The sequence below is a fragment of the Pseudoalteromonas sp. SR41-4 genome, assembly GCF_014163985.1.
Taxonomy (GTDB): Bacteria; Pseudomonadota; Gammaproteobacteria; order Enterobacterales; family Alteromonadaceae; genus Pseudoalteromonas; species Pseudoalteromonas rhizosphaerae.
In genome coordinates, this window is record NZ_JACJEI010000037.1 from 1 (window position 1) to 44432 (window position 44432).

At 40.6% G+C, this 44432-nt stretch carries 43 protein-coding genes; 14 read left to right on the forward strand and 29 right to left on the reverse strand.

The genetic code is table 11. The features are described from left to right. Positions 1-296: 296 nt before the first annotated feature. The 5 genes from rplS to ffh form a co-directional block, all read right to left on the reverse strand. A complete protein-coding gene (gene rplS, locus H5180_RS20550; protein WP_002962189.1) occupies positions 297-656 on the reverse strand; it encodes a 50S ribosomal protein L19 in 360 nt (119 codons plus the stop codon). A gap of 33 nt (positions 657-689) precedes the next feature. Further along, positions 690-1457 (reverse strand): tRNA (guanosine(37)-N1)-methyltransferase TrmD, encoded by a 768-nt coding sequence (gene trmD / locus H5180_RS20555; protein ID WP_145237185.1) that lies wholly within the window; start codon positions 1455-1457, stop codon positions 690-692. After that, the gene (gene rimM, locus H5180_RS20560; protein WP_145237188.1) at positions 1457-1993 is read right to left on the reverse strand and encodes a ribosome maturation factor RimM; all 537 of its coding nucleotides are present in this window, start codon (positions 1991-1993) and stop codon (positions 1457-1459) included. Before rimM ends, trmD begins: the two co-directional genes overlap by 1 nt. A 17-nt stretch (positions 1994-2010) precedes the next feature. Further along, the gene (rpsP, locus tag H5180_RS20565) at positions 2011-2259 is read right to left on the reverse strand and encodes a 30S ribosomal protein S16 (RefSeq protein ID WP_145237191.1); all 249 of its coding nucleotides are present in this window, start codon (positions 2257-2259) and stop codon (positions 2011-2013) included. A 261-nt stretch (positions 2260-2520) separates the two neighbouring features. After that, entirely contained in the window at positions 2521-3900 is a 1380-nt protein-coding gene (gene ffh, locus H5180_RS20570; protein ID WP_145237194.1) for a signal recognition particle protein, read from the reverse strand. 273 nt (positions 3901-4173) lie between these two features. On the opposite strand from ffh, the gene H5180_RS20575 reads away from it, so the two are divergent. From H5180_RS20575 to H5180_RS20585, 3 genes are all read left to right on the forward strand, one after another. Beyond that, positions 4174-4980, forward strand: coding sequence for an inner membrane protein YpjD (locus tag H5180_RS20575; RefSeq protein WP_145237197.1), 807 nt, complete (start codon positions 4174-4176; stop codon positions 4978-4980). A gap of 61 nt (positions 4981-5041) precedes the next feature. Next, positions 5042-6310, forward strand: coding sequence for an HlyC/CorC family transporter (locus tag H5180_RS20580; RefSeq protein ID WP_145237200.1), 1269 nt, complete (start codon positions 5042-5044; stop codon positions 6308-6310). 136 nt (positions 6311-6446) lie between these two features. Continuing rightward, positions 6447-7283 carry a mechanosensitive ion channel family protein gene (locus H5180_RS20585; protein WP_145237203.1) on the forward strand — a complete coding sequence of 279 codons (837 nt, stop codon included), beginning with the start codon at positions 6447-6449 and terminating at the stop codon, positions 7281-7283. Positions 7284-7338: 55 nt separating this feature from the next. Here H5180_RS20585 and H5180_RS20590 read toward each other — a convergent pair whose 3' ends face one another. Further along, complete coding sequence (locus tag H5180_RS20590) at positions 7339-7947, reverse strand: hypothetical protein (protein WP_145237206.1); 609 nt, start codon at positions 7945-7947, stop codon at positions 7339-7341. A gap of 140 nt (positions 7948-8087) precedes the next feature. Then, positions 8088-9665 carry a glutamate--cysteine ligase gene (gene gshA, locus H5180_RS20595; protein WP_145237209.1) on the reverse strand — a complete coding sequence of 526 codons (1578 nt, stop codon included), beginning with the start codon at positions 9663-9665 and terminating at the stop codon, positions 8088-8090. 484 nt (positions 9666-10149) lie between these two features. On the opposite strand from gshA, the gene H5180_RS20600 reads away from it, so the two are divergent. After that, positions 10150-11697 (forward strand): PAS domain-containing methyl-accepting chemotaxis protein, encoded by a 1548-nt coding sequence (locus H5180_RS20600; RefSeq protein ID WP_182758987.1) that lies wholly within the window; start codon positions 10150-10152, stop codon positions 11695-11697. A gap of 111 nt (positions 11698-11808) precedes the next feature. Here the strand turns inward: H5180_RS20600 and clpB are convergent, their stop codons facing one another. The 3 genes from clpB to rluD all read right to left on the reverse strand — a co-directional run bounded on the left by clpB (position 11809) and on the right by rluD (position 16195). Next, positions 11809-14385 carry an ATP-dependent chaperone ClpB gene (gene clpB, locus H5180_RS20605; protein WP_149980795.1) on the reverse strand — a complete coding sequence of 859 codons (2577 nt, stop codon included), beginning with the start codon at positions 14383-14385 and terminating at the stop codon, positions 11809-11811. 97 nt (positions 14386-14482) lie between these two features. Continuing rightward, complete coding sequence (pgeF, locus tag H5180_RS20610) at positions 14483-15208, reverse strand: peptidoglycan editing factor PgeF (protein WP_182758989.1); 726 nt, start codon at positions 15206-15208, stop codon at positions 14483-14485. A 9-nt stretch (positions 15209-15217) separates the two neighbouring features. Next, positions 15218-16195, reverse strand: a complete 978-nt coding sequence (gene rluD / locus H5180_RS20615; protein ID WP_145237221.1) for a 23S rRNA pseudouridine(1911/1915/1917) synthase RluD — start codon at positions 16193-16195, stop codon at positions 15218-15220. Positions 16196-16336: 141 nt separating this feature from the next. Here rluD and H5180_RS20620 point away from each other — a divergent pair, with 141 nt between their 5' ends. Continuing rightward, positions 16337-17098 carry an outer membrane protein assembly factor BamD gene (locus H5180_RS20620; protein WP_145237224.1) on the forward strand — a complete coding sequence of 254 codons (762 nt, stop codon included), beginning with the start codon at positions 16337-16339 and terminating at the stop codon, positions 17096-17098. An 82-nt stretch (positions 17099-17180) separates the two neighbouring features. Here H5180_RS20620 and glnB read toward each other — a convergent pair whose 3' ends face one another. Then, positions 17181-17519 (reverse strand): nitrogen regulatory protein P-II, encoded by a 339-nt coding sequence (gene glnB / locus H5180_RS20625; protein ID WP_145237227.1) that lies wholly within the window; start codon positions 17517-17519, stop codon positions 17181-17183. Between the two features lie 195 nt (positions 17520-17714). Between glnB and H5180_RS20630 the strand changes: the two genes are divergently transcribed. Beyond that, entirely contained in the window at positions 17715-18260 is a 546-nt protein-coding gene (locus H5180_RS20630) for a GspH/FimT family pseudopilin (protein WP_145237230.1), read from the forward strand. A 116-nt stretch (positions 18261-18376) separates the two neighbouring features. Then, the gene (locus H5180_RS20635) at positions 18377-18868 is read left to right on the forward strand and encodes a GspH/FimT family pseudopilin (protein ID WP_182731097.1); all 492 of its coding nucleotides are present in this window, start codon (positions 18377-18379) and stop codon (positions 18866-18868) included. A 22-nt stretch (positions 18869-18890) separates the two neighbouring features. On the opposite strand, the gene H5180_RS20640 is transcribed toward H5180_RS20635, so the two are convergent. The 13 genes from H5180_RS20640 to murJ form a co-directional block, all read right to left on the reverse strand. Continuing rightward, positions 18891-19313, reverse strand: a complete 423-nt coding sequence (locus H5180_RS20640; RefSeq protein WP_145237238.1) for a type IV pilin protein — start codon at positions 19311-19313, stop codon at positions 18891-18893. Further along, positions 19297-22506, reverse strand: a complete 3210-nt coding sequence (locus H5180_RS20645; protein ID WP_145237241.1) for a pilus assembly protein — start codon at positions 22504-22506, stop codon at positions 19297-19299. The genes H5180_RS20640 and H5180_RS20645 overlap by 17 nt, the downstream gene beginning before the upstream one ends. Before the next feature lie 10 nt (positions 22507-22516). Further along, positions 22517-22999, reverse strand: a complete 483-nt coding sequence (locus tag H5180_RS20650; protein ID WP_145237244.1) for a pilus assembly protein PilX — start codon at positions 22997-22999, stop codon at positions 22517-22519. After that, positions 22987-23976, reverse strand: coding sequence for a PilW family protein (locus H5180_RS20655; RefSeq protein WP_145237247.1), 990 nt, complete (start codon positions 23974-23976; stop codon positions 22987-22989). The genes H5180_RS20650 and H5180_RS20655 overlap by 13 nt, the downstream gene beginning before the upstream one ends. A gap of 1 nt (position 23977) precedes the next feature. Beyond that, entirely contained in the window at positions 23978-24538 is a 561-nt protein-coding gene (gene pilV, locus H5180_RS20660; RefSeq protein ID WP_145237250.1) for a type IV pilus modification protein PilV, read from the reverse strand. Between the two features lie 133 nt (positions 24539-24671). After that, positions 24672-25373 (reverse strand): LytTR family DNA-binding domain-containing protein, encoded by a 702-nt coding sequence (locus H5180_RS20665; RefSeq protein WP_145237253.1) that lies wholly within the window; start codon positions 25371-25373, stop codon positions 24672-24674. Then, positions 25370-26410 carry a sensor histidine kinase gene (locus H5180_RS20670; RefSeq protein WP_145237256.1) on the reverse strand — a complete coding sequence of 347 codons (1041 nt, stop codon included), beginning with the start codon at positions 26408-26410 and terminating at the stop codon, positions 25370-25372. The genes H5180_RS20665 and H5180_RS20670 overlap by 4 nt, the downstream gene beginning before the upstream one ends. Before the next feature lie 38 nt (positions 26411-26448). After that, entirely contained in the window at positions 26449-27378 is a 930-nt protein-coding gene (gene ispH, locus H5180_RS20675; protein ID WP_149980806.1) for a 4-hydroxy-3-methylbut-2-enyl diphosphate reductase, read from the reverse strand. Next, a complete protein-coding gene (gene fkpB, locus H5180_RS20680) occupies positions 27378-27818 on the reverse strand; it encodes an FKBP-type peptidyl-prolyl cis-trans isomerase (RefSeq protein ID WP_145237262.1) in 441 nt (146 codons plus the stop codon). Before fkpB ends, ispH begins: the two co-directional genes overlap by 1 nt. After that, positions 27815-28315, reverse strand: coding sequence for a signal peptidase II (gene lspA / locus H5180_RS20685; protein WP_145237265.1), 501 nt, complete (start codon positions 28313-28315; stop codon positions 27815-27817). The genes fkpB and lspA overlap by 4 nt, the downstream gene beginning before the upstream one ends. A gap of 9 nt (positions 28316-28324) precedes the next feature. Continuing rightward, positions 28325-31153 (reverse strand): isoleucine--tRNA ligase, encoded by a 2829-nt coding sequence (gene ileS, locus H5180_RS20690; protein WP_145237269.1) that lies wholly within the window; start codon positions 31151-31153, stop codon positions 28325-28327. A 25-nt stretch (positions 31154-31178) separates the two neighbouring features. After that, complete coding sequence (gene ribF / locus H5180_RS20695; protein WP_182731094.1) at positions 31179-32105, reverse strand: bifunctional riboflavin kinase/FAD synthetase; 927 nt, start codon at positions 32103-32105, stop codon at positions 31179-31181. 109 nt (positions 32106-32214) lie between these two features. Beyond that, entirely contained in the window at positions 32215-33753 is a 1539-nt protein-coding gene (murJ, locus tag H5180_RS20700; RefSeq protein WP_392352530.1) for a murein biosynthesis integral membrane protein MurJ, read from the reverse strand. Between the two features lie 297 nt (positions 33754-34050). On the opposite strand from murJ, the gene rpsT reads away from it, so the two are divergent. Then, on the forward strand, positions 34051-34311 hold the full coding sequence (rpsT, locus tag H5180_RS20705) for a 30S ribosomal protein S20 (protein WP_145237275.1): 261 nt from the start codon (positions 34051-34053) through the stop codon (positions 34309-34311). A 92-nt stretch (positions 34312-34403) separates the two neighbouring features. Here the strand turns inward: rpsT and H5180_RS20710 are convergent, their stop codons facing one another. After that, positions 34404-34787 (reverse strand): response regulator, encoded by a 384-nt coding sequence (locus tag H5180_RS20710; protein ID WP_145237278.1) that lies wholly within the window; start codon positions 34785-34787, stop codon positions 34404-34406. Positions 34788-34896: 109 nt separating this feature from the next. On the opposite strand from H5180_RS20710, the gene H5180_RS20715 reads away from it, so the two are divergent. From H5180_RS20715 to smrA, 3 genes are all read left to right on the forward strand, one after another. Beyond that, positions 34897-35346 (forward strand): hypothetical protein, encoded by a 450-nt coding sequence (locus H5180_RS20715; RefSeq protein ID WP_145237281.1) that lies wholly within the window; start codon positions 34897-34899, stop codon positions 35344-35346. A 99-nt stretch (positions 35347-35445) separates the two neighbouring features. Further along, entirely contained in the window at positions 35446-35691 is a 246-nt protein-coding gene (locus tag H5180_RS20720; protein WP_145237284.1) for a hypothetical protein, read from the forward strand. A 134-nt stretch (positions 35692-35825) separates the two neighbouring features. Then, entirely contained in the window at positions 35826-36404 is a 579-nt protein-coding gene (gene smrA, locus H5180_RS20725; RefSeq protein ID WP_182758990.1) for a DNA endonuclease SmrA, read from the forward strand. Between the two features lie 30 nt (positions 36405-36434). Here smrA and H5180_RS23665 read toward each other — a convergent pair whose 3' ends face one another. Together H5180_RS23665 and H5180_RS20730 are read right to left on the reverse strand one after the other, a co-directional pair. Then, positions 36435-36566 (reverse strand): hypothetical protein, encoded by a 132-nt coding sequence (locus H5180_RS23665; RefSeq protein WP_257325490.1) that lies wholly within the window; start codon positions 36564-36566, stop codon positions 36435-36437. Between the two features lie 98 nt (positions 36567-36664). Further along, on the reverse strand, positions 36665-37585 hold the full coding sequence (locus H5180_RS20730; protein ID WP_145237291.1) for a glyoxylate/hydroxypyruvate reductase A: 921 nt from the start codon (positions 37583-37585) through the stop codon (positions 36665-36667). Positions 37586-37754: 169 nt separating this feature from the next. On the opposite strand from H5180_RS20730, the gene H5180_RS20735 reads away from it, so the two are divergent. The 3 genes from H5180_RS20735 to H5180_RS20745 all read left to right on the forward strand — a co-directional run bounded on the left by H5180_RS20735 (position 37755) and on the right by H5180_RS20745 (position 41971). Further along, complete coding sequence (locus H5180_RS20735; RefSeq protein ID WP_145237294.1) at positions 37755-39467, forward strand: lysophospholipid acyltransferase family protein; 1713 nt, start codon at positions 37755-37757, stop codon at positions 39465-39467. Between the two features lie 163 nt (positions 39468-39630). Next, positions 39631-41244 (forward strand): ATP-binding protein, encoded by a 1614-nt coding sequence (locus H5180_RS20740; protein WP_145237297.1) that lies wholly within the window; start codon positions 39631-39633, stop codon positions 41242-41244. Between the two features lie 19 nt (positions 41245-41263). Then, positions 41264-41971: a response regulator transcription factor gene (locus tag H5180_RS20745; RefSeq protein ID WP_145237300.1), complete on the forward strand. Its 708-nt coding sequence runs from the start codon at positions 41264-41266 to the stop codon at positions 41969-41971. 123 nt (positions 41972-42094) lie between these two features. On the opposite strand, the gene H5180_RS20750 is transcribed toward H5180_RS20745, so the two are convergent. Both H5180_RS20750 and dapE read right to left on the reverse strand, forming a co-directional pair. After that, positions 42095-42766 carry a hypothetical protein gene (locus H5180_RS20750; RefSeq protein WP_145237303.1) on the reverse strand — a complete coding sequence of 224 codons (672 nt, stop codon included), beginning with the start codon at positions 42764-42766 and terminating at the stop codon, positions 42095-42097. Between the two features lie 227 nt (positions 42767-42993). Beyond that, positions 42994-44181 (reverse strand): succinyl-diaminopimelate desuccinylase, encoded by a 1188-nt coding sequence (gene dapE / locus H5180_RS20755; RefSeq protein WP_182758991.1) that lies wholly within the window; start codon positions 44179-44181, stop codon positions 42994-42996. Between the last annotated feature and the right edge of the window lie 251 nt (positions 44182-44432).

The window sequence follows — 44432 nt, forward strand, 5'->3', positions numbered from 1 at the left end:
GATAAATACAGTGATAACAAGGCGTAAATTTTGACATGTAGTTGTTCTACTTGAAAAAATTATAACGCAGTTAGCGCTTTATTTAGCTCGCTAGAATGGTTAAATATTTAAGTCGATTGGTATAATCAAGCTATGGTGATCACTTTAACGTTGAGCAATCTTAATCTTTTAACTTTACCCTCACTAGCCTTCTAATTCGATAACTTTACCCTAACTAACTTACTATCTCTAAAAACCAAAACGGGTTGCAGCCCGAAGGTTGCAACCCGTTTTTTTGCGTTGATAAACAGCGCGTATTAGTTAAGTTTTTCTCTAATACGTGCAGATTTACCAGAACGCTCACGTAGATAGTAAAGTTTCGCACGGCGAACTGCACCGCGACGCTTAACTGCTACGCTATCGATAAGAGGGCTGTGCGTTTGGAATACACGCTCAACACCTTCACCGTTCGAAATTTTACGAACTGTGAATGCTGAGTGAAGACCACGGTTACGCTTAGCGATTACAACACCTTCAAAGGCCTGTAGACGCTCTTTAGCACCTTCTTTTACTTTTACCTGTACAACCACTGTATCACCAGGGCCAAATGCAGGTACGTCTGTTTTAAGCTGCTCATCTTCAAGCGCTTTAATAATATTTTGGTTTACTTTTGCCATTATGTTTCTCACTTTCCTAGGTGTAACTGTCTTCTAGCCACAAGCTTTTTGGTACTCTTGCTGAAATTTCGCGAGTAATACCGCTTGCTCCTCAGTCAGAGCTAGGTTATGCAACAAGTCAGGACGGCGTAACCAAGTTCTGCCTAATGACTGCATCAGCCGCCATTTTGCTATCTCTTGGTGGTTTCCGCTGAGTAATACAGCAGGCACCTGTTTGTCGTCCAATGTTTCTGGCCGTGTATAGTGAGGACAATCCAGCAAGCCATCCGAAAATGAGTCTTGCTCTGCTGACTGGTTGTGTCCTAATACGCCCGGCACTAATCGCGCTACTGCGTCAATTAATGTCATGGCTGGTAGTTCACCACCACTCAAAATAAAATCACCAATTGACCATTCTTCGTCAACGTATGATTCTATTATTCTCTCGTCTATACCTTCATAGCGACCGGCAATTAAAATCAGTTTTTTAGAGCTTGCGAGTTCGCTTGCCCCTTGCTGATCTAATTTGCGCCCTTGCGGGGACATATAAATTACTTTTGCACCATCGCCTGCCGCCTGTTTGGCGTCAAGAATGGCTTGCTTTAGTGGTTCAACCATCATTAACATACCTGGACCGCCCCCGTAAGGACGATCATCCACGGTCCTATGCTTATCAATAGCATAATCTCGTGGGTTCCAGCAGTTAAAGTCGATCAGACCATTTTTTACTGCTCGACCAGTTACACCTTGCGTTGTAATGGCATCAAACATGTCCGGGAAAAGGCTGATAACCCCTACCCACAACGAACTCGTTTGACTCATTAAAAGCCAGGATCCCAGTCTACTGTAATTTCTTTTACATCGTGCTTAATCTCTTTGATAACTGAATCAGTTAAAAACGGAATTAAACGCTCTGCTTGGCCAAATGCATCTTTATTGTTTGCTTTCACAACCAATACGTCATTTGAGCCTGTCTCCATCAGGTCATCAACTATGCCTAAGTCATAACCTTTATCGGTTACAACAGACATGCCAATGAGATCTCGCCAATAGAACTCACCTTGCGGGAGTTCTGGTAATTGCGCTGCATCCATTGAGATTTCTGCATGGGTATAAGCCATTGCTTCGTCTCGATCGTTTACTTGCGCAAATTTAGCGATAAAGCCTTTGTTGTGGCGACGCCAGTCGACCACTTCTAAGGTCTGCCATTTACCTTGCTGCCCTATCAACCACGGGCTGAAATCGAAGATCCCTATGGGATCATCAGTAAATGAATGTACCTTAAGCCAGCCCTTTATACCATATGGGGCACCGAGCTTTCCTACGACAATTATTGATGAGGTGTTCTCTTGACTCATGGTTACACTTACGCCTATTAAGCCGCTTTACGAGCGTCTTTAACTAACTTATTTACGCGATCTGAAAGAGATGCGCCCTGACCTACCCAGTGTTCTACACGAGATAAATCTAAACGTACTTTTTCTTCTTGACCACTAGCAATTGGGTTAAAAAAGCCTACTTTCTCGATGAAGCGACCGTCACGCGAGAAACGGCTATCCGCAACCACAATTTGATAGAAAGGGCGTTTTTTAGCGCCACCACGTTGCAAACGAATAGTTACCATACCGTCCTCTAAATAGATTGACTGTTTTCATTAATAAGATTTACTCCCCAGTATGGGGAGCTGGGGAATTGTACGAGTTTTTAGCAACAATGCAAGTAAGAAGTGACTCGAAATGACTGTTAAGTTGATTAAACTATGATCTACGCGTTAAATCAGGCTATATAGAACTTTCAACGCATAATTTATCTACAAAAAAAGAGGCTATTTGCCTCTCTTTTTAGTTAACTGATTAGCTACATCTGCATGGCGTCAGTTAAAACATTAAAATTTAGGGCCACCGCCACCCATCATTCCTGGTGGTAACATGCCTTTCATGCCGCGCATCATTTTCATCATGCCGCCTTTACCTTTCATTTTTTTCATCATTTTTTGCATCTGCGTAAACTGTTTTAACAGCTTATTGATCTCTTGTACTTGCGTACCAGAGCCCGCTGCAATACGCTTTTTACGAGAGCCTTTAATGATCTCTGGACGTGCACGCTCTTTTTTCGTCATTGAGCTGATGATCGCTTCCATCTGAATAAAGGTTTTATCACCCATCTGACCTTTCACTGCATCAGGCAGGTTTTGCATACCAGGTAATTTATCAAGCATTGACATCATGCCGCCCATGCTTTTCATTTGCTTTAATTGATCAGCAAAATCATCAAGAGTAAAGCCATCACCTTTAAATACTTTTTCAGCAACTTTTGCAGCTTGCTCTTTATCGACTTTCATTTCGACTTCTTCGATCAATGAAAGTACATCCCCCATACCAAGTATACGCGATGCGATACGATCTGGATGGAAAGGCTCAAGCGCATCAGTGCGCTCACCAACACCCATAAACTTAATAGGTTTGCCGGTAATATGACGGATTGATAGTGCAGCACCACCGCGCGCATCACCATCAGTCTTGGTTAGTATCACACCGGTCAGAGGTAATGCTTCATCAAACGCTTTGGCAGTATTGGCAGCATCTTGACCTGTCATGGCATCAACCACAAACAAGGTTTCGATTGGGTTAATAGCATGATGAAGATTTTTAATCTCGTCCATCATGTCATTATCAACATGCAAACGACCTGCGGTATCAACTAATACAACATCGATAAATTTCTTTTTCGCATGAGAAATAGCAGCCTTTGCAATATCAACCGGCTGTTGTGAAATATCACTTGGGAAAAACTCAACACCTACTTCATCGGCCAGTGTTTCCAACTGTTTAATAGCCGCAGGACGATAAACGTCGGCACTGACTACTAATACTGATTTCTTTTTACGTTCTTTTAAAAATTTGGCAAGCTTAGCAACACTGGTCGTTTTACCCGCACCTTGCAGACCCGCCATCATTACAACGGCTGGCGGTTGTGCGTTTAGGCTCAACTCTTCGTTTGCTTCACCCATGGCTTTTTCAAGCTCTTCGCGAACGATTTTAATGAACACTTGCCCAGGACTTAGGCTCTTAGTTACTTCAATACCTACCGCGCGCTCTTTAACTTGTTTAACAAACTCACGAACAACGGGTAAAGCGACGTCGGCTTCTAAAAAAGCCATACGCACTTCGCGTAGTGTATCTTTTATATTGTCTTCAGTAAGGCGTCCACGGCCGCTGATATTCTTTAAGGTTTTACCTAATCGTTCTTGGAGGTTCTCAAACATGTAAAGGTTCCGATCAAACGTGATATACCAATTTCCCAAACAACGTTATTGCCGCAAGTTTAGCACTTACTATTAATAGCGCTGATTTCATATAATCAGTATTAATAAAATTTTAATTAAAAACAGTATACCGTAAATGGTGGCGCACAATACAGTGTTCAAGTGAGCTGTTTGAGTTTCTTTTTACAAACTCTATGCATTTGCCTCACTATAAAATACAATGCCCTTACTCTAACAAGGAATATTTGACTCAAATTGAGTGGCCCAAGCACTATGCTGATTATTAGTTTAACTATTATTGCCAGTTTATTTTATATCTTCGCGACGTCTCACGTGCTGTCTCGGTTATTTCACCAACAAGGTCCGAGCCAAAAGCTGACGGTTATCCTCAGCACGGTGGCAATTTTAGCGCACATGTTATTACTGGTGAATTCAGTGTTTCGCGCCGATGGCCAAGATTTAAGTATTGTTAATGTATCACTATTAACCTGCTGGGTGATTGTGGTCTCTGTCACTACGGTGTCATTAAAATTCCCTGCCACATTATTACTGCCTGTTGTCTATGGCTTTGCTGCTTTGCTAACAATTGCCAGCTTATTTATCCCGCATCATATTTTATTGCAAAGTATTGATGTTGAAATAGGTTTAGTCACTCATATTTCGCTTTCCCTGCTTGCATACTGTGTGTTAATTATTGCCACTTTATATGGCGTACAGTTTTACTTTATTGATAAACGTTTAAAACGAAAAGACTTAGCGATTGTGCATAGCCATTTACCGCCATTAATGGTGGTTGAACGCCAGCTATATCACTTATTAACACTAGGCACGGTTTTGTTAACCTTAGCGTTATTATCTGGTTTTATTTTTCTTGATGGCATGTTTGCTAGTGAATTTATTCATAAAACTGTTTTATCATTAATTGCTTGGGCTATGTTTGCAACGGTGACAATTGGTCACTTAAAGCAAGGCTGGCGTGGGAAACCGGTCGTACTAGCTATCATGGCTGCTGCTTTTGTTTTAACGCTGGCTTATTTTGGCAGTCGTTTTGTGCAAGAGGTGATCCTGAATAAGTTTTAACTTGACTCAGGCAGCTCACTCCCGCTTAATACGCATTGGTTAAATAAAAAAGGATCCTTCTTTGGACGACATCTCTACAAGTGTTTTGTTTATAATACTTGGAATACTCATACTTTGTTCTGCATATTTTTCTGGTTCTGAAACGGGCATTATGTCAATTAACAGAATCCGCTTACGCCACCTTGCTAAAGAAAATCACCGCGCAGCAAAGCGTGTCAACAAACTTTTGAGCCGTCCTGATAGACTTATTGGCCTTATCCTCATCGGTAATAACTTGGTGAATATTGCTGCCGCGCAGGTTGCAACCATTATCGGTATTCGTTTATATGGTGATTTAGGTATCGCTATTGCCACTGGCGCACTAACTTTAGTAGTGCTTATATTTGCAGAAGTAACGCCTAAAACGCTAGCTGCGCTTTACCCTGAAAAAGTTGCCTTTCCTAGTTCGGTGATACTCAAAGGGTTACTAAAAATTCTCTTTCCATTTGTCGTCGTCGTTAACTGGATGACCAATGGCATATTACGCCTATTTGGTATTAGTGCTGCACAAATAGATGAGCACAGCATGAGTAAAGAAGAATTAAAAACGGTGCTGAATGAATCGGGTGCGCTGATCCCCGCGCGTCACCAAAGTATGTTGACCTCCATTTTAGATTTAGAACAAGTCACTGTCGAAGATATTATGATCCCGCGCAACGAAATTGTTGCCATTGATATCAATGATGACTGGAAACTAATTAGTAAACAGCTTACCCATGCACAACACACGCGAGTACTTTTATATCGTGACCAAATTGATGATGCGGTAGGCTTTATTCACTCACGGGATGCACTGCGGTTATTAACGAAAGAGCAATTTGATAAACCATCATTGCTTCGCGCAGTTCGTGAGATTTATTTTATTCCTGAAGGTACGTCGCTCAATACTCAGCTATTTAAATTTCAGCAATCAAAAGAGCGTATCGGTTTAGTAGTTGATGAATATGGTGATATTCAAGGATTAGTTACCCTCGAAGATATTCTTGAAGAAGTGGTCGGTGACTTTACCACTACGCAAACACGTACTCCAAGTGAAGAAGTTGTGTCACAAGATGATGGCTCATTTCTAGTTGATGGCGGTGCTAACGTACGCGATCTAAACAAAGAAATGGATTGGGAGTTCCCTCTTGATGGCCCGAAAACATTAAGTGGCTTAATTGTCGAATACTTAGAAGACATTCCTGATGCCAACTTGAGTTTGCGTATTGCAGGCTATCCGATTGAAGTTGTTGAAGTAAAAGAGAACATGATCAAACTGGTGCGCATTCAAGCGAACAAGCGCAAAATATAAGCAATATCTGTAGAGTAACCTATGGTTACTCTACTCCCTCAGCTCATCCCCGCAACAAATTTTTTGTTCATTATTCTCTATAAAGTGTTAATTATTAGGCTATTATATTTGTAACTTTATAGATGTGGAAAATGCAATGGAAGATATCTCTATCGAGACCCTGTACACCAAAGCGATTGAAATGCTAATGACCTATGGCCCTCGATTTTTATTGGCAATCTTTGTTTTAATTGTTGGTTGGTGGTTTGTTGGCCGTATTGCCAGTATGGCTGAAAAATCAATGGCAAAGGTAAAATTTGAAGCCGGATTAAGTCATTTTTTGGTCTCCTTCTTATCGGTTATTTTAAAGTTGCTATTACTGATCTCAGTCGCATCAATGATTGGTATAGAAACAACCTCGTTCATTGCTATGCTCGGTGCTGCAGGCTTAGCGGTCGGTATGGCATTACAAGGCAGCCTAGCGAATTTCGCCGGTGGTGTGCTGATCTTATTTTTTAAACCATTTAAAATTGGTGATGTCATTGAAGCCCAAGGCTATATGGGTAAAGTGGTTGAAATTCAAATATTTGTTACCGTACTACTCACTTATGATAATGAAAAAATTATTATCCCAAATGGTGCACTTTCTAATGGCTGTGTAAAAAACAAGTTTGCAGAACCAACTCGCCGCGTCGATATTGAGTTTGGTATTAGCTACAGTGATGATGTGCTTAAAGCGCGAGAAGTACTAATGGGCGTGTTAAATAGCTACGAGTTAGTACTCAAAGATGAAGCAAAACAACCGGTTGTGCATGTAAGTCAGCATGGCGATAGCCATATCGGCATGTTGGTCTGGGCATGGGTTGATTCTGAAAATTACTGGCCAGTGTATTTTGGTTTATACGAACGCGTTAAAATTGCCTTCGATAAAGAAAATATTACCATTCCATTCCCACAGCGCGATGTACATATTCATCAATTCCCAGGGAAATAAACTAATACTAAAAAGCCCGCTGTGCGGGCTTTTTAAAATCTTGAATCTTGTCAGATCAGCTAAATAACCTTTCTAACCACCCTTTATCTAAATCGTCTTCACAACGTTTAAGCTGAGCCGCATAGCGACTTGCACGATTTTTTACTTTATTAGCCACTGCCATTAACCACTTTTTATTTTTATAGGTGCCGCGTTTATAACCGCCCCAGCCTTCGTGGTAATTTAGGTATTGCGCGTAGGCATCCCATTTCGAAATGCCATTAACTTTATGAGTTTTATAAACAAACCAGCCCATAAAGTCGATAGCGTCATCAAAATCATCGCGATCGGCGCCGCTATTACCCGTTTCACGAATATAATCAGACCAGGTGGGAGTTTTTGCTTGTGAGTAGCCGTAAGCTGAACTTGCTCGCCCTGTGGGAATGACCCACAAAAAGTATTCCATTGGCGGTGCAGCATCGTGTTTAAAGGAGCTTTCTTGATACATCATGCTCATTAGTACATGTTTAGGTGAGCCCCATTTTTCTTGGGCATCTTTTGCGTCATAGTACCAATCGCTTTTTTCTTCAAAAATTTTACATATATCATTAGGTTGCTTTGGAGGGGCTGTTGCGCAACCAGTTAACAGAGCCCCCAGCGATAAAATAATTAAACTATTTTTCATTTTTTTTGTTGCTCGCTGAACTTTTTATAAAAATATAAGTCATATTTTATGAATGCGCAGTTTAGCATTGTTTATCCCTGAAGAATCTTTACGCAGCCAACTTGGGCTGCGTTTTTTTGCCTGCTTACTTAGCTACAAACTTACTTAGTGGCAAAATAATCATCTAAAAATGCATTAAATGTTTGATTATCAGCGGCTTTCAACTCGCGTTCAGCAATAACTGACTGATCTGCTTGTTGTTTTAAATAGCTGTCTGAATACACTTTATATGGCGTATCTTGATGTTGTTGCTGGTAACTTTTTGCCAACGATAAGGCAAAATAACCATTATCAATACCAGACCCTTTCAGTTGACTAACGTAGCGCCCTGAGTATGTTAATTCAGGATCTGCTATCCATTGGCTTAATCGAGTAATCGTTTCGCTGTAATAGCTAACGCCGTAAGCATTATCCATGTAGGCTGCAACTTGTTGTAACTGTGCGAAGATCTCTGCTCCCCACGTTGCTAGACTGCATGAATTACCAGAGCGGTTTAACATCACTTCTAAAGCGCGACCTTGGCTTACAACCGTATCTAAATTTTCGGTGCTACGCTGTTGCGAATCCCAATCCATTGTTGGAGAATCTTTCAATAAGCAATAAGTCAGAAAAACATCTAGGAAATGAATTTGCTCAATATCAATTCCCGTTGCTGCAAATGGATTTACATCTAGAGCTCGGATTTCAATATACTCAATACCGCCACGTAACAGTGCGTCGGTCGGTGTTTCGCCACTTTTAGCATTGCGCTTAGGACGAATTGGCGAATAAAATTCGTTTTCAATTTGCAATACATTTTTATTCAATTGTTTAGGCTGGGCATCTTTATAATCAGCAAGCTGACCATAAATATCTGACGGTGAATGAATCGCACTTTTTAATCCTGCTACATATTCATCTAGTGAGTTATACAGTACTTTTAGTGATGACTGAGCACTGTTGGTATAACCCAAATTACCTAAGCGCAAAGCTGTACCCACTTCAAGATAAAGCGTACCTTTACCTAATTTTTTAAAAGGAAGATCCGTACTGCGCCCTTGTAAAAATGAATTACACAGCGCTGGCGATGCTCCAAATAAATAACTGATCAGCCATAGTTCTCGCTTGAAGTTACGGATCAGTCCTAAATAACCGGCCGAAATAAACTCTTGTAATGAGCCAGTATCGCCTTTAATCGTTTGTAAGCTCAGCCAAAATGACTCTGGAAACGATATATTAAAGTGCACACCGGCAATCGCTTGCATCATGCTGCCATAACGATTTTTAAGACCTTCGCGGTACAAGGTTTTCATGCGTCCAATATTAGAATCACCAAATTGAGCTAATACAATGTCATCTTGGTGTTCTATAAAACACGGCATACTGATAGGCCATAATAATTCATCGCCCATCTGCGATAGGGTAAACTTTTGTAAGTCTTGTAGCTGATTTAACGTTTCTTCAGCAGATTCACTAACGGGTGTTATAAACTCCAATAAAGACTCAGAAAAATCAGTGGTGATATGCCCGTTAGTTAACGCACAACCAACCCCTTTTGGATGACCTTGCTGTGAAATTACACCATTTGGCTTGATCCGCAACGCTTCTCTTTCAATACCGCGTTGAATGCCTTTAATTGCGTATTTATGCTGTTCTGGGGCTAGCGCTGCTAACGCTTTAGTTAAATCATGTGTAGTCAAAAATGCTTCCTCGAGCCACGTGGCCTAATCCTAAGTCAATGGGGGCAAATTGATAATACTCAAGGTTTAATAATGGCATAACTCTAATTTCCACTATTTACCAAGAAGGTCACCGTATGTTTGTAAAGCAAACTTGCTGCGGGCCGTTAAGCTAACACCCAAATTTTTACTAATCTTGCCATTGTAAGAGCTAATATACAATTGCTTTAATGACACCACTGTTATGCGAGATGCTGACTAATTAATTGTTTACTATCTGCAATCCATCTCTGAGACTTACCGACTTATCAAACTAGAACCATAATATCTATGTATATATTCAGCAATTACACGATTACGAATACAGCTTTTACAAGTTTCTTTGTTCTAGATCACTAAAAAGTTATTTAAGATCAATTTTGCACCTGTGAACACTGAACCTGCTATCATTACGTTTGTATGAACTTTATAATCATCAGTAATAAAGCATGTTTAAGGACTACCTATGCGTCGGGGTCAGCAGTTAATAAACGAAGAAGTCACCTTTTCAGATCACCAGCAGCTCGTCTCTACTACAGATGTACGTGGAGTGATAACCTATGCGAATAAAGAATTTTGCAATATCGCTGGCTTCAACCTTGAAGAACTCATTGGCAAAAATCATAATATTGTTCGCCACCCAGATATGCCCAAAGCGGCATTTAAAGAAATGTGGGAAAAACTTAAGCAAGGCCATTCATGGCGCGGGATGGTAAAGAATCGCTGCAAGGATGGCCGCTATTATTGGGTTGATGCATTTGTTACTCCTATTTTTGAACATGGTCAACTCGTTGGCTATCAATCAGTACGAACAAAACCGAGCGAACAACTAAAACGACGAGCACAAAGCCTATACGCTAAAATAAATGCCGGTAAATCGTTGTCTTCTTGGCGTGAATGGGTCGGTGTTCGCCAAAGTGCAGCCCTACTTATTGGCTTAATTGGTTTAGTACTATTAGCAGCTTTTGTATCTATTTCTGTTGCACTGATAACCGCGCTATTTAGTTTACTAATTATGCTATTAAATTATGATGAATTAGTTTTCACACCAGCAGCACTGAAACAGCTCAAGGTAGATAATGATTCTGTATCCCGCTATGTCTATGTCGGCCATTATCCATTTAGTATTAGTGAATATAACCAGCAAATGCTTAATGCTAAATTACGTACCGTATTAGGACGAGTAAAAGATACGACTGTCACGTTTACCGGTATTGCGGCTAATCTAGACCAACAATCAGCATTAACTGAAAAAGGCATTGCCGCACAAGGACAACGCCTTGGCCAAATGGCCACCGCAATGTCACAAATGAGCGCAACCATAGGTGAAATATCGGGCAACACTCATCATACCGCTGAAAAAGTAAATATTACTTACCAAAGCTGCACTGATATAAAACTACACATTGCAGACAATAGTGCCATGGTGTCTGATCTTGCTTTACAAGTTGAACAAGCGGCAAGTACCGCAAATTCCCTTGCAACCGAGGCGGATAAAATAGGTCAAGTAATGACTGAAATCGAAGGCATTGCAGAGCAAACCAATTTACTGGCATTAAATGCTGCAATTGAAGCCGCGCGTGCTGGTGAACATGGCCGAGGCTTTGCGGTAGTTGCCGATGAAGTGCGTGCATTATCTTCTCGTACTCAACGTGCTACTGCACAAATTCATAGCTCTATTAAAGAAATTCAAGATACCCTGTTTAGCTGGTCCACGGTCATGAAAAACACCAAGGCGCAAGCCGATGAATGTGTAAATACCACCGGACATACCCAAGTTGAACTGGATAGCATCTTCGCGCAAATAAGTGAAATATCGCAACTAGCGACACAAATATCTGCTGCCGCCGAGCAACAACAAGCTGTCAGCCTCGATATTAGCGACAACATTACACAAATAAAAGGTTACAGTGACGAGAACTTAACGTTGAGCTTTAATGTCGCTAAAGGTGCTGCACAGCTTGTCGAAGGCTCACGTAAAGTTAACGATATTTTACTGACTTTTAAGGTTTAATTAAGCGCGGCTAAATGATAGGGGTTTATCTTTAATATTTACTTTATAACTTTTTATTCGCAGCGAGTTTAAGGCCAGCATATTCACTGGCCTTAAAACTCAGTTAATCAGTTAGCGTGATGAGAACACTAAACCATTTTCGTCAGCATCAATTACTATCATGTCACCACTTTGATATTCACCTGCGAGTAACTTCTGCGATAATGGGTTTTCAATGGTATGTTGAATAGCCCGTTTGAGTGGTCGTGCACCATAAACCGGGTCAAAACCACTGGCTGCAATTCGATCAAGAGCTGCATCACTTATTTGTAACAAGTAACCCATTCCTGTTAGGCGCTCACGTAACTTGCTTAACTGAATATCTGCAATCTCTTTGATATGTTCATTAGCAAGTGGGTGGAATACTACGGTTTCATCAATACGGTTAATAAATTCAGGTCTAAACTCATTAACCAAAACCCCCATCACTTTTTCTTTTAACGCTGCATAATCGTTGTTACCGGTTTGCTCTTGAATAATATCTGAGCCTAAATTTGAGGTCATGATGATCACCGTATTTTTAAAATCAACAGTACGACCTTGGCCATCCGTTAAACGACCATCATCTAACACTTGCAGCAGAATATTAAATACATCAGGATGTGCCTTTTCGATTTCATCAAGCAAAATTACAGAATATGGACGACGACGAACAGCTTCTGTTAAGTAGCCACCTTCTTCATAACCAACATAGCCCGGAGGCGCGCCAACTAAGCGAGCAACTGAGTGCTTTTCCATAAACTCAGACATATCAATTCGCACCATCGCGCTTTCAGTATCAAACATATATCCAGCTAACGCTTTAGTAAGCTCAGTTTTACCGACCCCGGTTGGGCCTAAAAATAAAAACGAACCGATTGGCCTATTTGGATCTGCAAGCCCTGCCCGTGAACGACGAATCGCATTCGCCACTGCCACTACCGCTTCGTCTTGACCGATCACTTTATGGTGTAAATGTTCTTCCATTTGCAGCAGTTTTTCACGCTCACCTTGAAGCATGCGCGATACAGGAATACCAGTCCAACGTGAAAGTATCTCAGCAATTTCATCTTCACCCACTTGGTTTTTAAGTAAGCTCATTTCTTGCATTTCAGCTTGTGAAGCTAAGTCGAGTTTACGTTCCAATTCTGGAATGCGGCCGTATTGCAGCTCTGACATACGTTGTAGATCAGTGGCACGGCGGGCAACATCTAAGTCTAATCGCGCTTGTTCAAGTTCAGCCTTAATTACTTGAGTACCTTGCAAAGAGGCTTTCTCAGCTGTCCATACTTCATCAAGTTCACGGTACTGGGCTTCAAGATCGGTGATCAGCTCCTGCATCTCAGAACGACGCTTTTGGCTGGCGTCATCTTTCTCTTTAGCAAGTGCATTATCTTCGAGTTTTAGCTGGATGATACGGCGCTCTAATTTATCTAATGATTCTGGTTTTGAATCGATTTGTAGGCGAATAGACGAACCCGCTTCATCAATTAAATCAATGGCTTTATCCGGTAGCTGGCGATCGCTAATGTAGCGGTGCGATAAATGCGCTGCGGCAACAATGGCTGGATCGGTAATTTCAACACAGTGATGTAACTCGTAACGCTCTTTCAAGCCTCGAAGAATCGCTATGGTATCTTCTACTGATGGTTCTTCAACAAGCACCTTTTGAAAACGACGTTCTAAAGCGGCATCTTTTTCAATATATTTACGATACTCATCAAGGGTTGTAGCACCGACACAATGCAGTTCACCTCGAGCCAATGCAGGTTTGAGCATATTACCCGCATCCATTGCACCATCAGATTTACCGGCGCCCACCATAGTATGAATTTCGTCAATAAACAAAATCACTTGGCCTTCTTCTTTAGCCAATTCATTAAGCACTGACTTTAAACGTTCTTCAAACTCACCACGGTATTTTGCACCGGCCACCAAGGCTCCTAAATCAAGCGATAACACACGTTTGTTTTTCAAGCCTTCAGGCACTTCGCCATTAATAATACGCTGCGCGAGCCCTTCAGCTATAGCGGTTTTACCGACACCGGGTTCGCCAATCAACACGGGGTTATTTTTAGTACGCCGTTGTAATACTTGGATCGTGCGGCGAATTTCATCATCGCGGCCAATAACAGGATCAAGTTTACCCTGCTCTGCACGCTCAGTTAAATCGATAGTAAACTTTTTCAGCGCTTGACGGGTATCTTCGGCATTCGGATCATCAACTTTTTGACCACCGCGAATAGCTTGTATTGCTGCTTCTATTTTAGTGCTGGTCATATTTAAAGCGCGGAAGATATCACCCAATGGCCCTTTATCATCACACGCTGCTAATACAAATAACTCACTGGAGATGTATTTATCTTTACGCTTTTGCGCGTACTTATCGCATAAGTTGATCAGTGAAACCATGTTATTTGACAACTGCACGTCGCCGCCAACACCTTCCACTTTAAATAACTTTTCTATCTCTTGTGATAACTTGGTATTAAGTTCATCGGCACTCACACTGGCTTGGGCTAATAACGCACGCACACTTGAGCCACTTTGCTGCAAGAGTGAATACATTAAATGTACTGGTTCAATAAATTGATGATCACGACCAAGCGCTAATGACTGAGCGTCAGAGAGCGCAGATTGAAATTTACTGGTAAATCGATCTAAACGCATAAGGGGTTACCTATTAAAAAAACTAATTACTTAATTAATGGGTATGCTCGGCACTTTGATCAAGGCTTAGGAGAAAATATACTCACTGAATAGACTATTACTTGCGCCAGATCAAAGAAGCCATACGGCCTGTTTGACCATCTCGACGGTATGAGAAGAATTGTTCGCTATTGCTAACTGTACAGTACTCACCACCACTAATATTTCTTATGCCTAGATTAATAAGCTGTGTGGTTGCGAGCAGATAAATATCCGCTAAATATTTACCATCCGCCTGCGCCACAAATGCAGTGTGATGAGATGCTGATTGTTCACAGAAAAGCGCTTTTACTTCACTGCCAACCTCAAACTTTGCAGCACCTATGGCAGGACCTAACCACGCTATAATTTGTTCTGCAGGGCTGCTAAAGTGACGCAAAGTATTAGCGATAATACCCGCATGCAAACCGCGCCAGCCACCATGAATAGCAGCCACCTCATCACCACTTTCACTGGTAAGTAAAACCGGCAAGCAATCTGCTGTCATAATTGCCAGTGGTTGATTTTTTAATCGGGTATACAGCGCATCCGCATCATAATTAGCCTGTGAGTCAAAATACTCATCCACAACAACGACTTCACTGCTATGGATCTGATTAAGCCACACCGGTGCTTTAGGAAGCTGAGCAGCTAAAAGTGCGCGATTCGTTAATACCGCTTGCTGATCATCGCCCACATGTAGGCCTAAGTTTAAACTCATAAAAGGCGCATGCGATACACCGCCCTGACGAGTTGTACTGAGAGCACCTACATTGGTTGGCGCTGTCCAATTAGGATAAAGCATTAAAGCAGCTTAAAAATCGATATTTGGATTAGCTTTGGTGTCTTCACGAAGTACGTGCGTCATGGCAACCATGTCATCAGGAATTGGCGCCTGCCAAGTCATCATTTCACCCGTAATTGGGTGTGCGATACTTAGCTTTACCGCGTGCAATGCTTGACGATTAAATTCACGTAACATTTGGAACAATTCAGGTGTTGCGCCTTTTGGTGGACGTGGACGACCGCCATAGGCTTTATCACCAATCAATGGATGATTAATAAATGCCATATGCACACGAATTTGGTGAGTTCGGCCAGTTTCTAAACGAAGACGTAATCGCGTATGCGCACGGAATTTTTCAGCAACACGAAAATGCGTAATTGCTGGTTTACCCTGCTCATGCACAGCCATGTGTGTACGCTGCGTAGGATGGCGACCAATTGGTTTTTCAACCATACCACCTGCGGTCATAGTGCCATTACAAATTGCTTCATACTCACGCGTGAAGTTTTCACGCTTCTGTAATGCTTTAACTAAATGTGTTTGCGCCTGAATTGTTTTAGCTACCACCATCAAACCGGTAGTATCTTTATCTAGACGATGCACAATACCTGCGCGCGGAACATTAATGATATCTGGATAATGATGCAACAATGCATTGAGCACTGTGCCATCAGGATTACCGGCACCAGGGTGCACAACTAAACCCATAGGTTTGTTGATAACCAAAATATCATCATCTTCATAAACGATGTTTAATTTGATATCTTGCGCTAAGTATTCACGTGGGGCTTCAATGCTAGTTTCAACATTGACTGTTTCACCACCAAAGAGTTTCTCTCTCGGGGTGTTTAAAATTTCACCATCCACGGTGATTTTATCATCCAAAATCCACGTTTTTATACGTGAACGTGAATAATCAGGGAACAATTGTGCCAATACTTGGTCTAGACGTTTACCGCCTAACTCAGTTGGCACCTCGGCTTGAAGAGAAATTTGCTCTGACATTAGTAACTTTACCCAATTTACCAGTGCAAGCTGTGCTCGACTGGGTTAGAATCGCTTTTAATAAAAGCATTATATAATAAGCATAGTTTACTCGGTTTTACCCACTTGGCCTAGCCGAAGACATCGAAGGTAACAAATAAAATGATAAATAGAATAGGGAAACGTGCATTCGCCATTGTTTTTACAGTTTCATTACTTGGTTTAGGTGCCTGTTCGTCAGCACCTGATGCAGAAGATATCCAACGCGTTCCTAATAAATCAGCGCAAGCGTTGTATGATGATGCCAAACAAACACTTGATTCAGGCTTGTACGCGCGTGCAATTGAGCTTTTGAGTGCGATTGATTCACGCTATCCGTTTGGGCCTATGTCAAAACAAGTACAAATGGATTTAGTCTACGCCCATTACCAAGCGGGTAATACTGAACAAGCACTTGCAACAATTGACCGTTTTATTCGCCTAAATCCAAACCACAAAGATTTAGACTATATGTACTACATGCGTGGTTTAGTAAATATTAAAGCCGATAAAAACGCATTCCAAGAGTATTTTGGTGTTGATAGAGCCGACCGTGATGCTAATCGTACCCGTGTTGCCTTTACTGATTTATCAACCTTAGTCAATCGCTTCCCTGATAGTAGCTATGCCCCTGAAGCAAAAAGACGTTTAGTTTGGTTACTCAACAAAATGGCACGTTACGAGTTGAAAGTTGCTGATTACTACTATGAACGTGAAGCTTACTTAGCAGCAGCAAATCGCGGTAAATACGTCGTAGAGCATTATTCTCAAAGTAGTTATTTAAATGAAGCACTGGAAATGATGGAAAAAAGCTACAACAAGCTTGGTTTACCAGAATTAAGTAAACACGCCAAAATGACCCGAGAGTTAAATAAAAAGAAATAAATTAACATATACAAAAAAGGCGCTACTGATTGTTTATAAGTAGCGCCTTTTTTATGTCTGACTTTTAATCTCAGATAATAAATTAGATCGCGTCTTCATCTTCTTCAGCAGTACGAATACGTACTACACGCTCAACGTCAGTGACGAAAATCTTACCATCGCCAATTTTACCTGTTTGTGCTGTTTTAACGATCACTTCAATAGCACGGTCAACATCGTCATCACCAAGGACAATATCAAGCTTTACTTTTGGTAAAAAATCAACCATGTATTCAGCGCCACGATAAAGCTCAGTATGTCCTTTTTGACGGCCAAAACCTTTCACTTCACTGACGGTCATGCCAGTAATACCGACATCAGACAACGCTTCACGAACATCATCAAGTTTAAATGGTTTAATTATTGCTTCAATTTTCTTCATTATTAGTCGCTACTCTTATATTGCCAATTGAATCGATTTTAGACAATCCTGCACTTCATAGCAAACAAAGCAATTGAATTACGGTGATTTAATCGTCAGCAATGGTATGATTATATCAATTGGAACAATTATGTTTAAAATAAGTTCTTCAAAGTGCGCTGATTTACTCAGCGCACTCCAGTACCAGAGGTGAACATGAACAAACAACAACATGGCTTTACATTACTTGAGGTGATGGTCACCCTTGCGATAGTCGGAATTTTAGCCTCAATCGCTTTTTGGAATAGTAGCGACATGCTTGAAAATAACCGAGCTGAAAATTATTTGCTGGAGTTAAAACGTAACATCAACTTTGCTCGCGCAAAAGCCACAAGTACCGATTCATTGATCGTTGTGTGCAGTGGTAATACAACCAGCATAGAAAATGACAAAAAAGTGACCTGCTTAGATAGTTGGAATGACGGCTCTATAATCGTCTTTTATGATAGTAATAGTAATGGCGATCATAACCCACGCAGAGGAGACCGAATTCTCAGAGTTATGGAAGAAGTCCCTGACAATAATCAATTAACATTTTCAGGTGATAATTCATTGATATTTGATGCAAGTGGTCGTATTACCTCTAACCCAGGCACATTCATCTACTGTCCAAATAAAGATAACAAAAACAATAAAGCACTGACAATCAGCCAATCTGGTACGGCATTTTATAACGGAGATACGAGCGGCACCTGTGATTAAATTTCGCTCTATATTTGCATCTGATTTAGGGTCAACTAAGCTTAATCTACTTGTCATAATTGAGAACTTCAAGGATGAAGGATATAAACAACGGAGCAAAGCGACTAGGAACCACGTTGATTGAAACTATGGTAGTGTTAAGCATTATGTCAATAATGTGCCACTTAGTTTTATTTAATTATCAGCCATTACTCATAAATATCCGCCTTGACAACCATATCGCAAAAGTAAATCGAGCTATTGGCTTATCCCGTTTAAGCGCAGTATCTTATGGCGCAAACGTAACATTTTGCGCCCTTAAAAATAATCAATGCCATAGCGATAATTGGCACAAAGAACTTACTGTGTTTACTGATACTAACAAGGTAGGTAAATTTGATGGTAAAGATAAGGTTCTATTTTACATTGAACCAACACACTCTGAAGATATGCTCACCTACCCTAGGCCATTTATTACTTTTCGATATAACGGCACACCCATGGGCTTTCATAACGGTACATTTATATATTGTCCTAAGTATAAACAAGCAAGCCACAAAGGGCTTGCTATATCTATAAGCTATACTGGCAGAACGAAGATTAAAAATACCTCAAAATGCCAAGAGTAACCAAAAATAAAGCCATTACAAACTATTTACCCCAGCACATTGCAGAATTCGCTTTCGGTGTTGCGGTTTTTAGTCCTGCATCATCAATAACAAAGGTCTTACAGTCATCATCTTTTAATGGAGGACCAGCAACTGGAGTTGCTGTAAAGCTAAATGTCCCTGCATCGTTATCGACTTCAACCTCAATAGTATAAAAACCATGCTCAGTTGGTGTCGTTACACCAATATTTGCTAAATCATTTGTATATTCTCGATTATCAACAAAGAACTGCTCTTGCCGATTAGCCGCATCAAGTAATGACGTGATTGCTTCTGTGCGAGCAGTCCGTTTAACATGTTCAAAATAGCTTGGTAGAGCAATTGAGGCAATAATGCCTAATATTGCTACAGTGATCATGAGCTCAATTAATGTAAACCCTCGCTGCATGTTATTTTTGGTTGTCATTATTCTCTCGCTTATAGATAAAGGTTTGTTGAGTTTTAAAACCAAAGCCAATGGGCACCGCATCACTCACAAGCTTAATTTTGCCATCTTCATCAAACGTAATGCCTGGCCCTAGGATCTCTTTTGGTATAAATGGGTTTTTCGCACTAAATTCATCTTCAGTCGCTTTAGTTTGCTTTACTCCTGGTCCTAGTAATAAAAACTGGCTTTGTTCATTACATGCTTTACCATCACTGTCGCAAACTTCTGAGGTGCCAAAATAAAGTTGCGGTGTATCTGGTACATCATTGCTCGTGACATAACGCAATTGGTTATATACCTTGCTTCCGTAGTGCAAGTGAAATGCATATAAACCGCCACTTCCTCCACTTAAAGAACATTGGTTAATCGTGGCATCTGCTGAAGCTGGTGTGAAACTTGTAAAATAAGCAACTCCTCCAACTACAGTTGCAGCTGCGAGCGACTTTTCACCACTGCGAGGAAGATCATAATACCAACCGCTTTTTTTACTAAGCTTCACTTCCTCTTCTGTAAACTGCTCAATATCATCTAGCGCATTTGCAAAAGGATCACTATTTACATTCATTAAATCACTAGGCGTAATAGTCTCAGGAATGTCATCTCCTATAAATGACATGGTCACAGTATTAATATCACGGATCATATACAATTGATCTTGTACCGTTGTTAGTGTTGGCTTTGGTCTATTACCACTACCAATTAATATTGCGTCAAATGGGGTATCCTCGCGGATTATACTTGTTTGATTATTGCTTGTGGTACTGGTTACCTTGCTAAACATTGTACGTGCTACGGTCGCCTTATAAAAAAAGCGCCTATCTTGACTAGAAATTGCTCCCCCCAATTTAGCAAGTTCGAAATGGGTCCAAGGGTTTTTACTGTCGGTCGGGTTTGCACTTGGCATATCTACACGCCAAATACTACCCGCAGTATCTGTTGCATATAAGCGATCTATAAAACCGTCATAATCTGAATCAAGTATCGAAACTGTTGCTGCAATACTATGTTTTCCTTTAAAGCCTGTTTTAGGCGTTAATTCCCAAACCAAGCTACCGTCTGATGCATTGACGATATATATACCGCGCCCTTTCGTATCATTACTGAGTGATACATTGTCTTTATTAGTATCAAAACCAGCACCAAAAATTAACACTGGCTCTTTCTTTCCCTTAATATATGACACAGTTGGAGCAGACCAAGTTTGTGCTAACTCTTTATAAACTCCACTGCCACCTTGAATTGTCCACATTAATTTTGGTACATCTGGATTAGTAATATCTAATGCATAATATTGGTTACCACCACGTCGCATACCGAAGAATGCCCACACGCGATCACCAGCTTCAACAACACCATCACGATCAGCATCATCAAAAAATACAGTAATTGGGCCGTCAACACCGTACACTTTGGTGTCTGCTAGATTATTACGTAATGGAGTTAAAATTTTATATAAACTACTTGGAATAAATGACCATGTTTCGCTAACATCCTTACCTTTATCTTGGAACATATGCAGAAAACCAGCATTAGTACCAATCAATATGCGAATGTCACCACTACCATAATCAATCGTAACTGGCTTTGAGTGTAATGGATCACCAAATATATCTTTTCGTTGATCACGCCGAGAGCTATCTTTATCTTCATCATCAACATCTACCCCTCTAGCCCATTCAATAGTTGAACCAACACTATTGATATCTGTGCCAAAGCTAGTAGCAACCTTAGCAAGACTACCGAATGCGGTTTGCAACGTTGAGCTTTGAAACTCAATCAATCCTCCTTTAGGGGAATCGGTATAAACAGTTCGCTCTGCTAAATTGGTAAGGTGTAAATTGACACCACCACTTTCTACCGAATTACCATCAGGTGGAGTGTTCTCGGGTAACCAAAATGTCGATGCGGTTGACTTAATCAACCCATCGTCGTTCAGTGCAGGGGTCGAATTGGCATCAACTATTTCAGTTCCTGACACTTTTAATTTTTTCAAATTACCACGCCAGCGAGCGCCGGTTTCAGGGTAAAACATAGCGTAATATATAGATTCTCGACTACGAGTTTGATCAACATTATTACTAGCTATGGAAGGTGAAGTAAAAGTATCGTTTACTTCACGGATATTGGTGATGAATTTTTTAAATGCATCAGCTAATTGCTCTGCAGTATCTGCATATTCGTATTGACCACCACCGAGTGTAGCGGTTTCCTCTAGTAGTTTTTTACCAGAGCTACTCATCCCCGATCCAAAGCCCACGGTATATACACGGCCGGTTTCGTGAATATCGGGAGTTTGAGGATACAAATCAACAACGACCTCTTCGATGTTAGCCTTTTTATTCGCGTCTACACCATGAATTACTTTAGCTAACTGATGTAAGTAGTTACTGTAGATGTAATCATTATTATTTAAATAACGACCGAAATATGACTTATATGCTTCACTTATCGCACCGTCACTATTATTATCACTTCCAGCAGATGGATCACCGTCCGTCATATAAATTATATTTACTGAGTTATCACAGCGCTTAGCTTCCTCTACACTATCTGCAAAAGGTGAAATATACGAATAACTATATTTATCTTGCCATTCATACCTACAATTCCACCCCCAGTTGTTACATTTACGAACTTGCTCTCTTCCCGCATAGACTTTACTCTCAACATTTGTATCCCTACTGCTCTCACTGAGATTTAGCGCATAGTGCAAACCTTTCCCTGTTATATACAAATATGCTTCCCAAAGAGTTTCAGCTAATGGAGTACCACCATCGGCGGGTAGGTTATCTATTGATGCTTTTATAGCATTGTGTGAGCTACCAATACCATTCAATATATAACCGCCATCAGTACTGTTATAGCGCATAAGCCCAAAATCGATGTCAGGGTTGCCGGTGATCAACTCAGTCATAGCATCTTTAGCCACTCCAAGTCGACTGTCATTACATACCTTCCAGCCACCATTATTATATTGACCACAATCTTTACCTGTTTTGGATGAAAACGCCATACTGCCAGAGGTATCAAAAATTAATAAAACTCGCGCTCTTTCGTCTATTTCTACATTATGGTTTACATATAATTCAATATCTTCCGCATAGCATTGCATACTTAAAAGTACCGCGATACTAAGTGAAATATTCATAACTAACTTTTTAAACTTGATCATATTTACTCACTTAACCGCCAGTATTTAAGCTTGCCATTTCCTGAGCAATGCCTGATGTTACTGTTATAGTATGTCTGCTTTTTGAGCCAAACGTAATGGTACTGTTTACCTGCACCATATTGCACGAAATTCCCGCTGTAAAATTAAACTTTCGAGGACATGGTAAGTCTAGTGCACCATTATTTAAATTACTCATCGTACTTGTTGTATCATCTATCTGAGGCAGTTCAAGCGTGCCATTTGGTATTTGAGCTCGAGTATATAGAAAATGACTTGTGCCGCCCTTGTTAGCCTCACCTGCAATCAATTGTTGTACGTTACCCATTAATAAATTTTCAGCTTCTTCTCGCTCAAATGCAGCATTAGTAATTTTTATATCTACACTACTACTGCTCATAAGTGTCACCGCAATGCCAGTGACAGCGACCACCATAATCAAAGCAACGACCAACACAATTCCTTGCTGTTTGGCAGCTGGTTTTAAATACGCCATAAGTTAGCCCCCACATTATTTAAGCGAATAGTTGTTGTAAATAAAGCTCGACGAAACCTGTCATTAAACCTAAGCACTCGTTGACCTGCATCCTCACCTAAAGTATACGTTTGATTGAGCTGATTTAAGTCTGCATATTCTTGTAATGACCGCACCAGTATAAAAACTTGTACGGTTAATATTCCTCGGCGGTTTTCCCAATCTGTTGCTGTCATCATTCCTACGCTTCGATAAGCATCCACACGGCCGTCATTATTTGTATCTAGCCCAAATAAAAAACGCATGTTTTCAACACCTTCCATAATAGTCTCAGTAATCATTTGGTCTTTTCTGGCGCTAAGTCGGCGTCGCATTAGTACCGGCACATTGATATTTTGTCCATTGACTTGATAAGTTTGTTCATCAATGTAATAAACGTGGTGACGATAACGCCAAATCGTTGCATTGCCGTTTATAGTCCCAGCAGCTATTGGGCCTTTGCGAAATTCAGCTCGCTCTTGCTCAGCTATAAAGTAATAATTACTTGAACTGGTATCAGCAGGATCAATTTGCAGACCCTCTAGAAATTTCACCTGTAAGATATCTGTTGTATCGTTTGAATCTGTAATACAGTTCAACTGCGCGCCTCCAGTTGATTCAAGTGCAAATACCGAACGAAAATTACTATTTGCATTATTAACGGGGAAACTACCGTTATTAAGTCCAGAAAAACAATCACCAGTAGGGTTGGTTAGAGTTGTGGTATTTTCTTTCGAAAATGAATCTTCGTAGAATGTCCCCCAAAAACCGATTTGCTCTATATCGCGCTGCATAATATTTAATGCTAAACGACCCGTTTCTTGTAATTCACCAATTACCATAGTATCTCTGGTCGTTACTTTCATACTTATGTAAGTAAACATAACTCCGCCGAGCACTAAACCACCAATAAAAAGTGCGATCATCATTTCGACTAAAGTGAAACCTCGCTGCTTCATGCTAGCTCCTTGAATAAACATAGCTTTTTAGTACCATAACGCGGCGGGTATTACTTTCTTCGCCACATGTTATTTTTTTTGTCTCAGCATTAGCAGTGATCTCTTGACGTCCCCGCCAACTTACCACGACTTGAATATTAAACCCTCTGCCACCATTACCTGCCGCTACAGTATTTTCTATACACACAGTGGCGTCATCGAGCGCGCCAGTATTTTCACGGGCTTGTATTGCACGGATCCATTGTTGACGATCTAGAGCAGCTATTTGAGCTGAGCTACATGTATCGGTGTAACATGTTCGAGACTGTTCTAGTGCTGTGTTACTGGTGAATGTGCCATTATACTGAGTGATTGACGCAACTCGGTCATTTGCTCGTATCCGTTGAATAATGTCATTACCTAAAGCAACTGCTGCTGCTCGTTGCATAGAGTCGAAGCTGGCTTGTTTTGCTTTTGCTTGTAATGCGACCGCACCGAGTAGGCCAAAGCTTAAAATCACAAACGCAATTAAAACCTCTATTAACGTAAAACCATGTTGCGATGTATGCTTGATGGACCTCATATTACACCCAATATAAAACTACCTGATTATAAGGATATGCTAATAATATGTAGATACAAGATGGGTTAGGATGAACGGTTATATTTGTTGATGAATGGTTAACTATGCATTTTTGCTGCAAAATTTAATGTGCTTAAAGATGCTCTTTTACTGTTTTATAAGCGCGTCTACTTACTGGTAATAAACAACTGCAACCTTCTAATAAAACCACATGACTGCCATCTTCAGCTTTTTTTAGAGCGATTAGCCGGGACAGATTAATCACTATCTTGCGGTGAATTCGTAATAACTGTGTAGGATAATCCTGCTCGAGTTGTTTTAAGCTTTGATCAAGCAATGCCTCACCGTTAGTAAAAACTAAACGCGTGTATTTCTCTTCAGCTATAATATAACAAACATCCTCTAATGCCACACTGCGTGTCACCCCCGCAAGCTGATAACTGATTGCCGCTGGACGTTGCTTTTGTAGATGGGCGCGTGTTAAACGACCTAGTTGATCTATTGTTTTTGCTAGATTTTGCTCCGTCACAGGTTTTACTAAATAACCCGCGGCACTGAGTTGCAAAGCTTCTAAGGCATGCTCAGGATGAGCGGTGACGAAAATAATAGCCGGAGGGACAGACAACTTGTTCAATTGTGTTGCAACTTCTAAACCGCTCATAGCAGGCATATCAACATCCAGAAATACAATATCAGGAGCCTGCAGCTTCACTTGTTGCAAAGCCTCGTTGCCATTACTTGCTTGTGCTGCATGGTTATAGTCTGGGTAATGAGCAAGTAATCGCTGTAAGCGAGCACGTGCTAGTGGCTCATCATCAACTATGAGTACCTTCATGCTTGCTCCTTGGCATTATTAATAGCCAGGGGCAGTACTAACTTTACCCGAAAAATATCACCTCGTGTTGTCATTGTCAGCTTTGCATGACCTTGATAATAAAGATCTAACCGCTGGCGAATATTATTCAGCGCCATGCCATTACCTGAGCGTTTCTGCTGCTGCGACGAGATTGGATTTTCAACTAAAATGACTAACGAGCGTTTACTAATATGTAACTCGACGTAAATTATAGCACCAGTCAATGAAGGCTCAACACCGTGACAAACAGCATTCTCTAGCAGTGGTTGTAATGTTAAGCACGGAATAGTTATCTCTGGCAATTGCTCCGGTAATTGCCAGTTGACTTGTAAACGATCAGCAAACCGCCAACTTTCAAGCGCAATATATTGCTGAGTCAGTGCGATTTCATCACTTAGTGCAGTCTCTTTCCCCACTCGCATTGCCGCTTGAGATAATGCCGCGAGCGCTAAAATCGCTTGCTCTGCAGCTTGAGGATCATAATGAGTAAGCTCCGCTGCGGTATTGAGGCTGTTGTATAAAAAATGCGGACGAATACGTGCCTGTAAGGCATCTAGCTCTGCGCGAGCCAACGCATTAGTTTGCTGGTCTTTTTCAAAATGAATAGTTAAAAATTGAATAAATAATGCGGTGACTAAAAAAGCGACTAATAAGTTTCTTAAAATAAACTGATAAGTATGTTGTTGTGCAATAAAGTCGCCTCCATAGGTCACTAACAATCCGCTGAAAACCGCCGTTGTAAGTAGTAATGAAGCCATTAAAGCACTTAATTGCCAAGGCTGACCCAAGTTTGCAAGTGGTTTACGCAGTAAGTAAAGCCAAGTTAGACTAGACAAAAATGTGAGATGTAAAAACAGGCTGATCCCGCCGAGGCGGATCCAAATGTCATCCGCAGTTGCAGGAGCGAAAGCTAGTATAGTGGCGATAACTTGCGCAACGACTAAAGTAGCAAGTACGCCGCGTTCTTTAAACAGCGCCGCAAAAAGCAAAGTATTGGTTTGCACCGACTTGCTCATTGCGCGCTCCTTAATAATGTCCTGTCAGTACGCTAAGGTTAGCGTAGCTCAACGGGTACAGCAAATACGATATTCTCTACTTCGCCAGGGTTTTCAATAACCTGTTTACCGCCTAATTCTTTAAGGCGGTTAATCACTTGTTGTACAAGCACTTCAGGGGCTGATGCACCCGCGGTAACACCAACCGCATTGACATTAGCAAACCATTGATCTTCAACATTACTGGCGTCATCAATTAAGTAAGCAACAGTACCCATTTTATCAGCAAGTTCACGTAACCGATTTGAATTTGAGCTATTTTTAGCACCAACAACTAATAACACATCTACTTTATCAGCTAAGTCACGTACCGCATCTTGGCGATTTTGTGTGGCGTAACAAATATCGTCTTTACGTGGGCCATCAATCGCTGGAAACTTACTTCTTAAGCCATCTATAACATCTGCGGTATCATCTACCGATAATGTAGTTTGGCTACAATAAAATAAGTTATTTGGATTTTTCACGTTTAGTTTGGCAACATCTTCAGGCGTTTCAACTAAATAAATACCACCTTTAGCGTTATCGTATTGCCCCATGGTGCCTTCAACTTCAGGGTGACCATGATGACCAATTAAAATACACTCGATACCTTTACGACTAGCGCGGGTCACTTCCATATGCACTTTAGTGACCAATGGACATGTTGCATCAAATACTTTTAAATCTCGACGCTTAGCTTCACTGCGTACAGCTTGTGACACGCCATGGGCACTAAAAATAACAATGCTGTCGTCTGGCACTTGATCCAATTCTTCAACAAACACCGCACCACGTCTTTTCAAACCATCTACCACGTAGCGGTTATGGACAACTTCATGGCGCACATAGATCGGTTTTTCAAAGATATCTAACGCACGTTCAACGATACTAATCGCACGGTCGACTCCCGCACAAAAACCGCGCGGATTTGCCAATAAAATTTCCATTACCCGTTCACCTCTAAAATATCAACTTCAAAAGTTAAACGTTGACCTGCAAGCGGATGATTAAAATCGATGGTCACAGACTCACCCTGCACTTCACGAACAACTCCTGGTAATTCGGTACCATCAGGTTGAGTAAACGCAATAATAGAGCCAATTTTTGCCGGCGTTTCTGGGCCAAACTTACTACGGTCTACATAGTAAATATTATCTGGGTTTGGTTGACCAAAAGCATCTTCTGGCTCAAGTTCAAATGACTTGCTGTCACCAGACGCTAAACCAAATAAGCATTTTTCAAAGTTAGCCGTTAGACTACCATCACCCATCGTTAATTTTGCAGGCTTATTATGCACTTTGGTTGAATCTGCCGCAGAGCCATCCGATAGCTTAATTGAGAAATGAAAAATAACCTCTGATTTTTCACCTATAACTGCTTGGCTCATGCTTTTTGCTCCTTAGGACTTTCGCCAGTAAAGGCATCAAATAATAATAATGCGGCACCAATACAAATCGCACTGTCGGCAATATTGAACGCAGGAAAATTCCAGCTTTCATAATAAAAGTGTAAAAAGTCAATCACATAACCATGGCTGATACGGTCATATAAATTGCCAATTGCGCCCGCTAATACTAACGAGTAAGCACTGCATAAAATTTTATTAGTGGCAGGTAAACGTTTTAGCCACCAGATCAATAATACGCTGATTGAAATAGCAATAACGCTTAAAAACCAACGTTGCCAACCACCCGCTTCACTTAAAAAACTAAAAGCTGCGCCATAGTTATGCACATAGGTTAAATTGAAAAATGGCAATATATCAATTGATTCGCGTAAATTCATGGTTTTAACAACCAGTGTTTTACTGGCAAAGTCTGCTACTAAAAGTAGCAAACTTAACCAAAGCCACACTAAACCACTTTTTTGGGCTAGTTTGCTCACTTCCTACTCCTATGCGAATTGGCGTGTTTCGCCTTCGCCATCTACGTTGCTAACACAACGACCACAAATTTCTGGATGCGCAGGATTTGCACCTACATCATCACAGTAATGCCAACAACGTTCGCACTTTTGTGCATCGGTAGCTGATACGCTGATGTATAAGCCTTCAATTTCAGTTGTTTGAGTTGCATCTGGTTGTGTATCAACAGCTGTAACAGTAACGTTAGATGTTAAGAATACAAAGCGAAGCTCATCACCCAAAGCTGCTAATTTAGCTGCAAGCTCTGCATTGGCAAAAATATTCACATTAGCTTGGAGTGTCGCACCGATCACGTCTTCTTTACGTGCACCTTCTAACACACGGTTTACTTCATCACGCACAGTAAGAATCGTTAACCAATCGTCATTACTAAACTGGCCTTCGCCAACCGCTTTTAAGCCATCATACCAAACTGAAGTAAACACATATTGGTCACGTTCACCTGGCAGTGCTTGCCAAATCTCTTGTGCGGTAAAGCTCATGATTGGCGCCATCCAGCGAGTCATAGCTTCGGCAATATGATATAGAGCTGTTTGACATGAACGACGGGCATGACTATCACTTTTCGCTGTGTATTGACGGTCTTTGATCACATCTAAATAGAATGAACCAAGCTCACCAGTACAGAAATTCATTAGCTTTTGCGTTACTTGGAGCATTTGGTAACTTTCGTAAGCCGCCAAAATTTCATCTTGTAATTGCGCCGCACGGCCAACAATCCAACGATCAAGTTCAACCATGTCATCAATAGCTACTTGGTCAGTTTTAGGATCAAAACCACTTAAGTTAGCGAGTAAGTAACGGCTAGTGTTACGAATACGACGGTAGCGATCCGCAGAACGGTTGAAGATTTCATCTGATACGGTCATTTCTGCAGTGTAATCAGTTGAAGCAACCCACAAGCGTAAAATATCTGCACCGAGTTTATTCATCACATTCTGTGGTGAAATAACGTTACCTAGCGATTTTGACATCTTACGGCCGTTTTCATCCACAGTGAAACCGTGAGTTAGCACTTGACGATATGGTGCATGACCATTAATTGCCACTGACGTCATCATTGATGACATAAACCAACCGCGGTGTTGATCTGAGCCTTCTAAGTATAAATCAGCTGGACCAACTAAATCTTCGCGAGCATCAACCACACAGGCGTGCGTTACACCAGAATCAAACCATACATCTAATGTATCTTGCACTTTCATGTATTGCTGAGCATCAGCTTCACCAAGTAAAGTTGCAGGCTCTAAGTCGTACCATGCTTGAATACCTGATTTTTCAACCAGCAGGGCTGCTTTTTCAATCAAAGCTTGAGTATCAGGATGAAGAGCACCGGTGTCTTTATCAACAAACAGTGCAATTGGAACACCCCAGGTACGTTGACGTGAAATACACCAATCTGGGCGACCTTCAACCATGTTTGCTATGCGGCTTTCGCCCCATTCTGGCAACCACTGAGTGTTTTTAATCTCTTTTAATGAATCTTGGCGCAAATTAGCTTGATCCATACTAATGAACCACTGCGGCGTTGCACGGAAAATAATTGGCGTTTTATGACGCCAGCAATGCGGGTAACTGTGCGTTAAGGCATGGTGATGCATAAGCGCATTACGCTCAGTCAGCACATCAACTACACTCGCATTGGCTTTGAATACATGTTGACCTGCAAAAAGCTCAGTGTCAGGTAAATAAACACCATTTGCACCAACCGGGTTAGCCACCTCTAAGCCGTATTGTAGACCTGCCACGAAATCTTCTTGACCGTGGCCAGGTGCTGTATGCACGATACCCGTACCAGAATCAGTAGTAACATGATCGGCCACAATCACTGGTACATTAAAATCATAAAATGGATGCGCCACTTGTAAATTTTCAAGTGCTGAACCCGTTACATAACCTAATACGTGAAAGTGCTTAAAGCCGTAGCGATCCATTGCATCTTTAACTAGCTCTGACCCTATAATCAAACGCTGCTGCGCGCCTTCATCATCAACTTGCACTAAGGCATATTCTAGTTCAGCATGTACGGCAACCGCACGGTTAGCTGGCAGTGTCCATGGTGTAGTTGTCCAGATCACTGTACTGACTGTACCTTTACCTTCATGATCGGCTTTTAAATCAAAGGCACTAACAACGGCTGCTTGATCAACAAACTCAAAACGCACATCAATCGCTGGTGATTGCTTATCTTGATATTCAACCTCAGCCTCGGCCAAAGCAGAACCACAATCAGTACACCAATGCACAGGCTTTGCGCCTTTGTGTAAATGGCCTTTTTCGATGATACGTCCAAGCACACGAATTGCGTTTGCTTCGAAGTCAAAATTCATGGTTAAGTAAGGCTTATCCCAATCAGCAAATACGCCTAAACGTTTAAAATCAACTTTTTGGCCTTCAACTTGTTTTTTAGCGTATTCACGACATTTCTCACGGAATTCTGCAGCCGTGACTTTCACGCCTGGCTTACCCACTTTTTTCTCTACCATTAATTCAATCGGTAGACCATGGCAATCCCAACCAGGTACGTAAGGCGCATCAAAATCAGATAAGGTTTTTGATTTAACAATAATATCTTTTAGAATTTTATTTACTGAATGACCTAAATGGATATCGCCGTTCGCATACGGAGGGCCGTCATGCAAAATAAAGGTTTTTTTACCTTTCTTAGCGTTGCGAATTTGACCGTACAGGTCGTCTTCATACCATGTCTTAAGCATTTTTGGCTCACGTTGTGCCAAATTGCCGCGCATTGGAAACGTCGTTTCCGGTAAATTCAAAGTATGCTTGTAGTCGCTCATTAATCCTAGTTTCCGTATCGGCTACCTAATTTAAACCAAAACACTGTTTAGCGGCAGCAACATCAGTTGCTATTTGTGCCGTCAATTGTGTTAATGTCTCGAATTTTTTCTCATCGCGAAGCTTTTTAATTAACTCCACGTGCATAAACTGTCCATAAATATCTTGCGCAAAGTCGAACAGATGAACTTCTAATAATGCGCGTGTTCCATTAAATGTGGGTTTGTTGCCAATATTTGCAACCCCATACACTGTTTTATCGTTTAACGTTACTTGTACCGCAAACACCCCATTTACAGGGCATACTTGCCGCTTTAACGCAATATTTGCAGTCCTAAATCCTAATTCACGACCGCGTTTCCAGCCATGGATCACTCGCCCTGATATTGCGTAATCATGACCTAGCATCGCTTTGGCTTGCGCTAACTGACCTTCAGCTAATGCTTGGCGGATCAAGGTGCTGCTTACTCTAGCATTTAATTGCCGAAAACTCGCGGTGCTTTTTACATCCATATGAGCCGCGAGGCCCATTTTTTTTAGTAAATTAAAGTCACCTTGACGTCTTTTACCAAAGCGAAAATCATCACCTACGGTTAGCGCTTTGACACCCAACTTGTTGATCAGTATCTCTGTTACAAATTGCTCTGCTTCCATATTGGCAAATTGCTGATTAAAACTAATACAAATTACCCGTTCAACGCCTAACTTTGCTAACAAACCTAGCTTGTCGCGTAACCGCGTTAATCGAGCTGGCGCATTATCTCTGGCAAAAAACTCTTGTGGCTGAGGCTCAAATAACATTACCGTACTCGGTAAGTTATATTTTTTAGCGTCATTGAGTAATCCATTGAGTACTTCACCATGACCTAAGTGCACACCATCAAAATTACCAATGGTCAACACACAACCATAATGCTGTGTGCGAATATTGTGGATACCTCTAATTAACTCCATGCCACCTAATGCCTTTGTAAGCGTTATGTACCGAGTAAAATTTCACTTGGGTTACAGAATCACCGATTATACCCAAACCACTTCAAGATGCGAGTTTCAGTTGATTTTTTTAGTCTGATTGAGCACTAACAACGTTTTTTATGGTATTTAGTCTTACCCCGAGTAAAAACAACACTAAAAAGTACACCCCCCCTGCCAGAGCGAGTAAACCTATCAATAAAACAACTTGCTCACTAAAATGCCACTGACGCCATAAAAACTGTGTCGCAGCGTACCAAACTACAGCCCCCATCAATAAGGCGGCGAGCAAACATTTGCAGGTAAACAATAAACTAAAACGCGAAAACTGATAAACCTGCTCTTTGCTTAATTGACGATAAAGCAGGTACGCATTACAACTGGCCGACATTGAAGTCGCAAGCGCCAATCCTAAGTAACCTATAAATGGTGCTAACATAATATTAAAGACCATGTTCAACACCAGCGTAATAATGCCAATACGCACCGGAGTTTTAGTGTCTTGACGTGCATAAAATCCCGGCGCTAAAACTTTGATCAACATAAAACTGACAAGCCCAACAGAGTAAGCCATCACCCCTAAACTCACGGCCTGAACATGATCGACATCACCTTGACTAAACGCGCCATGATCAAATAATACAGAGATGATTAACGGGCTAATGATCATCAAACCAATCATCGCAGGTAAGCCTAAAAAGATCACAAACCGCACTCCCCAGTCTAAGGTGTGCTGAAAATCGCTGCTTTTTTCGCTGCTATGTAATTTAGATAGCGCAGGTAAAATAACCGTCGCGATGCCAATGCCAAATAACCCCAGTGGAAATTCGATTAGGCGGTCAGAATAATATAACCAAGCAATTGACCCTGTCATTAGCAATGACGCTATCATGGTATCAAGCAGTAGATTAATTTGACTAATAGATACCCCAAACAACGCCGGTAACATTAACTTACGGACTTTTTTTACATTTTCGTCCTGCCAGGCCCAACGTGGTTTACTGAGCATTTTCGCTCGGTACAGAAACGGCAATTGAAACAATAACTGCACCACTCCACCGACAAACACACCAATAGCTAGCGAATAAGCACCAACCGAGAATTTATCGTGTAATAAGATTGCACAGGCAATAATCGAAATATTCAACAGCACTGGCGTAAAGGCCGCAACAGCAAAACGATTATAAACATTCATCACCGCGCCACTTAGTGCAACAAGACTTACAAAAAATAAATAGGGGAACGTTAGCTTAAGTAAGCTACTGGCTAATACAAATTTTTCACCGTCTGGGCCACCTTGCCACCACTCAATAAACCACCCAGTACCAAATAGTGCTGCAATAATTGGCGATGCAATTACACCGATAATAGTTACAACCAGTAAAATAGTACCAAGTGTGCCAGCGGCTTGAGCAACAAACAGCCTGACTTTGTCGTCTCCTTGTTGCTGTTTGATTTCCGACAAAACTGGCACAAATGCTTGCGCAAATGCCCCTTCAGCAAATAAGCGGCGCAAAAAGTTGGGAATACGATTAGCGAATAAAAAAACGTCGGCGGCAGCACCTGCGCCAAGTAAATTTGCGACAACAGCATCTCGCACTAATCCTAAAACACGCGATATCATTGTCATTGCACTTACAATCATACCGGAACGAAATAATCCTTTTGCCACACTAAACCTGCTTTAAAACCAACGATAAAACCAATTATGCCACAGTCTTTTTTATAAATCGCTCTAAAGCACTAGGCTGAACTCACCGCCTTTGTTACAATAGCGGTATTAACTGTGCTAGAGCGGCAAATTGATGTTCGTTATATAGGAGCAGTTTTTCTTGGTATGTCAAATTTTTATTGACATTCACGATTAAAAAAGGCATATTCCACGGCCTTTAAATTAAGCTTATTTTAAGATTGTTAGGAGCAAACCTTGGCTAACATCAAGTCTGCAAAAAAACGCGCTATCACTAGCGAAAAAAACCGTCAGCATAACGCAAGCCGTCGTTCAATGATGCGTACATACTTCAAAAAAGTAGTTGTTGCTATTGAAGCGGGCGACAAGGAAGCTGCACAGCAAGCTTTCGCAGTTGCTACACCTATTTTAGACCGTTATGCAACTAAAGGTCTAATTCACAAAAACAAAGCAGCTCGTCATAAGAGCCGCATAGCAGCTAAGATCAAAGCGCTATAATTTGTTTTTGCTAGAATATAAAAAACCGGTCTTGACCGGTTTTTTTATATCTATCATTTAACGCTTAAAATTATTTAAACACTGTTGTTGCGTTAAACAACGTCTAATTCTGGATAAAACTTTTTCAACATTGCCGCTATTTTCTTCGGTGTAAATGGTTTTACCACAAATCCTTTAGCCCCTTTATCGATTGCATCTTTAACATTCTCAACCGTTGAGTGAGCCGATACCATAACGACATTAGTTTGTGGGTTTATTTCATTGATCTGCGCGATAATCTCTTTACCATCACCGTCTGGCAACTCAATATCTAAAAAAATAATATTATAATCGGCCGCTTGGCAAGCACTTATACATTGCGCAGCTGTCGACGCTTCTCTAACATTTTCAATACCTAAGTGCATTAATGTTTGATGGAGAAAGCTGCGCACTGTTCCCACATCATCCACTATTAAAATTGAAAGCTGCGTATTCATTGTTGATCCCCGTAGGTTATGAACTAGGTTTAAGTTATTATGCTTAATAACTTTTCTAATTTAATAATCTCATTATAGAGAGCTCTGCTTAAAAGGCCAGATTTGCTTTATGTCAAATAATATAAAAAAACAATCCTTGCTAGGAAAAACGCCTCAACGAAAAAAACCAACGGCACCAACTAACAAGCGAAAAGCGCCTGCTCAGGCAAACGTCACGCAAGCACAAACACAAACTGCTAGTAGTGAATTAACTGAAACAAAAAAAAGCCGCACAGGCATTATTGTAGCGGGTGTTATTGTGTTTGCTATTTTAGTTATCCCCAAACCACAGTTATTAACCTATGAAAAATTAGGATTAGTAACGCAAAGTGTATATTGGCCGGGACTGTTTGGTTATGGCGCCATGTTATTTGACTCAAATTTGCAGCCAAATGCCGATTTAGCGCGTAATAGCCTTTATTTATGTCAAAACAATAAGCAACCAGATACTTGTCAAAAATATCGAGTAACCGAACAAGCCGGCTTTTTTTCTGCATTACAAAAATTAATTTTGGATTAAAAAAACTAATCTGAAAATATAAAATTACTTGGTTGAAAGGTGCGCAAAATATCAACATAATGGCGCTCCTTTTTTCAACACTTGAACAACGATACAACCATGCTAAACGAGCTAGATTGGCTTTTAAATATTATCCTGTTAGCCCTAGGATTAGGGGCGTTTTTTATCAATCAATTAACAATACTGCGTGTAGCGGCGATCAGCGCCTGTGCTTTACTGTTTTTGTCATTTAGCTTGGATTTAATGTCGTCGAGTGTTATTTCAAACATGAGTTTAGTGTTGATAAACACGTTTTACTTGTTCAAGGTTTATACCTTTGGGCAATTAAATGTGCCGCAAAATTAATATCTCTCCCTAGATAATTTTATGTACCCTACCGGGCTTTGCTCGGTAGGGTATTTTTTTGCGCGAATAGAACTTGGGCAGCAAAATGAACTAAGTTAAAATCATCGGCGTATTATGCTACTTTGGGTATCACTATGCCTTTAACTGACTCTGATTTATTTTTAACGTCTATGGAAGACGTTGCTCGCCTAGATCACGATACGATCGAACCATCACAACACTTAACTGGCCCCTCTTTAGCCCAGCAACAAAAACGCAAAGCCGCAGAATTAAATTTAAACATCGATGAAAGTTATCTACGTAGTGAATTAGTCGAGCTATTAGAGCCTAATGCACTATTGAGTTATAAAAATGCGGGAGTGCAAGATGCTGTATTTAAAAATCTTCGATTAGCTAAGTATCAGCTTGATGCGACACTTGACTTACATGGCCAAACACTAAAAAACGCACGCCAAGCCTTATTTGAATTTATAACTGATTGCCAAAAAAGTAATATTCGTGTGGTAGTGATCCGCCACGGCACTGGTATCAAAAACAAAAAGACCCCTGGGGTGTTAAAAAGTTATACCAATAAATGGCTACAAGAAATTGACTGCGTATTAGCCTTTCATAGTGCACTTAGGCATCATGGTGGCAGTGGTGCAAGCTATGTGTTAATTAAAAAAAGTGATGAGAAGAAGAGTGAGAACCGGGAGCGTCATAGTAAACGCTAACCCGGCTTCGATATCAATTGTTGGTTCTATTTATTCTGTTTGGCTTTGTAAAACGGGGGCTTGTTCACTTGCATTAGCTTGATTAAACCATGCAGACACACCCATTAAGACCACTGAAATAACGATAATACTAAATTTAACGCCTGTTTGATGCTGTTTCATTGTACACCTTATTATTATTGTTAGTGTTTTTTGAATTACCTAGACTAACTAAAATTACAGATGTTAACAAGATGTACTGCACTATTGTCGCTGAACTTTTAATAACCTTTTGTTCTATCAACCTGATTATTTAATTTAAGGCCTGTTTTCATACGTTGTACATTATTAGCAATCTGCTGCGTTACAGTTTCCAGATCAGACAATGCCGCGCAATGGGGAGTCATTGTAACCGCTGAATGATGCCAAAAAGGATGCTCTGCAGCTAATGGCTCTTGTGCAAAAACATCCAATGTTGCTCCTCTTATAATTTGATTATCTAATGCCCAAAGTAAATCGTCTGCAACGACGTGCTGGCCTCGCGCTACATTGATGAGCACGGCATGACTTGGTAGCTGCATTAATAAGTTGCGATTAATAAAGCCCTTCGTTTGCGTGGTTAGTGGTAATAAACACACGAGATAATCAGCCTGTGCTAACAAACTTGGTAATTCACTTACTTGATGAATACAATTTACTTCGGGTATATTTTTAGGGCTTTGTGAAAATGCACTTACGGTAAAATTATTAGCCAGTAAACGTTTAGCGCAGCTTTGTCCTAACTCACCAAAACCTAAAATCACAACATGATTATGACTATAAGCGCGTTTTGGCAGCCATTGTCGTTGTTGTTGCTTAATCACATAGTCTTTAAGCCTTAACTTATGCGCTAAAATATGGGTAAGCACATACTCTGCCATATCATGAGCTAAATTTTCATCAACGATGCGTGTCACAATGACATTGTCAGGGAGTAAGTTTAAATCAATGCTATCGACCCCTGCGCCAAATGAAGAAACTACTTTTAAATTCGGTAGTTGTGCCCACATATCTGCAGGTGCCAGCCAAGCAAGCACAAATTCAACATCCTCTAAGTTATCACAGTCTGGCCACTGTGAAATTTTTACACCTGGTAATTTAGTCGCTAACGCAGTAATAATTTTACTGCAATCACGTCCACTAATCGCAACGAGTACGCTCATGTTATGCCTATAGAGTTGTTGATTTGCAAAGAGTATAACCTTTGTTAAAACATTTAATCTAATCGAATTACTGCTCGGCTCTTTAAAAAGTCACACAACTGCAACCTAATTGTCATGGCAAGCTTTTACTCTGGCGATATATTGATCACCATATGCAAACGAGGTAATTATGATCAGTGTTGATAAAGTAATCGCAGCAAATCTACCACAATTAGAAAACTCACCTAAAGTAAAAAGTTTAGTTAAAAAAGGGTTAGGTTATTTGCTTCACGAACAAGAATTTGTTGCATTTGGTGATGCCTACCCGCACTTACAAGGCATTGAGTTTGTTGAGCAAGTGTTGGATGAACTAGATTTTGATACTCGCTACAAGCCAAAGCAGATTGAGAATATTCCTAGTGAGGGTAAGTTAGTTATTGTTGCTAACCACCCTATTGGCTCTTTAGATGCACTGGCATTAATTAAAGTATTATCAAGTGTTCGTAAGGATTTAAAGGTCGTTGCCAATCGCATGTTAATGTCAGTTACGCCAATGCACTCATTATTACTGCCGGTCGATAATTTATCGGGTGACAGTAAAAAGCAAGAACTCAATAATATCCACCAGCACCTTAAAGAAGCTGGGGCCATTCTCATTTTCCCAGCAGGTGAAGTGTCGCGTTTAAGCCCTACCGGAATTAAAGATTGCAAGTGGAATAGTGGTTTTTTACGGATCGCAAAAAAAGCCAATGCGCCAATTTTACCGATTTTTATTAAAGCCAAAAATAGCCCACTTTTTTATGGCACATCGATGATTTACAAGCCTTTAGCGAGTTTATTACTGGTTAAAGAAATGTTTAAACAACGACAAAAATCATTAGAGTTTGAAATTGGCGCATCGATACCTCCAGAGTCTTATTTAATTGAAAACCTTAAAGACAAAGAAGTAGTCAATCTGATCCGTAAGCAGCTTTATGCACTTACCTCAAAGAAAACCTTACCGCTTAAAACACAAGCACCCATCGCCTCCTCAGAATGCCGCAAGGAACTAAAAAAAGCCATCGAACAGTGTGAGCTATTAGGCACAACTCAAGACGGCATGCAGATATACCTTTATCAATATCAAGGCAGCTCAGCGATTTTCAGAGAGCTTGGCCGGTTACGAGAGATTTCGTTTCGCACTGTTGGTGAAGGCAGTGGTAAGCGTCGTGATATTGATAAGTACGATATGGATTATCAGCACTTGGTTTTATGGGACGGCTCACAACTTGAATTGGTTGGCGCATACCGACTTGCTTGTGCTCAAGCTATTATTGATAAACACGGCCGCAAAGGTTTATATACTGATAGCTTATTTTCTTACAGTGATGCAATGACTCCTTACTTTGCTGCAGGTATTGAACTGGGTCGCAGCTTTGTACAACCTAAATACTGGGGTCGTAAAAGTCTTGATTATTTATGGTATGGGATTGGCGCGTTTGTGAAAAATTATCCTCAGTATCGCTACCTCTATGGCGCAGTCAGTGTCTCTAACGCGTTGCCAGAACCAGCCAAAGCCATGTTAGTTCATTATTATCAGCATTATTACGGCGCTAAGCAGGTTATAGCTACACCTAATAATGAGTTCAAACTCACAGAGCAGCAACTCATACAGTGCGCAAATCTATTTAGCGGTGATGATGTCAAAGAAGACTTTGTTGAGCTCAAACATGTGCTCGCAAACATGGGTGCCCAAGTACCCACTTTATTTAAACAATACACCGAACTATGTGAGCCTGGCGGCGTACAGTTTTTAAGTTTTAGTGTTGATCCTGATTTCAATAATTGTATTGATGGCTTAGTGCTTGTTGATCTTGAAAAAGTAAAAGAAGGCAAAGCAAAAAGATATTTAGGAAAGAACTAAGAACGCAAAGGTGTATAAAATAAGGACGACCAGCCATCTAGCTTATTTACTAAACCTACTTTTGATCCGTAACGTGAATTTGCGTTCGCTGTATGCTATCAAAAGTAGTTTTTATGTGCAGATATGATAAAGTGGTTGTACACAAATTGTTGACAGAACAGCTATGAAAAGGTCCCTGCTATTTTTATCTTTTATCATTATTTTTTCGGTAGTTAGCATTCAATTATTGGTGATACCTCATTTTGAAAGTAACGTCAGGTACCCTACTGAAAAATGGGCTTTAGAGTTTTTAACATCAGGCTCTACGGATCTTCTTGCACAACAATTACAATCCATACCTAAACACCAGAGAATGGCCTACTTACAAAACATACAAGCTAATTTTGGCTTTGAACTTACTTTACAAGACTATCAACAAAGTGATTTTTCAAGTGAGCAACAATCTTGGCTCGCAGAGGATAAAATTTGGGGTGATCCGCAAACAGATTTAGCATATCGAAAAATAGATGACGAACAGCTATTAGTAATTGTAAAACCCAATACGGTTCCTAAGCATCTGATCAACGAAGCGCAACGTTGGATGATGGGCTCTTTTTACCTACTGAATAATATGCTGATGCAACACCCACAGCAGAGCTGGCCGTCGATAATTGATTCGCTCAGTGATGATTTTACATATCCCGTTGCACTGATGACATTGAGTGAGTTAACTTACACAGAGCAACAAATAGCCCAATTAAAAACAGGAGCTATTGTGACCATATCAACTGCGGATTCTGATTTTATTGGCTATCCCGCCGACATTGCCGTACAGCGCATCAAAAATAGCGATAAAGTAATTGTACTTGGCCCTTTTAGCCCTCAACTAAAGGGCAAAGTGGTGTACATGTTAAGTATCTTTTATTTTATATTCGGCTTTTTTCTGCTTATACCAATTATAATATGGTTAATTCCTGGCTGGCGCTCTATGTTATCGCTCAATAAAGTGGCGATATTACTTGGACAAGGTAAATTTGATGCTCGCGCTAAGCTAATTCGTTTTAGCCATCTAAACCACTTGTCCAAAACGTTTAATACCATGGCCGAAAAAATACAACGCCTTATCTCTTCTCATAAAACTCTGATCAATGCTGTATCACATGAATTGCGAACTCCCATCGCACGCATTGAATTCAATGTTGAATTACTTAGAAATAGTACAACCAATGACTATCAACTAGGGCAACTAGAGCGGATTGAATTATCTTTGAATGAACTAAATTCATTAGTGTCAGAAATGCTTACACATGCTCGATTTGAGCGCGAAATACCCACTCTTACATTTGCAACCGTTGAACTTAATCATTGGATAAAACAAGAGTTAATCTGTTGGCAAGAAGCCAACCCTGATACTGAGATTGTTTTACTTGAACAAGGCGCTTGCCATGCAATGATTGATAAGTTTTATATGAGCCGTGCATTAAGTAATTTAATGCGCAATGCCATAGCGTATGGAAGAAACCATATTCAAGTAAGCTATGAACAAACCGCAAAAGGCTGGCTGATTTGTGTTGCTGATAACGGTGATGGTATTCCTTTACCCTGTGCTGAGAAGGTATTTGAACCATTCTATCGAGAAGATCAAAGTCGTAATTTGCAAGTCGGTGGAACCGGACTAGGCCTTGCAATCGTTAAACAAATTTTAGGCTGGCATGAAGGAACCGCGAGTGTTGAGCCATCCAGCTTAGGTGGTGCATGTTTCATACTAAATTGGCCAGCCAAACGCACACATCGATAATCCACATAGAGAACAAGAAATGAAAACAAAGATTTTAGTGGTAGAAGATGATTTACCGCTTGCTGAGTCAATTCAAGAGTATTTAACGATTGAAGGCTATCAGGTTGAAATAGAATCAAATGGCGAGCATGCGGTCTCCCGTATTCTTCAGTGGCAGCCAGCTCTGGTGCTGCTTGACGTTATGTTACCGAACAAGGATGGCTTAACGGTATGCCGCGAAGTAAGGCAGTCATACAGCGGCTATATTTTGATGTTTACTGCACGAGAAGAAGAAATTGATCAGGTTGTAGGGCTTGAAATTGGTGCCGACGATTATTTATTAAAGCCGGTGAAACCTCGCTTACTACTGGCAAAAATTAAAGCTTTTTTAAGACGTGGACATCCCACAGATCCACTCGCCATAAAGCCACAAACGAAAGAGTCTATAACGTTTGGGCAATTAATCATTAATACGCACAACCGAACTGTCTCTTTAGCAACGCAACATATCCAGCTCACAGACGGCGAATATGACGTACTGCTACTGCTTGCTAAAAATGCAGGAGTTATTCTGTCACGTAGTGACATTGTTGAAAAAATAAAAGGTTATCACTATGATGGAATTGAACGTGGTGTTGATAATCATATTAGCCAGTTACGCAAGAAGCTCGGTGATAATGCGCGTAACCCAATAAAAATTAAGACTATCCGTTCCAAAGGCTACTTATTTGTAGTTAGTGCGTGGTAGTTCTAGGTGGATATGGCGCTATATCTCCAACATGGGAGTAGCGCCTTTGAGAGACTTGAACTGTGGATAATACATCTATCTCAGCAACTATTTCACACTAACCAGAGGAGTTTTAATCTAAAGTTATTCTTCAGCCATTACTCGTTTACCATTACTATCGACAACTAATAAATATGAAGCGCCAAAATTACCCGCACATAAATCGATAGCCTGATTGGCAACTTTTAGGCCATTAGCACAATTACTCACCGCTAAGAACGCTGTGACACTGCCCTTTTTTGTAGTTAATACTTTTTTATCATCAATTGACACATCATACTCGCCGTTGGCAAATAAACGCACATTAAATACATCTGCAGTATTGTTTTGTTTTTTATCAATGACAGACAAAGCCCGCTTACCTGAAGATTGCCAAGCAATTACCCATAAATCGTCGTTATTACTCAAGGTTGTATTTATGCGTTCCTCTTTATTCGCATTGATACTATCTTTAACTCCCAAGTTAATCATGTTATTGATTGCTTTATAACTGTAGTTATAGCGACTACCCACAGCATTCGCCTCTACATCGCCCGCAGCGATATTATCACTATCGAATAAACCACTGTAGCCGGTGCTAATACTCCTTTTTTTGACATGAAAGTCAGCCATATAATCCAATGAATTTATGAAAGACATATTTGCTTGATGGGTTAATTTATCATCTAATTCATCCGTGCTTTCACCACATCCACTTAAAGCAGCTGCCACACCAAACAACAGTGCAATACTAAATCCTTTATTACTGGTGCTCATAACAATCTCCATAATGTTTAATTTTATCAACGCTAAAAACCGCACTAAACGCTGTTATTACTTTAATAATTTTTTATTAATCAATTACTAAGTATTTTATTTCGAATAGCGAAATTTACTGAAAAAATGTTAGCATATCCTTTACGAGACATCTCTCAGCGCTTGTCGGACATTGTCAGAAATTGTCTGTTTATAATGAACAGTTTAATGATGGCCTTGCGTTATAGTCAGCTGATACGGCTAAATACCTGCTCTAAAAGCTGTGTATATATTTTCTCAATTTTTAGTAAGTCATTAATAGGCACATGCTCGTTAACTTGGTGGATGGTATTATTTCGTACCCCGCATTCAATCACTTGGGTGTAATCATTGGCAAAAAACCGCCCATCAGAAGTTCCGCCACTGGTACTTAATAAAGGATAACTGCCTGTCACATTAAAAATAGCTTGTTCAACTTGAGTCAATAAACAGCGACGCGTTTGATGACTCGTATAAAAAGGCTCACACGGACGCTCCCATTCCACACTCAGCAAAGCTTGTAAATCGTCTAACGCGAATTGAATCTCATTTTTTATATCACTGCTTTTATAACCATGGCTATAACGAATATTAAATGTCATTTCACATCGTGCTGGCACCATGTTATCGACAACATTAGCAATATTAATCCCGGTTATTTGCAAGCTCGTATGTGAACTTGGCTCGTCACGCTGCCAAGTTATGCTAGTCAAGCGCTTGATTACTTCTGCACTAAGATGAGCTGCATTGATGGTGTTTTCTGGATAAGCAACATGCCCTGCTTTGCCGTTGATCACTAACCGCGCAGACAGTGCACCTCGACGGCCATTTTTGATTGTATCACCAACATGCAAATGACTGGTTGGCTCGCCGACAATGCAGCCGTCAAGTTGGATGCCCTGTTGCGCTAAACGCTCGGCAATCAGTAGTGAACCATATTCCGCTTCCCCTTCTTCATCAGAGGTGATCAACCAGTAAAAAGTACCTTTTTTTGCAGCTACGTTAGCCAGTAATGCACGACTGGCACATAACATGGCGGCAACGCCCCCTTTCATATCAGCAGCGCCTCGGCCATAAATCGCGCCATCAATAATATCACCTGAAAATGGTTCTGCTCGCCACGCTCCTCCAAATGCGGGGACCACATCAATATGCCCCGAAAAAGCATAGCGTGGCCCATCACCAAAGCTTACTTTAGCTATTAAGTTAGTAACATTATTAAAGGTAAACTGTTCACAGTTAAAGCCAAGGTCTGTTAACTGCTTTGCTAACCAGTCTATTGCCCCGGCTTGCTGTGGCGTAACAGATTTAAATTGGATCAGCTTTTGAAGGTAACTGACCACAGTATCAGTGTGGATTGCATCATTCGTGGTGTGAGATTGGATAGCTAAAGTCATAATTAACACCCTTATTAAGAGAGAGTGTATTCATTACAACCTGAATTTATGACCGCTTTATGAAACACGGATTATACTAATCGTTTTAAGTTACTGACCATTTATAGCGACAGAAAAATACAGTGATAACAAGGCAGAGATTTTGACATGTAGTTGTTCTCGGCAATTGCTCCTGCATTGCTCTACCTCTTGCATCCATGCAGTCGTACATGAAAAATTACTAACGCAGTTAGCGCTTTATTTAGCGCGCT

What these genes read in the sequence shown, in the direction of transcription:
- pilV (WP_145237250.1), bottom strand. Translation starts at nt 24,538, where the DNA reads ATGAGGTCCATCAAGCATACATCGCAACATGGTTTTACGTTAATAGAG.
- H5180_RS20600 (WP_182758987.1), top strand. Translation starts at nt 10,150, where the DNA reads ATGCGTCGGGGTCAGCAGTTAATAAACGAAGAAGTCACCTTTTCAGAT.
- H5180_RS20710 (WP_145237278.1), bottom strand. Translation starts at nt 34,787, where the DNA reads ATGAATACGCAGCTTTCAATTTTAATAGTGGATGATGTGGGAACAGTG.
- pgeF (WP_182758989.1), bottom strand. Translation starts at nt 15,208, where the DNA reads ATGCTTTATCCTAATTGGACAGCGCCAACCAATGTAGGTGCTCTCAGT.
- H5180_RS20745 (WP_145237300.1), top strand. Translation starts at nt 41,264, where the DNA reads ATGAAAACAAAGATTTTAGTGGTAGAAGATGATTTACCGCTTGCTGAG.
- H5180_RS20720 (WP_145237284.1), top strand. Translation starts at nt 35,446, where the DNA reads ATGCTAAACGAGCTAGATTGGCTTTTAAATATTATCCTGTTAGCCCTA.
- murJ (WP_392352530.1), bottom strand. Translation starts at nt 33,753, where the DNA reads ATGACAATGATATCGCGTGTTTTAGGATTAGTGCGAGATGCTGTTGTC.
- glnB (WP_145237227.1), bottom strand. Translation starts at nt 17,519, where the DNA reads ATGAAGAAAATTGAAGCAATAATTAAACCATTTAAACTTGATGATGTT.
- H5180_RS20740 (WP_145237297.1), top strand. Translation starts at nt 39,631, where the DNA reads ATGAAAAGGTCCCTGCTATTTTTATCTTTTATCATTATTTTTTCGGTA.
- H5180_RS20585 (WP_145237203.1), top strand. Translation starts at nt 6,447, where the DNA reads ATGGAAGATATCTCTATCGAGACCCTGTACACCAAAGCGATTGAAATG.
- H5180_RS20750 (WP_145237303.1), bottom strand. Translation starts at nt 42,766, where the DNA reads ATGAGCACCAGTAATAAAGGATTTAGTATTGCACTGTTGTTTGGTGTG.
- H5180_RS20730 (WP_145237291.1), bottom strand. Translation starts at nt 37,585, where the DNA reads ATGAGCGTACTCGTTGCGATTAGTGGACGTGATTGCAGTAAAATTATT.
- H5180_RS20650 (WP_145237244.1), bottom strand. Translation starts at nt 22,999, where the DNA reads ATGGCGTATTTAAAACCAGCTGCCAAACAGCAAGGAATTGTGTTGGTC.
- rluD (WP_145237221.1), bottom strand. Translation starts at nt 16,195, where the DNA reads ATGTCAGAGCAAATTTCTCTTCAAGCCGAGGTGCCAACTGAGTTAGGC.
- smrA (WP_182758990.1), top strand. Translation starts at nt 35,826, where the DNA reads ATGCCTTTAACTGACTCTGATTTATTTTTAACGTCTATGGAAGACGTT.
- H5180_RS20575 (WP_145237197.1), top strand. Translation starts at nt 4,174, where the DNA reads ATGCTGATTATTAGTTTAACTATTATTGCCAGTTTATTTTATATCTTC.
- rimM (WP_145237188.1), bottom strand. Translation starts at nt 1,993, where the DNA reads ATGAGTCAAGAGAACACCTCATCAATAATTGTCGTAGGAAAGCTCGGT.
- H5180_RS20665 (WP_145237253.1), bottom strand. Translation starts at nt 25,373, where the DNA reads ATGAAGGTACTCATAGTTGATGATGAGCCACTAGCACGTGCTCGCTTA.
- H5180_RS20590 (WP_145237206.1), bottom strand. Translation starts at nt 7,947, where the DNA reads ATGAAAAATAGTTTAATTATTTTATCGCTGGGGGCTCTGTTAACTGGT.
- H5180_RS20655 (WP_145237247.1), bottom strand. Translation starts at nt 23,976, where the DNA reads ATGAAGCAGCGAGGTTTCACTTTAGTCGAAATGATGATCGCACTTTTT.
- H5180_RS20640 (WP_145237238.1), bottom strand. Translation starts at nt 19,313, where the DNA reads ATGACAACCAAAAATAACATGCAGCGAGGGTTTACATTAATTGAGCTC.
- ispH (WP_149980806.1), bottom strand. Translation starts at nt 27,378, where the DNA reads ATGGAAATTTTATTGGCAAATCCGCGCGGTTTTTGTGCGGGAGTCGAC.
- ribF (WP_182731094.1), bottom strand. Translation starts at nt 32,105, where the DNA reads ATGGAGTTAATTAGAGGTATCCACAATATTCGCACACAGCATTATGGT.
- clpB (WP_149980795.1), bottom strand. Translation starts at nt 14,385, where the DNA reads ATGCGTTTAGATCGATTTACCAGTAAATTTCAATCTGCGCTCTCTGAC.
- ffh (WP_145237194.1), bottom strand. Translation starts at nt 3,900, where the DNA reads ATGTTTGAGAACCTCCAAGAACGATTAGGTAAAACCTTAAAGAATATC.
- dapE (WP_182758991.1), bottom strand. Translation starts at nt 44,181, where the DNA reads ATGACTTTAGCTATCCAATCTCACACCACGAATGATGCAATCCACACT.
- ileS (WP_145237269.1), bottom strand. Translation starts at nt 31,153, where the DNA reads ATGAGCGACTACAAGCATACTTTGAATTTACCGGAAACGACGTTTCCA.
- H5180_RS20620 (WP_145237224.1), top strand. Translation starts at nt 16,337, where the DNA reads ATGATAAATAGAATAGGGAAACGTGCATTCGCCATTGTTTTTACAGTT.
- H5180_RS20670 (WP_145237256.1), bottom strand. Translation starts at nt 26,410, where the DNA reads ATGAGCAAGTCGGTGCAAACCAATACTTTGCTTTTTGCGGCGCTGTTT.
- trmD (WP_145237185.1), bottom strand. Translation starts at nt 1,457, where the DNA reads ATGAGTCAAACGAGTTCGTTGTGGGTAGGGGTTATCAGCCTTTTCCCG.
- rplS (WP_002962189.1), bottom strand. Translation starts at nt 656, where the DNA reads ATGGCAAAAGTAAACCAAAATATTATTAAAGCGCTTGAAGATGAGCAG.
- H5180_RS20735 (WP_145237294.1), top strand. Translation starts at nt 37,755, where the DNA reads ATGATCAGTGTTGATAAAGTAATCGCAGCAAATCTACCACAATTAGAA.
- H5180_RS20645 (WP_145237241.1), bottom strand. Translation starts at nt 22,506, where the DNA reads ATGATCAAGTTTAAAAAGTTAGTTATGAATATTTCACTTAGTATCGCG.
- H5180_RS23665 (WP_257325490.1), bottom strand. Translation starts at nt 36,566, where the DNA reads ATGAAACAGCATCAAACAGGCGTTAAATTTAGTATTATCGTTATTTCA.
- rpsP (WP_145237191.1), bottom strand. Translation starts at nt 2,259, where the DNA reads ATGGTAACTATTCGTTTGCAACGTGGTGGCGCTAAAAAACGCCCTTTC.
- fkpB (WP_145237262.1), bottom strand. Translation starts at nt 27,818, where the DNA reads ATGAGCCAAGCAGTTATAGGTGAAAAATCAGAGGTTATTTTTCATTTC.
- H5180_RS20715 (WP_145237281.1), top strand. Translation starts at nt 34,897, where the DNA reads ATGTCAAATAATATAAAAAAACAATCCTTGCTAGGAAAAACGCCTCAA.
- H5180_RS20630 (WP_145237230.1), top strand. Translation starts at nt 17,715, where the DNA reads ATGAACAAACAACAACATGGCTTTACATTACTTGAGGTGATGGTCACC.